The 49,034-nt window shown below is 72.4% G+C and carries 42 protein-coding genes and 1 tRNA gene (1 of these 43 cut by a window edge); 28 read left to right on the top strand and 15 right to left on the bottom strand.

The window, feature by feature from the left end; translation table 11 throughout:
• From QC385_RS19485 to QC385_RS19495, 3 genes are all read right to left on the bottom strand, one after another.
• On the bottom strand, nucleotides 1-1,164 hold the 5' portion of the coding sequence (locus tag QC385_RS19485; protein WP_279542579.1) for a Stp1/IreP family PP2C-type Ser/Thr phosphatase. The gene continues 390 nt to the left of window position 1, outside the view; only the first 1,164 of its 1,554 coding nucleotides appear in the window; the start codon lies at nucleotides 1,162-1,164; the stop codon falls past the left edge of the window.
• 132 nt (nucleotides 1,165-1,296) lie between these two features.
• Entirely contained in the window at nucleotides 1,297-1,806 is a 510-nt protein-coding gene (locus tag QC385_RS19490) for an FHA domain-containing protein FhaB/FipA (RefSeq protein ID WP_020273104.1), read from the bottom strand.
• A gap of 10 nt (nucleotides 1,807-1,816) precedes the next feature.
• Nucleotides 1,817-2,677 (bottom strand): DUF3662 and FHA domain-containing protein, encoded by an 861-nt coding sequence (locus tag QC385_RS19495; RefSeq protein ID WP_279542580.1) that lies wholly within the window; start codon nucleotides 2,675-2,677, stop codon nucleotides 1,817-1,819.
• Between the two features lie 475 nt (nucleotides 2,678-3,152).
• Between QC385_RS19495 and QC385_RS19500 the strand changes: the two genes are divergently transcribed.
• A tRNA-Leu gene (locus QC385_RS19500) sits at nucleotides 3,153-3,236 on the top strand.
• A gap of 103 nt (nucleotides 3,237-3,339) precedes the next feature.
• On the opposite strand, the gene QC385_RS19505 is transcribed toward QC385_RS19500, so the two are convergent.
• The 3 genes from QC385_RS19505 to QC385_RS19515 are packed head-to-tail and all read right to left on the bottom strand — an operon-like array spanning nucleotide 3,340 to nucleotide 7,098.
• The gene (locus QC385_RS19505; protein ID WP_279542581.1) at nucleotides 3,340-3,873 is read right to left on the bottom strand and encodes a winged helix-turn-helix transcriptional regulator; all 534 of its coding nucleotides are present in this window, start codon (nucleotides 3,871-3,873) and stop codon (nucleotides 3,340-3,342) included.
• A gap of 58 nt (nucleotides 3,874-3,931) precedes the next feature.
• Complete coding sequence (locus QC385_RS19510; RefSeq protein ID WP_279542582.1) at nucleotides 3,932-6,379, bottom strand: FtsX-like permease family protein; 2,448 nt, start codon at nucleotides 6,377-6,379, stop codon at nucleotides 3,932-3,934.
• Complete coding sequence (locus QC385_RS19515; RefSeq protein ID WP_279542626.1) at nucleotides 6,373-7,098, bottom strand: ABC transporter ATP-binding protein; 726 nt, start codon at nucleotides 7,096-7,098, stop codon at nucleotides 6,373-6,375. The genes QC385_RS19510 and QC385_RS19515 overlap by 7 nt, the downstream gene beginning before the upstream one ends.
• Nucleotides 7,099-7,325: 227 nt before the next feature.
• Between QC385_RS19515 and QC385_RS19520 the strand changes: the two genes are divergently transcribed.
• The 4 genes from QC385_RS19520 (at nucleotide 7,326) to QC385_RS19535 (ending at nucleotide 11,627) form a co-directional block, all read left to right on the top strand.
• Nucleotides 7,326-8,597 (top strand): sensor histidine kinase, encoded by a 1,272-nt coding sequence (locus QC385_RS19520; RefSeq protein ID WP_443032939.1) that lies wholly within the window; start codon nucleotides 7,326-7,328, stop codon nucleotides 8,595-8,597.
• Entirely contained in the window at nucleotides 8,587-9,246 is a 660-nt protein-coding gene (locus QC385_RS19525) for a response regulator transcription factor (RefSeq protein ID WP_279542628.1), read from the top strand. The genes QC385_RS19520 and QC385_RS19525 overlap by 11 nt, the downstream gene beginning before the upstream one ends.
• Nucleotides 9,247-9,369: 123 nt before the next feature.
• Nucleotides 9,370-10,119, top strand: coding sequence for a ScbR family autoregulator-binding transcription factor (locus tag QC385_RS19530; protein ID WP_279542583.1), 750 nt, complete (start codon nucleotides 9,370-9,372; stop codon nucleotides 10,117-10,119).
• Between the two features lie 167 nt (nucleotides 10,120-10,286).
• Nucleotides 10,287-11,627, top strand: a complete 1,341-nt coding sequence (locus QC385_RS19535; RefSeq protein ID WP_279542584.1) for a cytochrome P450 family protein — start codon at nucleotides 10,287-10,289, stop codon at nucleotides 11,625-11,627.
• On the opposite strand, the gene QC385_RS19540 is transcribed toward QC385_RS19535, so the two are convergent.
• Both QC385_RS19540 and QC385_RS19545 read right to left on the bottom strand, forming a co-directional pair.
• Nucleotides 11,572-12,507 carry an NAD-dependent epimerase/dehydratase family protein gene (locus QC385_RS19540; protein ID WP_279542585.1) on the bottom strand — a complete coding sequence of 312 codons (936 nt, stop codon included), beginning with the start codon at nucleotides 12,505-12,507 and terminating at the stop codon, nucleotides 11,572-11,574. The two genes, QC385_RS19535 and QC385_RS19540, sit on opposite strands and share 56 nt — an antisense overlap.
• Nucleotides 12,504-13,637: a ScbA/BarX family gamma-butyrolactone biosynthesis protein gene (locus QC385_RS19545; RefSeq protein WP_279542586.1), complete on the bottom strand. Its 1,134-nt coding sequence runs from the start codon at nucleotides 13,635-13,637 to the stop codon at nucleotides 12,504-12,506. Before QC385_RS19545 ends, QC385_RS19540 begins: the two co-directional genes overlap by 4 nt.
• Before the next feature lie 158 nt (nucleotides 13,638-13,795).
• Here QC385_RS19545 and QC385_RS19550 point away from each other — a divergent pair, with 158 nt between their 5' ends.
• The 4 genes from QC385_RS19550 (at nucleotide 13,796) to QC385_RS19565 (ending at nucleotide 17,445) form a co-directional block, all read left to right on the top strand.
• A complete protein-coding gene (locus tag QC385_RS19550; protein ID WP_279542587.1) occupies nucleotides 13,796-14,506 on the top strand; it encodes a ScbR family autoregulator-binding transcription factor in 711 nt (236 codons plus the stop codon).
• Nucleotides 14,507-14,640: 134 nt separating this feature from the next.
• Nucleotides 14,641-16,074, top strand: coding sequence for a DUF2252 domain-containing protein (locus QC385_RS19555; protein WP_279542588.1), 1,434 nt, complete (start codon nucleotides 14,641-14,643; stop codon nucleotides 16,072-16,074).
• 71 nt (nucleotides 16,075-16,145) lie between these two features.
• The gene (locus QC385_RS19560) at nucleotides 16,146-17,057 is read left to right on the top strand and encodes a hypothetical protein (RefSeq protein ID WP_279542589.1); all 912 of its coding nucleotides are present in this window, start codon (nucleotides 16,146-16,148) and stop codon (nucleotides 17,055-17,057) included.
• 58 nt (nucleotides 17,058-17,115) lie between these two features.
• A complete protein-coding gene (locus QC385_RS19565; RefSeq protein WP_086852278.1) occupies nucleotides 17,116-17,445 on the top strand; it encodes a rhodanese-like domain-containing protein in 330 nt (109 codons plus the stop codon).
• Between the two features lie 39 nt (nucleotides 17,446-17,484).
• Here the strand turns inward: QC385_RS19565 and QC385_RS19570 are convergent, their stop codons facing one another.
• Nucleotides 17,485-18,618 (bottom strand): acyl-CoA dehydrogenase family protein, encoded by a 1,134-nt coding sequence (locus QC385_RS19570; protein WP_279542590.1) that lies wholly within the window; start codon nucleotides 18,616-18,618, stop codon nucleotides 17,485-17,487.
• Nucleotides 18,619-19,048: 430 nt separating this feature from the next.
• Between QC385_RS19570 and QC385_RS19575 the strand changes: the two genes are divergently transcribed.
• The 3 genes from QC385_RS19575 to QC385_RS19585 are packed head-to-tail and all read left to right on the top strand — an operon-like array spanning nucleotide 19,049 to nucleotide 21,767.
• Nucleotides 19,049-19,822 carry a DUF5819 family protein gene (locus QC385_RS19575; protein WP_279542591.1) on the top strand — a complete coding sequence of 258 codons (774 nt, stop codon included), beginning with the start codon at nucleotides 19,049-19,051 and terminating at the stop codon, nucleotides 19,820-19,822.
• Entirely contained in the window at nucleotides 19,819-21,030 is a 1,212-nt protein-coding gene (locus QC385_RS19580) for an HTTM domain-containing protein (protein WP_279542592.1), read from the top strand. The genes QC385_RS19575 and QC385_RS19580 overlap by 4 nt, the downstream gene beginning before the upstream one ends.
• Entirely contained in the window at nucleotides 21,027-21,767 is a 741-nt protein-coding gene (locus tag QC385_RS19585; protein WP_279542593.1) for a TrmH family RNA methyltransferase, read from the top strand. The genes QC385_RS19580 and QC385_RS19585 overlap by 4 nt, the downstream gene beginning before the upstream one ends.
• Before the next feature lie 69 nt (nucleotides 21,768-21,836).
• Here the strand turns inward: QC385_RS19585 and paaN are convergent, their stop codons facing one another.
• Nucleotides 21,837-23,528 (bottom strand): phenylacetic acid degradation protein PaaN, encoded by a 1,692-nt coding sequence (paaN, locus tag QC385_RS19590; RefSeq protein ID WP_279542594.1) that lies wholly within the window; start codon nucleotides 23,526-23,528, stop codon nucleotides 21,837-21,839.
• 160 nt (nucleotides 23,529-23,688) lie between these two features.
• Between paaN and QC385_RS19595 the strand changes: the two genes are divergently transcribed.
• On the top strand, nucleotides 23,689-25,206 hold the full coding sequence (locus tag QC385_RS19595) for a 3-hydroxyacyl-CoA dehydrogenase (RefSeq protein ID WP_279542595.1): 1,518 nt from the start codon (nucleotides 23,689-23,691) through the stop codon (nucleotides 25,204-25,206).
• Complete coding sequence (locus QC385_RS19600) at nucleotides 25,203-25,793, top strand: TetR/AcrR family transcriptional regulator (protein WP_279542596.1); 591 nt, start codon at nucleotides 25,203-25,205, stop codon at nucleotides 25,791-25,793. Before QC385_RS19595 ends, QC385_RS19600 begins: the two co-directional genes overlap by 4 nt.
• A 2-nt stretch (nucleotides 25,794-25,795) precedes the next feature.
• On the opposite strand, the gene QC385_RS19605 is transcribed toward QC385_RS19600, so the two are convergent.
• Entirely contained in the window at nucleotides 25,796-26,281 is a 486-nt protein-coding gene (locus tag QC385_RS19605; RefSeq protein WP_150485449.1) for an Lrp/AsnC family transcriptional regulator, read from the bottom strand.
• Between the two features lie 189 nt (nucleotides 26,282-26,470).
• Between QC385_RS19605 and pdhA (QC385_RS19610) the strand changes: the two genes are divergently transcribed.
• The 6 genes from pdhA (QC385_RS19610) (at nucleotide 26,471) to QC385_RS19635 (ending at nucleotide 33,590) form a co-directional block, all read left to right on the top strand.
• Nucleotides 26,471-27,613: a pyruvate dehydrogenase (acetyl-transferring) E1 component subunit alpha gene (pdhA, locus tag QC385_RS19610; protein ID WP_279542597.1), complete on the top strand. Its 1,143-nt coding sequence runs from the start codon at nucleotides 26,471-26,473 to the stop codon at nucleotides 27,611-27,613.
• Complete coding sequence (locus tag QC385_RS19615) at nucleotides 27,610-28,614, top strand: alpha-ketoacid dehydrogenase subunit beta (protein WP_279542598.1); 1,005 nt, start codon at nucleotides 27,610-27,612, stop codon at nucleotides 28,612-28,614. The genes pdhA (QC385_RS19610) and QC385_RS19615 overlap by 4 nt, the downstream gene beginning before the upstream one ends.
• Nucleotides 28,614-30,047 (top strand): dihydrolipoamide acetyltransferase family protein, encoded by a 1,434-nt coding sequence (locus QC385_RS19620; protein ID WP_279542599.1) that lies wholly within the window; start codon nucleotides 28,614-28,616, stop codon nucleotides 30,045-30,047. Before QC385_RS19615 ends, QC385_RS19620 begins: the two co-directional genes overlap by 1 nt.
• A gap of 86 nt (nucleotides 30,048-30,133) precedes the next feature.
• Complete coding sequence (locus QC385_RS19625) at nucleotides 30,134-31,108, top strand: NTP transferase domain-containing protein (RefSeq protein ID WP_443032940.1); 975 nt, start codon at nucleotides 30,134-30,136, stop codon at nucleotides 31,106-31,108.
• Complete coding sequence (locus QC385_RS19630; RefSeq protein ID WP_279542600.1) at nucleotides 31,105-32,487, top strand: molybdopterin molybdotransferase MoeA; 1,383 nt, start codon at nucleotides 31,105-31,107, stop codon at nucleotides 32,485-32,487. Before QC385_RS19625 ends, QC385_RS19630 begins: the two co-directional genes overlap by 4 nt.
• Nucleotides 32,484-33,590: a potassium channel family protein gene (locus QC385_RS19635; RefSeq protein WP_279542601.1), complete on the top strand. Its 1,107-nt coding sequence runs from the start codon at nucleotides 32,484-32,486 to the stop codon at nucleotides 33,588-33,590. Before QC385_RS19630 ends, QC385_RS19635 begins: the two co-directional genes overlap by 4 nt.
• Before the next feature lie 67 nt (nucleotides 33,591-33,657).
• On the opposite strand, the gene QC385_RS19640 is transcribed toward QC385_RS19635, so the two are convergent.
• Together QC385_RS19640 and QC385_RS19645 are read right to left on the bottom strand one after the other, a co-directional pair.
• Nucleotides 33,658-34,506, bottom strand: coding sequence for an ABC transporter permease (locus QC385_RS19640; protein ID WP_279542602.1), 849 nt, complete (start codon nucleotides 34,504-34,506; stop codon nucleotides 33,658-33,660).
• Complete coding sequence (locus QC385_RS19645; RefSeq protein WP_279542603.1) at nucleotides 34,503-35,528, bottom strand: ATP-binding cassette domain-containing protein; 1,026 nt, start codon at nucleotides 35,526-35,528, stop codon at nucleotides 34,503-34,505. The genes QC385_RS19640 and QC385_RS19645 overlap by 4 nt, the downstream gene beginning before the upstream one ends.
• Before the next feature lie 169 nt (nucleotides 35,529-35,697).
• On the opposite strand from QC385_RS19645, the gene QC385_RS19650 reads away from it, so the two are divergent.
• Complete coding sequence (locus QC385_RS19650) at nucleotides 35,698-36,687, top strand: NAD(P)H-quinone oxidoreductase (RefSeq protein WP_279542604.1); 990 nt, start codon at nucleotides 35,698-35,700, stop codon at nucleotides 36,685-36,687.
• Between the two features lie 31 nt (nucleotides 36,688-36,718).
• Here the strand turns inward: QC385_RS19650 and QC385_RS19655 are convergent, their stop codons facing one another.
• Nucleotides 36,719-37,279 (bottom strand): hypothetical protein, encoded by a 561-nt coding sequence (locus QC385_RS19655; protein WP_279542605.1) that lies wholly within the window; start codon nucleotides 37,277-37,279, stop codon nucleotides 36,719-36,721.
• A gap of 252 nt (nucleotides 37,280-37,531) precedes the next feature.
• Here QC385_RS19655 and QC385_RS19660 point away from each other — a divergent pair, with 252 nt between their 5' ends.
• Nucleotides 37,532-38,074, top strand: a complete 543-nt coding sequence (locus QC385_RS19660; RefSeq protein ID WP_279542606.1) for a bacterial proteasome activator family protein — start codon at nucleotides 37,532-37,534, stop codon at nucleotides 38,072-38,074.
• Between the two features lie 67 nt (nucleotides 38,075-38,141).
• On the opposite strand, the gene QC385_RS19665 is transcribed toward QC385_RS19660, so the two are convergent.
• Nucleotides 38,142-39,791 (bottom strand): Stk1 family PASTA domain-containing Ser/Thr kinase, encoded by a 1,650-nt coding sequence (locus QC385_RS19665; RefSeq protein WP_279542607.1) that lies wholly within the window; start codon nucleotides 39,789-39,791, stop codon nucleotides 38,142-38,144.
• Between the two features lie 354 nt (nucleotides 39,792-40,145).
• Between QC385_RS19665 and QC385_RS19670 the strand changes: the two genes are divergently transcribed.
• The 6 genes from QC385_RS19670 (at nucleotide 40,146) to QC385_RS19695 (ending at nucleotide 48,999) form a co-directional block, all read left to right on the top strand.
• Nucleotides 40,146-41,738: a protein kinase domain-containing protein gene (locus tag QC385_RS19670; RefSeq protein ID WP_279542608.1), complete on the top strand. Its 1,593-nt coding sequence runs from the start codon at nucleotides 40,146-40,148 to the stop codon at nucleotides 41,736-41,738.
• 389 nt (nucleotides 41,739-42,127) lie between these two features.
• A complete protein-coding gene (gene pdhA / locus QC385_RS19675; protein WP_086855022.1) occupies nucleotides 42,128-43,321 on the top strand; it encodes a pyruvate dehydrogenase (acetyl-transferring) E1 component subunit alpha in 1,194 nt (397 codons plus the stop codon).
• Nucleotide 43,322: 1 nt separating this feature from the next.
• Nucleotides 43,323-44,300: an alpha-ketoacid dehydrogenase subunit beta gene (locus QC385_RS19680; RefSeq protein ID WP_279542609.1), complete on the top strand. Its 978-nt coding sequence runs from the start codon at nucleotides 43,323-43,325 to the stop codon at nucleotides 44,298-44,300.
• A gap of 10 nt (nucleotides 44,301-44,310) precedes the next feature.
• Nucleotides 44,311-45,747, top strand: coding sequence for a dihydrolipoamide acetyltransferase family protein (locus QC385_RS19685; protein ID WP_279542610.1), 1,437 nt, complete (start codon nucleotides 44,311-44,313; stop codon nucleotides 45,745-45,747).
• Between the two features lie 152 nt (nucleotides 45,748-45,899).
• Nucleotides 45,900-48,134, top strand: a complete 2,235-nt coding sequence (locus QC385_RS19690; RefSeq protein ID WP_279542611.1) for a glycoside hydrolase domain-containing protein — start codon at nucleotides 45,900-45,902, stop codon at nucleotides 48,132-48,134.
• A gap of 40 nt (nucleotides 48,135-48,174) precedes the next feature.
• Nucleotides 48,175-48,999 carry a twin-arginine translocation signal domain-containing protein gene (locus tag QC385_RS19695; protein WP_279542612.1) on the top strand — a complete coding sequence of 275 codons (825 nt, stop codon included), beginning with the start codon at nucleotides 48,175-48,177 and terminating at the stop codon, nucleotides 48,997-48,999.
• Nucleotides 49,000-49,034: the final 35 nt, after the last annotated feature.

The raw sequence follows: 49,034 nt of genomic DNA on the forward strand, positions 1-49,034 counted from the left end.
GTCCTTCTCGACCTTCGAGAGCGACACCCACGCCAGGTCCTGGCTGATGCCCCGGTACAGCGCGACATGCTCGCCCTCGGCGCCGACGTAGTACTGCGTCTGCGTCCAGCGCCAGCCGCCGTACAGGCCGCCGCCGATGACGGCCAGCGCCAGGGCGCCGTAGAAGGATCTCTTCAGCCAGCGGCCCTTCTTGCGGGGCTTGTCGAAGTCGTCGTCGCCGTAGCCCAGGCCTGCCGCCGGGATGTAGCCGGTGGTGTCACCGGAACCGGGCGGGCCGAACTCGCCGCCGCCGCCCTGGCCGTGCCCCTGGCGGCCGAGGCCGGAGGCGCGGCCGGCGGGGGTCTGCATGAAGGAGTTGTCCTGCAGCTGGTGCTGGTTCTCGGCGACGGCGCCGACCACCACCGGGGTGTCGGACAGCTGCCCCGCGAGGGTGTCGCCGGTGTCGAGGTCGAGGACGTCGGCGACGATGACGGTGATGTTGTCCGGGCCGCCGCCGCGCAGTGCCAGCTCGATCAGGTTCTGGACGGTCTCCTGGGGGCCCTGGTAGCTGGCGAGGGTGTCCTCCAGGGTCTGGTGGGACACCACGCCGGACAGGCCGTCGGAGCAGATCAGGTAGCGGTCGCCGGCGCGGACCTCGCGGATGGACAGGTCCGGTTCGACGTGGTCCCCGCTGCCGAGCGCGCGCATGAGGAGCGAGCGCTGCGGGTGGGTGGTGGCCTCTTCCTCGGTGATGCGGCCCTCGTCGACCAGGCGCTGCACCCAGGTGTGGTCCTGTGTGATCTGCGTCAGGACGCCGTCGCGCAGGAGGTACGCGCGGGAGTCGCCGACGTGGACCAGACCGAGGCGCTGGCCGGTCCAGAGCAGGGCGGTGAGGGTGGTCCCCATGCCCTCCAGCTGGGGATCCTCCTCGACCATCGAGCGCAGCTGGTCGTTGGCGCGCTGTACGGCCGTGCCGAGCGAGGTGAGGATGTCGGAGCCGGGGACGTCGTCGTCGAGCGCGACGATCGTGGAGATGGCCTCGGAGGAGGCGACCTCGCCCGCCGCGGCGCCGCCCATGCCGTCGGCGATGGCGAGCAGGCGCGGGCCGGCGTATCCGGAGTCCTCGTTGCCCTCCCGGATCATCCCCTTGTGCGATCCGGCCGCGAAGCGCAGTGACAGACTCATGCGCACCTCGCCTGTCGGCTCCGGGTACAGCCGGTCGTGTCGAGCCACACTGCCCACCCTCCGGTCGGGAGCGCGCCGGGGCCCGGGGTGGGGCCCGCCACTGCGTGCTCGCTCCGCTCGCTCATTGTCGTACTACTTCCGCAGCTCGATGACGGTCTTGCCGATGCGGATCGGCGCGCCCAGCGCAATCGGTGTGGGAGTCGTCAGCCGGTTCCGGTCCAGGTACGTGCCGTTGGTGGAGCCGAGGTCCTCGACGATCCACTGGCCGTCGCGGTCCGGATAGATCCTGGCATGGCGGCTGGAGGCGTAGTCGTCGTCCAGCACGATCGTCGAGTCGTGCGCCCGGCCCAGGGTGATGGTCTGGCCCTGGAGCGCGACCGTGGTGCCGGTGAGGGTGCCCTCGGTCACGACCAGCTTGGTGGGGGCGTTACGGCCGCGCCGGCCGCCGCCGGACTGCTGGCGTTGCTGCGGTGGCGCCTGGCGGGCGGCCTGCTGCTGCCGGCCGGCCTCCCGGCGCGATCCGCGCTGGGTGACGCGCGTACCGAACAGGTCGCTCCGGATGACCTGCACGGCCACGATCACGAACAGCCACAGAACGGCCAGGAAACCCAGCCGCATGACCGTGAGGGTCAGCTCTGACATTGCCCCCGCTTCACCCTTCGGCTTGCCGGTAAATGATGGTGGTGCTGCCCACGACGATCCGCGAGCCGTCGCGGAGCGTAGCGCGGGTGGTGTGCTGCCCGTCCACCACGATGCCGTTGGTGGATCCGAGATCCTGGATCGTCGAGGGCGTTCCGGTCCGGATCTCACAGTGCCGGCGGGAGACGCCGGGGTCGTCGATCCGCACGTCGGCGTCGGTGCTGCGGCCCAGCACCAGCGTCGGGCGGGAGATCTGATGGCGTGTGCCGTTGATCTCGATCCAGTGGCGGGTGCGTCCGCCGGCCGCCGGGGCGGCCGGGGGCCGCTGGGCGCCCGCGGGCTGCGGGTAGCCGTACCCGCCGGGGCGGCCGCCGGGCGGCGGCGCGGCCGGCATGGGCGGAGCGCCCGCGGGCGCGGCGGCCGGCGGGTAGCCGTAGCCGCCGGGGCGTCCGGCGGGCGGGGCGGCGGGCGCGGCGGCGCCTGACGGGGCCTGGCTGCTGGAGGAGGCGAGCGTGCGGCTGCGCACCCGGTACAGGCCGGTGTCCAGGTCCTCCGCCTTCTCCAGGTGCACCTTGATCGGGCCCATGAAGGTGTAGCGCTGCTGCTTGGCGTAGTCACGCACCATGCCGGCCAGCTCGTCGCCGAGCTGGCCGGAGTAGGGGCTGAGCCGCTCGAAGTCGGGCGTGCTCAGTTCCACGATGAAGTCGTTGGGTACGACCGTGCGGTCGCGGTTCCAGATGGTGGCGTTGTTGTCGCACTCGCGCTGGAGCGCGCCGGCGATCTCCACGGGCTGGACCTCGGACTTGAACACCTTGGCGAAGGTGCCGTTGACCAGACCTTCGAGACGCTGCTCGAACTTCTTCAGGACTCCCATGGGGCACCTCCTCCGTCGCTGCCGTCCTGTGTACTGCCCTGCGGGCCGCTTGCCTGGTACTGCTTACTGATCGTATCCACGCGCCGCTCGATCGGCTGGTTCCCCCTGTCAGCACGGCCGACGGATGTCGACGCATGACGAAGTTCCCTGTGGAGCTCCCCTTCGAACTCCTCCGGTGGTACGGCTGCCGCGCAACCGCTCTCGCGTACTCCTGACAAGGATCGTAGAGGCGGCCGAAGACCAGTGTCCCGCACCCGGCTGTGGACCCCGACCCCCTGCTGGGGAGACGGGGGGTACCGGTACGAGGTTGATACGTGAAGCGCTGCGCGTTGATACGTGGCCACGGCACCGAAGGCTCGGAGGCGGTTCTGCCTGCGGAAGAAGGGATGTGAATCCACCCCGCCCCGCGTGCTAATGTTCTCGGTGTCGGAAGGCGCCAGGCCCCCAGGGGGCAGGAGCCCACGACACACCCAATGCGCGGGTGGCGGAATAGGCAGACGCGCTGGATTCAGGTTCCAGTGCCCGCAAGGGCGTGGGGGTTCAACTCCCCCCTCGCGCACCGTCGGAACGGGCGGCATCGATCAGATGCCGCCCGTTTCTCGTGTCTGCGGATGTGACGGTTGTCTCGCGGCACCCGGGGTTGCGCTGGTGTGAGGAAGCTCTCAGGCCTGGCCGGCTCGGGCGTCCCCCAGCGATCGGCCGGGGGCGAAGCGTTCCCGTACGGCGGGGTCGTCGAGGTGGCGGGCCGGGTAGCCGGGGCCGGTGCGGGCGGTCATGTCCTGGTGGCGCAGTTGCTCGCCGCAGGAGGAGCAGACGACCCGGGCCTCCGCGTCGTGGTCGCAGGGCGTGTGGTGCAGGACCACCGGGGCGCCCTCGTCGCCGGCCAGCCAGCGGTCGCCCCAGGCGTTGATCGCGGCGAGTACGCCGAAGAAGTCGCGGCCCTTGTCCGTCAGCAGGTACTCGTGGCGGACCGGGTCGCTCTGGTAGGCCTGCCGCCGCAGCAGGCCCTCGGCCTCCAGGCGCCGCAGCCGGTCGGTGAGGGTGTTGCGGGCGATGCCGAGCGAGCCGATGAAGCCGTCGAAGCGGGATTCTCCGTAGAAGACCTCGCGCAGCACCAGCAGGCTCCAGGCGTCGCCCAGGATGTCGGCGGTGCGGGCGATGGAGCAGGGCCAGGTGTCGAACGAGGTCCGTTTCACGGCTGCCAGGTTATCGGTTTCATCATGAGATGGACCGGCCCCGGCGTCCCTGTGCCCGTCACTCCCGTACGCCCGCCGGTACCGCCGGGCGGCGGCGCAGGGCGAGTGCGGCCGGGGCGAGTGCGGAGGTCGTGGCGAGGAGGGCGCAGACGGCTGTGGTCGTGCCGAGGGCCTGCCACGGGAGCTCGATCGTGACCGGGGCCGACAGCATGGCGAGGGCGCCGGCCATGCCGGCCAGGTTGACGGCGGCGACCAGGAGCCCGAGGAGGGCGCCGGCCGTCACGACCGTCAGGGCCTCGGCGCCGGTCAGCCGCAGGACCTGCCACCGGGTGGCTCCGGTCAGCCGCAGTACGGCCAGGTCGCGGGCCCGGTCGGACGTCGCCATGACCATGGTGTTGGCCACGGAGATGCCCGTGTAGAGGAGGGCGATGCCGAGGACCAGCAGGAGGCCGAGGCGGGTGGTGCGGTTCGTCTCGGGGTGGGTGGCCCGGATCCACGCCTCGCGGGTGAGGATCTGCCCGTTCCCGGGGCCGAGTGCCTCGCGCACAGCGGTGGCGACGGTGTTCGGGTCCGCGTCGTCGGCCAGGGCCACGTCGATCCGGTCGACCGTGGCGCCCGGGGCGTTGCGCGGGGTGACGTAGACGCCGTTGTCGCCGGTGCCGGTGGTCATCACCGCGGCGATCCGCAGGGTGCGCGGCGTTCCGTCGCCGAGCCAGACACGGACCCGGTCGCCGACCCGGTGCCGCTGCCACTCCTCGTTGACGATGATCGAGTCGTCGTCGAGACCGGTCACCGCGCCGGCGGCCAGCGGGAGACGGGTGGTGGCCGCGAGGGGGCCGGGGGTGGCGGCGCGGGCCTCGGAGCGGACGAGGGCGACGTCGTCCTCCAGGACGTGGACGGCCGTCGACGACGTCGGCGACATCTCAGTGCCCGGGACGGCGCGCAGTCGGCGCAGGGCGGACTCGTCGAAGCCGGTGCCGGCGGGCGGGGTCACGACGAAGGCGGCGGTGGTGCGCTCGCTCGTCTCGGCGGTCTTCGCCCGGTTCAGGGTCGCGGTGGCGCCGAGCAGGGAACCCGCGAGGGCGACGGTGACCAGGACGGGGGCCGCGAGCGCGGCGGTGCGGCGCATCCCGGCGGCGGCGTTCTCGCCGACCAGCATGGCGCAGGCGCCCGGCAGCCGCGTCAGCAGCCGGGTCAGGGGACGCAGCACGAGTGGGGAGAGCAGGGCGGCCGCGGTGATCAGCAGCATCGGGCGGCTGATGTAGGACTTGCGGTGCAGCAGGTCGGCCGGGTCGCCGGCCAGGGACAGGCCCAGGGTCACGGCGGCCGCCAGCACCAGGGCCGTGCCGCACAGCAGGCGGCCCCGGGTGATGGTCCCGCTCTCCGCCGACGCCTCGCGCAGCGCCTCGGTGGGGCCGGTGCGGCCGGCCCGCCAGGACGCCGCGGTCGCTCCGCACAGCGCGACGAGCAGGCCGGTCCAGAAGGCAGCGTGGTACGGCCAGGTGTGGTCGCCGATGGTGAACCAGGCCGGGGCGAGGCCGTTGCCGACGACCCAGGACGCGAGGCGGGGCGCCGCGTGGGAGCCGAGGGCACAGCCGGTGGCCGACGCGAGAGCGCCGACGGCGAGGGCCTCGGTGAGGACGCTCCGGCGGATCTGGCCCGGGGTAACCCCGGCGGTGCGCAGCAGGGCGAACTCCCGGCGCCGCTGGGCCACCGCGAAGGCGAAGGTCGACGCCACGACGAACACCGACACGAAGGCGGTGACGCCGCCGGCGGTGCCGAACAGGGAGTTCATCGCCGTGAGCGCCTCGCCGTCCCGGCCGGGCTCGGCGTCGGCGAGGCGGCGGGCGTTCCCGGTGAGGACCTGGGCCCTGTCGCCCACCGCCTCCCGTACGGCTGCCGGATCGGCCTCGACAGCCAGCTGAGTGACCGAGGGGGACAGTCGTGCCGCGCGGGCGTCGGTGAAGAACACGGCGTTCTCGAAGCCGCGTGAGGTGAGCGTGCCGACGACGCGTACCGGGCCCCGGTCGGTGTGGAGCTGCCCGCCCGGGCGGGTCCAGTCGCCGGTGACGGCGACCTCGTCGGCGGCGCGGGGGGCCCGTCCGGCGGCGAGGTCGTAGGGGGCGAAGGCGGCGGTGGACCAGGGGTGGCCGACGAGGTCCGTGGGGGCGTCCGAGGCTTTCGTGGCGTGGACGGTGAAGGTCCTGTCCGCCACGACCGGCCCCAGCTCCCGCAACTCGGCGAGGGTCGAGGCGGGGACCGGGCGCGGGTGGGCGAGCCGGGACTCGCTGTCGCCGATCGGGGTCGGTACACGCAGCGTGTCCTGGCCCCTGACGACCACCGGCGCCGCCGCGAAGCGTTCGGGGGCGCGCTCCGGGGCGGTGGCCGACGACGCCAGGGCCAGGCCCGTCACGGTCAGCAGTGCCACGCCCAGACAGAGCGCGACGAAACTGCCGGTGAAGGTGACCCAGCGGGTGCGCAGGGTGCGCAGGGTGACGCTCAGCACGGCACGGCCTCCAGTCGGGTCATGCGCGCGGCGACGGCGTCGGCGCTCGGAGCGGTCAACTCCCCGTGGACGCGCCCGTCGACGAGGAACAGCACGCGGTCGGCGTGGGCGGCGGCCACCGGGTCGTGCGTGACCATGACGACCGTCTGGCCCTCGCGGTCGACCATCCCGCGCAGCAGCCCGAGCACCTCGCGGCCGGTCCGCGTGTCCAGGGCGCCGGTCGGTTCGTCGGCGAACAGCACGTCCGGGCGGGTGATCAACGCGCGGGCCAGGGCGACGCGTTGCTGCTGTCCGCCCGACAGCTGCCCGGGTCTGTGCCGGGCCCGTTCGGCGAGGCCGACCTGCTGGAGCGCTTGGCGCACCCGGGCCTTCGGGACGCGCCGGCCGGCCAGGCGCAGGGGCAGGGCGACGTTCTGTTCGGCGGTCAGCGCGGGCAGCAGGTTGAACGCCTGGAAGACGAACCCGACGCGCTCGCGGCGCAGCAGGGTCAGCCGCCGCTCGCTCAGTCCGGTCAGTTCCGTGCCGGCGACGGTGACCGAGCCGGAGGTGGGCCGGTCCAGGCCGGCGGCGCACTGGAGCAGGGTCGACTTGCCGGAGCCGGAGGGGCCCATGACGGCGGTGAAGGTCCCGGCGGGGAACGCCAGGGTGACGTCGTCGAGTGCGGTCACGGATCCGTACGCCCTGGTGACGGAGTCCAGCCGGACGGCGTCGTGTGTCATGGGTACGGAGTCCAGCCGGATGGCGTCGTGTGCCATGGGTACGGAGTCCAGCCGGATGGTGTCGTGTGCCATGGGTTCCCCCTGGTGTCGGTTGTGTTTCCACGAAACCGGGTGGGGGCGGGCCGGCGCAGTGCGGCGGGGCCTAGACCTGGGGTAGGGCCAGGCATACCCTCCGGCCTCCGCCTGAGCCCATGGCCGGGGCCCCGGCCCGCTTCTACGGTGATCCCATGCATCCTCGGAACGTGTGGCAGGCGATGTCCGGCCCCGGCTATCTGCTGCGGGCGTGGCCGTGGCGGTCGGCCGGATACCTGCTCACCGGCGCGGTGACCGGTGCCGTCGTGCTCGTGGGGATCGTGGTCTCGCTGGCGGCCGGCGGAGTGCTCGCCCTCGCGCTGGTGGGGCTGCCCCTGCTGCTGGGGACAGTGCTGGCTGGCATTCCGGTGGCGGCTCTCGAGCGGTTCCGGCTGCGGCTGGTCGACGCGGAGCCGGCGTCCGACCCGCACGAGACGCCCGGGGAGCCGGGGCTGCGGGCCTGGCTGTCGACCCGGTTGCGGGAGCGGGCCACCTGGCGGGAGCTGGGCCACGCCCTGCTGTTCGCGGGGCTGTTGTGGCCGGTCGACGCTCTCGCGTTCGCCGTCTTCCTGCTGGGGCCGCTCTCCGTGGTGGCGACTCCGCTGCTCATGGCCGTCTTCGGAGAGGCGAAGGTGCTCAAGGTGTGGCTGGTCACCACCTGGCCGGCTGCCGCCGGGTTCGCCGTCCTCGGACTGGTCCTGCTCGCCCTGGGCGCCTACCTGCTGGGCGTCGCGGCCGGTGCGCGGGCCGGGCTGGTGAGGCTGCTGATCGCCCCGCGCGAGGCCGACCTGGGGGCCAGGGTCGTCGAACTGGCCCGTTCCCGGGTGCGGTTGGTGGACGCCTTCGAGGCGGAACGGCGGCGGATCGAGCGCGATCTGCACGACGGGGCGCAGCAGCGGCTCGTCGCCCTGACGATGACGCTCGGCCTGGCCCGGCTGGACGCCCCGCCGGGCCCGCTGGCCGACCAGCTCACCAAGGCCCACGAGCAGGCGGGCACGGCCCTCGCGGAACTGCGCGAGCTCATCCACGGCATCCACCCCAAGGTCCTCGCCGACTACGGCCTCGAAGCCGCCGTCGCCGACGCCGCCGACCGCTCGGCCGTGCCCGTGGACGTCGACCTGGAGCTGCCCGGGCGGCTCTCCCAAGCCGTCGAGGCCGCCGCGTACTTCGTGGTGTGCGAGGCGCTCGCCAACGTGGGCAGGCACAGCGGGGCGAGCCGGGTGGAGGTGAGCGGCGGGCTGAGCGACGGCCGGCTGGTCCTCCAGGTCCGCGACGACGGGCGCGGGGGCGCGCGGGCCGGGGAGGGCAGCGGGCTGACCGGACTCGCCGACCGGGTGTCGGTCCTCGATGGCAGACTCTCCCTGTCCAGTCCGCCCGGCGGACCGACCCTGCTGCGTGTGGAGATCCCTTGTGGCCCTGCGAGTTGAGCGACCGCTGCGCGTGGTCCTGGCCGAGGACAGCGTGCTGCTGCGGGACGGGCTCGTCGGGCTGCTCGAACGCTGCGGACACGAGGTCGTCGCGGCCGTGGGGGACGCCGGGGCGCTGATCAGGGCCGTCGAGGAGCACGCCCCCGACGTGGTCGTGACGGACGTGCGGATGCCGCCCGGGTTCCAGGACGAGGGCCTGCACGCGGCCGTGCGGCTGCGCGGGGAGCGGCCCACGCTGCCCGTCCTGGTCCTCAGCCAGTACGTGCAGCGCCGCTACGCCGCCGAGCTGCTGGACTCCGGCGACGGCACGGGCGTGGGCTATCTGCTCAAGGACCGTGTCGGCCAGGTCGAGGAGTTCGTCGAGGCGCTCGGGAAGGTGGCGGACGGGGGCACGGTCGTCGACCCCGAGGTCGTACGGCAGTTGCTGCGCCGCCGCCGCGATCCGCTGGAGCGGCTCACCCCGCGCGAGCGGGAGGTGCTGGCGCTGATCGCGGAGGGCAGGTCCAACGGCGCGATCGCCCGCGAACTGGTCGTCTCCGAGGCGGCCGTCGGCAAGCACATCTCCGGCATCCTCACCAAGCTGGACCTGCCGCCGGCGGACGAGACCCATCGCCGGGTGCTGGCCGTGCTGGCGTATCTGCGGGCGTAGGGATGGCGGGACTGTCGGGCCGATCCGGCCGGACCCCATGCCTTCGGCCCGCCCGTGCGTTGTGGAAAAACCAGCGAGTTGGTTTCATTGCGTCGCCATCAGAGCCCTCCACGGGAGCCAGGGGTGACCAAACAGGACCGGGCCGTCCGGACCCGTCTCGCGCTGATCCGGTCGGCGGCCGAGCAGTTCCAGGCACGGGGATACGTCCGGGCCAGTCTGTCGGAGATCAGCGCGGGAGCCGGCGTCAGCTCCGGCGCGCTGCACTTCCACTTCGCGAACAAGGCCGCCGTGGCCGAGGCCGTCGAGCACGCGGCCGCCCGTGCCCTGCGCCAGGTCGCGGGCCGCGGCCGCGGCGGCGACGGGTGCGCCCTCCAGCGCCTCGTGGACGTCACGCACCACGTCGCCCGGCTGCTGTGCGCCGACGTGGTGGTGCGCGCGGGGCTGCGGCTCAACGCCGAGGCGGTCGCCGGACGGGTGCGGGACCTGCGCCGGGAGTGGCGGGAGTGCGTGCACGAGTTGCTGCTCCAGGCGGAGCGCAAGGGGGAACTCGCCGCCGGGATGCCGCCGCACCGCTCCAGCGCCGTCGTCCTCGCCGCCACGACAGGCATCGAGGTGCTGGCCCGGGAGGACCCCGGCTGGCTCGCCCGGCCCTCCCTGACCGACCTGTGGCACCTGCTCCTGCCGTGCGTGGCCGCGCCGCACCTGGCCGGCGCGCTGGACCCGGCCGGGACCGAGCCGGACCACGCGGATGCGGACCTCGGCAGGGAGCCGGACGTCGGCACGGCGCCGGACGTCAGCGGGGAGCCGGACGTCCGCAGGGACACCGACGGGGCGTTGGAGGAGCCGGGCCGGGCGGGGCTGGCGCTGCGGTAGCGGAGCGTCCCGGTCGACTTTCGGTCGGCTTTCCGGATGGCTTCCGGTCGGCCTCCCCATGGCTGACAGTCAGTGAAGCGGTGGCCAAAACAAACCGGTTGCCAAGTTTTTTCGTCACTTCGATCGCACGATGGTTCCCCAGTCTCTGGAGCAAGGAGCGATGAGTCATGGCACAGCAGGCCTGCCCCTTCCTGGCGATCGACCCGTCCGGCCAGGACCTCTACGACGAGATAGCCCGGATCCGGGCCCAGGGACCCGCCGTGGAGGTCGAACTCCCGGGCGGCGTACGGGCGTGGTGGATCAACGACTTGGAGCTGAACAAGCGGCTCCTGGCAGGACCCGAGACGAGCAAGGACGCCTTTCAGCACTGGCCGGCCTGGATCAACGGGGACATCTCCCGCACCTGGCCGCTCGCGATCTGGGTGTCGGTGCGCAACATGGTCACGGCCTACGGCACCGACCACAGCCGGCTGCGCAAACCGATGTCCGCCGCCTTCACCAAGCGCCGCGTCGACGCGTTGCTCCCGCGCGTCCAGGAGATCGTCGACCGCGCCCTGGACGACCTGGAGCGGATCCCCGAGGGCGAAGTCGTCGATCTGCGGGCGGCGTTCGCGGCTCCGATACCGCACGAGGTGGTGTGCGAGCTCTTCGGCGTACCGCCGGGTGAGGACGGTCCGCGAGGGGCCCTCTACCGCATCATCAACCGCTTCTTCGACACGGCGATCTCACTGGAGGACGCCCAGGCCAACGGGGTCGAGCTGTACGGCACGCTGACCGCGTTCCTCCAGTACAAGCGCGATCACCCGGCCGACGACCTGACGACGGCCCTGATGGCCGCGCACGACGAAGGAAGCCTCAGCGAACAGGAGTTGATGGACAACCTGATCCTGCTGCTCACCGCGGGCTTCGAGACGACCGTCAACCTCATCGACAACACCGTGCACAGCCTGCTCGCCCACCCCGATCAGCTCGAACTCGTCCGCTCAGGGCAGGCGACCTGGGAGGACGCCATCGAGGAGTCACTGCGTTTCGAGGCGCCGGGTGCCATGTCGGGTCTGCGCTACGCCGTCGAGGACATCGAGATCGAGCCGGGCCTGACGATCCCGAAGGGCGATCCCGTCGTGGTCTCGTTCGCCGGTGCCGGACGCGACCCCGAGCGGCACGGCCCGGACGCCGAACGGTTCGACGTCACCCGGTCCACCAGCCGCGACCACGTCTCCTTCGGCCACGGCGTGCACCACTGCCTGGGCCGCCCTCTGGCCATGGCCGAGGCGACGGTGGCCCTGACGTCCTTGTTCGACCGCTTCCCGCGGCTGGCCCTGGCCGATCCGGCCCGGCCTCCGAAGCGGCTGCGCTCCATCATCTCCACGGGGCACCAGGAGTTGCCCGTGCTGCTGCACGGCCGCGGTCGCGGGCCGGTACCGGGCCCGCGCCCGGAGGAGGCGGAGGCGATCAGGAGACTTTCCGGTCTCGGAGGAACGAGCGGTACCAGGGTGCCGCTCGCCTGAATCCGGCCACGAATCCCTCGCCGGGGGAGCAGTCGAGGTCCTTCCAGAAGGCGTCGTCCACGAACCAGTGGTCGACCGTGAGCATGCCGAGGTGATGGAGGGCGAGCGGCTTCCCGGCGGCCCGGTCCAGGGCGGTGGCGACGTCCACCGCCGCACCACCGCCGGGCTCCCCCAGCAGTGTGCCCGCCGCCCCGAGCAGGTCCGAGGCCCCCACGGGCTCGGGGTGGTTGACGTGGTGCACACCGCCGCCGTGCTCCGGGGACAGGGCCGCGGCCACCACCGCACGGCCCAGGGTGTCCACGTCGATCATCGACTGGAGCGCCTCGCAGCCGGTCAGGGTCGCCGACAACTCGCCCAGCAGCCACACCAGTTCGGGGACGACCCACCGGTCGCCCTCGCCGTACACGAGGTGCGGGCGCAGCACCAGGCCGCCCGCGTCGAGGACGTGCCGTTCGGCGGCGGCCCGGGTGCGGCTGGTGGCCGACGCCGGGGCGATCGGCACTTCCCCGGGGCGCACTCCGCGGAAGGGGCCCCGGCCGTACACGGCGGCCGTGCTCACGTACACGATCCGGCGCACCCCGGCGCGCACGGCCTCCTCGACCAGGGCCCGCGTGCCCAGGTCGTTGACGGCCTCGACGGTCTCGGCGTCGCCGCCGACCCGCGTGGCGCAGTGCACCAGGACGTCGGCGCCCGCGCAGGTGCCGCGCAGGGAGTGCGGATCCCCGAGGTCGCCGTGCACGAACGCGACGGGCTCGGCTCCCGCCGGTGGGGTACGGCGTGACAAGTGCCGTACGCGGACACCGGGTTGCCGGTGTGCGGCGGCCGCGACCCTGCTGCCGACGAAGCCGCTCCCGCCCGTGATCAGGACGTCGACCGTCACGACATCGACCGTACCCGGGCCGGCTGCGCGCAGGTCAGCGTGGCGCTGAAGACGGACTCGCCGTCCTGCCGCCCGGACACCCGTACGGTCGTCTCACCCGGATCTCCCGGACCTCCCGGATCTCCCGAGTTTCCCGGGTTCTCGTCGAGCAGCTCCGTCTCGATCCAGCACGGGCTGTGCAGCTCGGCGTACCGGGCGAACGTCGCCGTCATCGAGCGGGGCAGGAAGGGGTGCCGGCCGGACGCGGCGGCCGCCGCCTGGCGGGCCGCCTCGAAAAGGACCATGCCGGGCACGTGGTCGTTGGGCCGCGGGAAGAGCACGGGATGGCCGGTGTCCACGCGCAGCCGCCAGACGCCGGGGCGGTCGGCGGGGGCGAGGACGACGTCCTCGGCACGGGAGCGGCCGGCGAGCGCCGGGGAGATGCCCGGCAGCAGCGGTACCGGGGTGTCCAGTGCGGCCAGCTGCTTCTGCCGCAGACGACGGTAGGCGAGCGGCGAGGTGCAGCCGGTGCTGCCGGTGCCGCGGGCGATGAAGCGTCCCGCACGGCGGAACTCCATGGTGGTCCGCATGCTGTGCAGACCACGACCGCGACGGCGTATCTCGGAGCACACGACGTCGACGTCGACCGGCTCGGCGGCGTCCGACAGCAGGAGCGCGAACGGGTCGGTGTGGACCGTCAGGTCCCACATGACGAAGTGGGTGTCGGCCGGGGCCCCGAACTCGGCGTGCGCGAGAACCATCGAGGCCTGCCGCAACGTTTCTCCCACGATCATCGGATCCTGGTGCAGGTCGTCCACGGGGCCGAAGAAGGGGTGCGTGGCCGGCCAGTGAGCGGTGAAGCGGAAGCGGGCTTCGGAGATACGGCGCCACTGGGTGGGGAAGACATCTGCTTCTGTGGTGCGGTGGGCGAGTTCCTTGGTGACCGGGGTGGGTCCGGGGGGTTGCGTGGGTTCGATGGCTGCGCCGGTTGCGGCGGTCGCGGCGGCTTCGGGGGGACCGACGGGAGCGACGTGAGCGATGACTGCGGCTTGTGGCGCGTTCTCGACGGCCGCAGTGGTTCTGTTTGCCGGACGGCCCTCCTGTCCGGTCTGATCGTCCGTGGGTGCGCTTAAAGGTTCTGACTGCGGCATGAGAATCCCCAGGATCGGCAGCCTGGCTGTGATCGACGTTTGACTAAGATACGGACGAGCCGGTTTTTTTCAAAGGGTTGGCCGAACCGCTGGGACAGGCTCCGCGCCCCCGCCGCACAGCGATTTCACAGGAATCGACGGAGACCAGGAGGCATCCGATGGCGCGACAGGAGCGCGCGATCCGCACCCGGCGGACCATCCTCGAAGCGGCCGCGGCCGTCTTCGACGAACGCGGCTACACCTCGGCGACCATCGGGGAGATCCTCGACCGGGCGGGCGTCACCAAGGGCGCGCTGTACTTCCACTTCGGTTCCAAGGAGGAGCTGGCGGTGGGGGTGTTCGAGGAGCAGCTGGCGATCACGCTCCCGCCGCAGTCCAGCAAGCTCCAGGAACTCGTCGACTCCGGGCTGGTGATGGCCCGCCGGCTGCGCTCCGAACCGCTGGTTCGGGCCAGTGTCGGGCTCGCCCTCGACCAAGGGGCCATGGAGCTCGACCGCACGCCGGCCTTCGGTATGTGGTTCGACCAGAACGTCCAGCGGCTGGGGGAAGCGAAGGCGCAGGGCGAATTGCTGCCGCATGTCGACGTGGAGGAGACGGCCGAGCTGCTGGTCGGCAGCTTCTCGGGGGTGCAGCTGCTGTCCCAGCTGCGCTGCCAGCGGCAGGATCTGGAGCGCCGCGTCGTCGTGATGTTCGAACACTTCCTGCCGAGCATCGCCGTCCCCGCGGTGCTGGCCCGCCTCGACATCTCGGTGGAGCGGGCGGAGCGGGTGCTGGCCCAGGCGCAGGTGCAGGTGCAGCAGGTACCGGGGCGGGAGCGGGTGGAGGTGCAGGAGGGGGCTGTGCCGGCGCAGGTCTCGTCGGGGGCGTAGGAGTCGCCTTTCGCCGGGTTCCCGCACGGGTTGTCCACAGCTGTGGAGTTGTCCACAGGGCCTGACGCGTTTCGGCCACCGGCTGTACGGTCGCACGAGTTGATGTTCGTTCGCGTGCGGGGGAGGCGGTCGGTGTGACCAGGGACAGTGCCGGGGCTGAGGACAGGGCGGTGCATGGGGCGACGCGTCGGCTGCCCCGGGTGCGCGGTTTCGCCGAGTGGCCCGCCGAGGGCTCGCCCAAGGACGAGGGCAAGGCCCTGCGCAAGCGGATCCCACGCCGCGCGCACGCCACGCTCGACCTGGACGCGTCCCGGCCCGACGCGGTGAGCGCGGTCGAGGAGTCGGGCCGCGGCCGGCTCCCCGAGCTCACGCCGATCCGGGTCGGCCGCATGGCCGCCACACCGTTCGCGTTCCTGCGCGGCAGCGCCGGCCTCATGGCGTACGACCTGGCGCGCACCCCCATGACCCGGATCAAGGCGCAGATCTGCGGGGACGCCCACGCGGCCAATTTCGGCCTGTACGGCGACGCGCGGGGCGGCCTGGTCATCGATCTGAACGACTTCGACGAGACGGTGCTCGGCCCCTGGGAGTGGGACGTGAAGCGCCTCGCGGCCTCCCTGGTGCTCGCGGGCCGGGAGGCCGGAGCGGACGAGGAGAGGTGCCGCAAGGCGGCCTACGACGCGGTGGGCGCCTACCGCCGCACCATGCGGCTGCTGGCCAGGCTCCCGGTGCTGGACGCGTGGAACGCCATCGCGGACGAGGAACTCGTCTCCCACACGGACGCCCACGACCTGCTCGGCACGCTGGAGCGGGTCTCCGAGAAGGCCCGCCACAACACCAGCGGCCGCTTCGCCGCCAGGTCGACGGAGGCCACGGAGGACGGCGGGCGCCGCTTCGTCGACGCCCCGCCGGTGCTGCGGCGCGTCCCGGACGCGGAGGCCGCGGCGGTGGCGGCGTCCCTGGAGGAGTACGTCGGCACGCTGCCGGAGGACCGCCTGCCCCTCCTCGCCCGGCACGCGGTGCACGACGTGGCGTTCCGCGTCGTCGGCACCGGCAGTGTGGGCACCCGGTCCTACGTCGTGCTGCTCCTGGACCACCGGGGTGAGCCGCTGGTGCTCCAGGTGAAGGAGGCGCGGGCGTCGGCCCTGGTGCCGCATCTGGGGACGGCCGGTTTCGACGCTCCGGCGGTCGACCACGAGGGCCGGCGGGTCGTGCTGGGGCAGAAGCGGATGCAGGTCGTCAGCGACATTCTGCTCGGCTGGACGACGGTCGACGGGCATCCCTTCCAGGTCCGCCAGTTCCGCAACCGCAAGGGCAGTGTCGATCCGGCCGCCCTGGCCGCCGACCAGATAGACGACTACGGCCGGATGACCGGCGCCCTCCTGGCCCGCGCCCACGCCCACAGCGCCGACCCCCGCCTCATGGCCGGCTACTGCGGCAAGAGCGAGGAGCTTGACGAGGCGATGGCGGATTTCGCCGTCGCCTATGCGGACCGCACGGAGGCGGACCATGCGGACCTGGTGGCGGGGGTGCGGGCGGGGAAGGTCGCCGCGGAGATGGGGGTCTGAAGCCTGAGGGCCATCGGGCGCGTGGTTGTCCGGAGCACGGGAGCGGTCCGGCCGTGGCCTACGCTGGTCGGGTGACGACCCCGGAAGCTGAGCAGGGTGGTGGCGGCGCCGGTGAGGAACGGGTGACGCCCGAAGGTGACGCGGCGCGTGCCGAGGGCGGCGAGGATCGCCCCGAGGGCGGCGCGGCGCATACCGAAGGCGAGGCGGCGCGGCCCGAGGCGCGGCTGGAGCGGGCCGTGCGGGCCGCCGAGCAGGCGCTGATCGAGTACGAGATCGCGGTGGAGACCTTCCGCGTCGAGATCGAGAACTTCTCCCGTCTGCACGAACAGAAGCTCGGTCCGCTCTACGGCCGGCTCGAGGAGCTGGACGCCCGGATCCTCGAGGCCAGGGCCGCCCGCAGTGGCGACCCGGAGGACCGGCGCCGGGCGGAGGAGGCCAGGGCCCGGCTCGCGCCGATCCCCGGCGTCGAGGAGCTGCTGCACGGCTGGATGGACGACAGCGGCCTCTTCCCGGAGGCCGTGGCGATGCTCACGGACCAGGCGGTCCGGCCACCGCAGCGGGTCCGCCCCAGCGAGGAGGCCCGCAAGCTCTACCGCGAGCTGGCCCGCAAGGCCCACCCGGACCTGGCGCAGGAGGAGAAGGAACGCGAGCGGCGCGAGGAGTTCATCACCCGGGTGAACGCCGCCTACGCCCGGGGCGACGAGGCGGAGCTGCGCGAACTCGCAGAGGAATGGGCCAGGGGGCCCGAGCTGAAGCGGGGCCCGAGCCGCGCCGAGGAGCTCTACGCCCGCCTCGAATGGCTGGCCCAGCGCAAGGAACTGCTCGCCCTGCTCGCCAAGGAGCTGGAGGAGAGCGCCATAGGCCACATGCTCCAGCTGGCCCCGGACGACCCGGACGGCCTCCTGGACGAGATCGGGCAGCAGCTGCTCACCCAGGTCACCGAGCGGGAGCGGGAGCTGGCCGCGCTGCTGGCGGAGGGCTGAGCCGCAGCCCGGCCGGGCCGGTTCGGGTAGCGTCGGACGCATGAGTTCTGGAGCTGGTGTGCCCACGGTCGAGGTCGCGGACCTCAAGGACGGCGACTTCCTGCTGGACGTCCGGGAGGACGACGAGTGGAAGGCCGGTCACGCCGAAGGGGCGCTGCACATCCCCATCAGCGAGTTCGTCGCCCGGTACGGGGAGCTGACCGAGGCCGCCCCGCAGGACGGCCGGGTCCATGTGATCTGCCGCTCCGGCGGGCGTTCCGCCCAGGTCACGATGTACCTGGCCCAGCAGGGCATCGACGCCGTGAACGTCGACGGCGGCATGCAGGTGTGGGAGGCGGCGGGCCGCCCCGTCGTGACGGACGACGGGCAGCCCGGGTTCGTCCTGTAGCGGCTGTAGCGGGCTGTCGGCGCCCGCCCGCCGGTGGGTTCAGGCCAACGGGTGGGCGGCCAGCAGGTCGCCCAGGGCCTCCTCGTGCGCCGCCGCCGGGCCGAGTGACAACTCCAGGTGCTTGGCCCAGGCGTGGTACCGGTGCAGGGGATAGTCGACGTCGGCGCCGAACCCGCCGTGCAGATGCTGCGCCGTCTGCACGACCCGGCGTACGCCCTCCGCCGCCCAGATCTTGGCGACGGCGACATCACCGGCTGCGGGCAGCGCGCCCGGCGCCCCCGAGGCGATCCGCCACGCGGCCTGCCACAGGGTGGCCTCCATCGCGCGCAGGTCGATGTAGCGGTCGGCGGCCTGCACGGCGACGGCCTGGAAGGTCGCGATCGGGAAACCGAACTGCTCCCGCTTGCTCGCGTACTCCCCGGTCATCCGCAGCACCCGCTCCCCGAGCCCGAGCGCCAGCGCACATGTCCCGGTGGCCAGCAGGTCACGCAGCCACTCCCAGGCGCCGTCGGCGTCGATCACGTCCCGGGCGGCCAGCCGCGCCGACTCCAGCCGGAGCTCGCCGAGCCGCTCACCGCTCGTGGAGAACTGCTCGGCCAGGACGGCCCCCTCGTGCCCCCGCGGGACCAGGGCCAGCACGGTCCGCCCGGTCGCCGTGTGCGCGGGGACGACCGTGACGTCCGCGTCGTACGCCCACGGCACCGCCGTCTGCACTCCGTCCAGCACCCACGCCGCGCCGTCCTGCCGTGCGGTCACGGCGAGCTCGGCCGGGTCGTGGCCGGTGCGGCCGTGCGCGGCGACGGTCAGCACGAGCTCGCCCCGGCCCGCACTGGGCAGCAGCGCCGACCTCGCCTCCTCGCCGCCGAAGGCCTGGACGGCGGCCGCTGCCGCGCTGCTCTCCAGCAGCGGCACCCTGGCCAGCACCCGCGCCGACTCGCGCAGCACCAGGCACAGCGCGATCGCGTCCAGGCCGGCCCCGCCGTACCGGGCGTCCAGCAGCAGGCTCAGCAGGTCGGCGTCGGCGAGTTTGGCCCACAGGGCCCGGTCGCAGGTGTCGGCGACGGCGCCCGGGGTGAGGGCCGGACTGGGCACGGTGTCGGGCGCGACCCCGGCGAACACGCCCTTCGCCGCCTCGGCCGCGGCCTGCTGCTCCTCGGTGAAGGTGAAGTCCACGGTGCCTGTCCTTCCGGCCGGTCCCGCTGGGCTGACATAGCTGACGTGAGCTGACGGGCCGCAAGATAGAACAGGTTCTAGAAGAAGGGAATGGGTGTGCGGGCGGGCGCCGTAGGGTGTCACTCCTGTGGGCGACCTGTCCGGGCGCCCTGTGGATAACCTGCGGGGGTCCCCTGTGGACCAGGGGGACCGCCGCTCTCCGGCCGCCGCGAGCGCCGTACGGTCGGCTTCCGATCAGCTTCGGGTCGGCTTCGGGCCGGCTTCCGCGGTGTGGTGACGGCCACGGGCGGAACCGGCGCAAGAGGCTGTGCCCGGGTGGGCGGCCTGAGTACCGTGCCCGTGCCGACGTCGCGCAGCGGTGCGCGGGCGGTACGACGCCCTCGCGGCCGGGCGGACGGAACGACGGACCGGGATCGTGGAACGGGGCTGAATGGACGCGTACGACGGAGGCTCGGACGCCCGGCACGGGCCGGACGGGCCGGCCGAGCCGGGTGTGCCGGCCGAGTCGGGCGGGCCTGCCGAGCCGGCCCCGCCCACCGAACCCCCCGCCGGTGTCGCCGCGCTCGCCCTCCCCTACCGGATCGGTGTCGCGCTGGCGCTCGCGGTCGTCGCGGTGGGGGTCTGTGTGCACGTCGGGATGATGTTCCTGCACGTCGCGCCGCCGAACACCGTCACCAGGGAGCACGGCAAGGCCGTGGACGACTGGATCTACCCGGAGTTCGAGCAGAACTGGAAACTCTTCGCGCCGAATCCGCTCCAGCAGAACATCTCGATCCAGGTCCGTGCCGACGTCCGGGACGGGGAGGGCGGGACGGTGACCACCGGCTGGTACGACCTGTCCGCCGAGGACGGCCGGGCCATCGACGGCAACCTGCTGCCCAGCCACACCCAGCAGAACGAGCTGCGGCGCGCCTGGGACTTCTTCCTCGCCACGCACGACAGCGAGAACCGCCCGGTGGGTCTGCGCGGCTCGCTCTCCGAGTCGTACCTGCGCCGGATCGTGGTGCTGCGCCTCGGCCGCGACGACGCCGTGCGGGCCGCCACCGGGGGCGTCGGCGTCATCGAGCGCGTCCAGGTCCGCTCGCGCACCAGCAACGTGCCCCCGCCGGAGTGGAGCCGGGAGAAGGTCTCCACGACACCCGCCTACCGCGAGCTGCCATGGTGGCCGGTGCCGGAGGCCGAGGCCGGGGGTGGCGTGCGGTGAACCGCTTCTCCCTGGCCGCCTCGCGCGGTATCGCCCGGATCACCGAGGCCGCCCTCGGCCCGTACCAGACCGCCGTGATCCGCATCGGCTTCAGCGCGACCTGGCTGCTCTTCCTGCTGCGCGAGTTCCCCCACCGCCACGAGCTCTACGGCCCCGACGGGCCCTGGAGCTGGGGTCTCGCCGAGCAGCTGATCGGGACCAACAAGGCCTTCACCACTCTCATGTGGTCGGACGGCGGGGCCTGGTTCGAGATCGTCTACCTGCTCGCGGTCCTCGCCAGTGCCCTGCTGATGCTGGGCTGGCGCACCCGCACCATGTCGGTGCTGTTCATGGTCGGTGTGCTGTCGCTCCAGAACCGCAGCGTCTTCATGGGCGACGGCGGCGACAACGTGCTGCACCTGATGTCGGTCTACCTGGTGTTCACGCGCTGTGCCCAGGTGTGGTCGCTGGACGCCCGCCGGGCCGCGCGCGCCCGGACGGCACACGCGCGGGGCGAGCGGGTCACGGACCGGACCGGCCCGGCCCTGTGGGGTGTGCTCGGGTTCGTGCTGGTGGGGGCCACGCTGGCCGGCCGGATGGAGGGCGACTGGCTGATACCGGCGCTGCTGTGGACCGTGTGGGTGACGCAGGCCCTGTGGTGGCTGGCCGGGCGCCGCGCGAAGCCCAGTCAATTGCGGATCATGTTCGACGTGGTCGCCGACGTCGTGCACAACGGCGCCCTGCTCGTGATCATGGCCGAGGCGTGCCTGATCTACGCGACGGCCGGCTGGTACAAGATCCAGGGCTCGCGCTGGCAGGACGGCACCGCCGTCTACTACCCGCTCCACCTGGAGTACTTCTCGCCCTGGCCCGGGCTCGCCGACCTGCTGTCCGCCAGCGGCACGATGGTGATGCTCGTGACCTACGGGACGGTCCTGGTGCAGGTCGCCTTCCCGTTCACGCTGTTCAACCGGCGGGTGAAGAACGTCCTGCTGGCCGTCATGATCACCGAGCACGCCGTGATCGCCGTCGTCCTCGGACTGCCGTTCTTCTCGCTGGCGATGATCGCGGCGGACGCGGTGTTCCTGCCGACGCCCTTCCTGCGCCGCATGGGCGGCCGGGCTGCACGCGTCCGTGACCGGCTGCTGCGGCGCGGCGGGCCCGGACAGGCCCCCGGGCAGCAGGTCCACGAGCGCCCCGAGGCCACGCACGTAGGCTTCGGGACATGACCGACCCCGTGACCGCCTGGCGCCGGCTCGCCGGCAGCACCGTCCTGCTCGACGGCTTCCACGCCCTCAAGCACGCCGTGCGGTTCGGCGCCGAGGTGCCGGTCGCGGTCACCGCCGACCGGGCGGCCACGCTCGCCCTCGCCGACGAGCTGGCCCCGGACGTACGGGACGCGCTGGCCGGGCTGCTGACGGAGGTGCCGCACGAGACGTACGCGTCGTTCGTCCCGCGCCCGCACCCCACCGCCGTTGCCGCCCTGGCCGTACGGCCCTCCCGCGAGTCCAACCTCGAGAAGCTGGGGCACACGCCCCGCACGGCCCCGGTCGTCGTCCTCGACAACCCGCGCAACCTGGGCAACGCGGGGGCGGTGATCCGCCTGGCGGCCGGCTTCGGGGCGACGGGCGTGGTCACCACCGGGACGGTCGACCCCTGGCACCCCACGGTCGTCCGCGGCGGGGCCGGGCTGCACTTCGCGACGGCGGTGGAACGGCTGGAGGTGTCCGGCCTGCCGCCCGGCCCGCTGTTCGCACTCGACCCGGAGGGCGACGACATCCGGACCATGAAGCTCCCGGACGACGCCGTCCTGGCCTTCGGCTCGGAACGCACGGGCCTGTCACCGGAACTACGCGCGCGTGCGGACCAGTTGCTGTCCCTGCCGATGCGCCCCCAGGTCAGCAGCTACAACCTGGCGACGAGCGTGGCGATGACCTTGTACCACTGGAGCTGCAACGTGCCGTAGGGGCGCGGGGAACCGCGCGAGCAGCCACGAACGGCCCGCGCCCGCGCAATCACCGCACCCCCAGAGCGCTCAGGCCTCCCGCCGCACCTCGACCACCCGGAACCGGTTGGCCACGAACGCCCCGTCGCACAGCGCCGCACTCGCCGCCGGATTACCGCCCGACCCGTGGAAGTCCGAGAACGCGGCCGTCTGGTTCACGTACACCCCGCCCGTGAGATTCAGCGACAGCTGCGCCGCCTCCTCCAGGCACACCTCCCGCACGTCCTGCTCGACCTCCGGGTCGGTCGTGTACGCCCCGACGGTCATCGCGCCCTTCTCACGGACGGTCCGCCGCAGCAGCTCCGCGGCGTCCGCCGCCGAGTCGACCGCCACGGCGAAGGAGACCGGCCCGAAGCACTCGCTCATGTAGGCGGCCTCGGCATCCGGCTTGGCCCCGTCCAGCTTCACGATCACCGGCGTACGGACGACCGCGCCCGGGAAGTCCGGGTTGCTGATCTCCCGGGAGGCCAGGGCGACCTCGCCCAGCCCCGCCGCGCCCTCCAGCCGGGCCTTCACCTCCGGGTTGACGATCGCGCCCAGCAGCGCGTTGGCCCGGGCGTCGTCGCCCAGCAGCCCGTCCACCGACTTCGCGAGATCCGCGACCACCTCGTCGTACGTCTTCGGGCCCTGGTCCGTGGAGATGCCCTCGCGCGGGACGAGCAGGTTCTGCGGGGTGGTGCACATCTGGCCGCTGTAGAGGGACAGCGAGAACGCCAGGTTGGAGAGCATGCCCTTGTAGTCGGACGTGGAGTGGACGACGACCGTGTTGACGCCGGCCTTCTCCGTGTAGACCTGGGCCTGGCGGGCGTTGGCCTCCAGCCAGTCGCCGAACTCGGTCGAGCCCGTGTAGTCGATGATCCGGATCTCCGGGCGCAGCGCGAGGGTCTTGGCGATGCCCTCGCCGGGGCGCTCCGCGGCCAGCGCCATCAGGTTCGGGTCGAAGCCGGACTCCGCGAGCACCTCGCGCGCGACCTGCACGGTGAGGGCGAGGGGCAGCACCGCGCGCGGGTGGGGCTTGACCAGGACCGCGTTGCCGGTGGCCAGGGAGGCGAACAGGCCCGGGTAGCCGTTCCAGGTCGGGAAGGTGTTGCAGCCGATCACCAGGCCGATGCCGCGCGGGACCGGCGTGAACTGCTTGGTCATGGCCAGCGGGTCGCGCTTGCCCTGCGGCTTGGTCCACTCGGCGTTGTCGGGTGTGCGCACCTGCTCCACGTAGGCGTAGGCCACCGCCTCCAGGCCGCGGTCCTGCGCGTGCGGCCCGCCCGCCTGGAACGCCATCATGAACGCCTGGCCGGAGGTGTGCATGACCGCGTGCGCGAACTCGTGCGTCCGGTCGCTGATGCGCTTGAGGATCTCCAGGCAGACCACCGCGCGCTGCTCGGCGCCCGCGTCCCGCCAGGCCCGCTGCCCGGCCCTCATGGCGGGCAGCAGCACGTCGAGGTCCGCGTGCGGGTAGGTCACGCCCAGGTCGATGCCGTACGGGGACGTCTCGCCGCCCACCCAGTCGTCCGTGCCCGGCTGGCCGAGGTCGAGGCGGGTGCCGAGCAGGGCGTCGAAGGCGGCCTTGCCCGCGGCCGCGTCCAGGCTGCCGTTCTCCCCGTAGGCCTTGGGGTGCTCGGGGTGCGGGGACCAGTACGCGCGCGTGCGGATCGCTTCCAGCGCCTGGTCGAGGGTGGACCGGTGCCGGGCGATCAGCTCGTGCGCCGAGAGTGCGGCGGTCATGGGTGACCAACTCCTCGTCTCAAGAACTCTTCGTCGAGTTCATGACCTGGGCAGAAACCTGGGCAGGAACACTCGGACAGAGCTAGAGTAACCGAACGATCGGTCGGTTCAAGGGGGTCCGCCGCATCTGTGGAAAACCCCGTGCGGGAGGATCGCGCACATGACAGCACTCGACCTCAGCAGCCCCGTGGCCGTCGTCGGCACCGGCACCATGGGTCAGGGAATCGCCCAGGTCGCGCTGGTCGCGGGCCATCCCGTACGGCTGTACGACACCATCCCCGGGCGCGCACGGGAAGCCGCCGACGCGATCGGCGCCCGGCTGGACCGGCTCGTCGCGAAGGACCGGCTCACCGGCGCCGACCGGGACGCCGCCCGCGCCCGGCTGCTGCCCGCCGAGGACCTCTCCGAGCTGGCGGACTGCGCCCTGGTCGTCGAGGCGGTCCTGGAGCGGCTGGACGTCAAGCAGGACCTGTTCCGCGGGCTTGAGGGCATCGTCGCCGACGACTGCCTGCTCGCCACCAACACCTCGTCCCTGTCCGTCACCGCCATCGGCGGCGCCCTGAGCTCCCCCGGCCGCTTCGTCGGCCTGCACTTCTTCAACCCCGCCCCGCTGCTGCCGCTGGTCGAGGTCGTCTCCGGGTTCGCCACCGACGTCACGTACGCCACGCGCGCGTACGAGACCGCCCGCGCCTGGGGCAAGACGCCCGTCGCCTGCGCGGACACCCCCGGCTTCATCGTCAACCGCATCGCCCGGCCCTTCTACGCGGAGGCCTTCGCGGTCCACGAGGCGCAGGGCGCCGACCCGGCCACCATCGACGCCGTGCTGCGCGAGTCGGGCGGCTTCAAGATGGGCGCGTTCGAGCTGACCGACCTGATCGGCCAGGACGTCAACGAGTCCGTCACCCAGTCGGTCTGGCAGTCCTTCTTCCAGGACGTGCGCTTCACGCCGTCCCTCGCCCAGCGGCGCCTGGTCGAGTCCGGCCGGCTGGGCCGAAAGACCGGCCACGGCTGGTACGACCACCGGGACGGCGCCGAGCGCCCCGAGCCGGATACCGCGGAGCAGCGGCAGCCGCCCGCGTACGTCGTCGCCGAGGGCGATTTGGGACCGGCCGGTGACCTGCTCGCGCTGATCCGCGAGGCGGGCATCCCGGTGCGTGACGAGGACGAGGACAACGGCACCCGCATGGTGCTGCCGAGCGGCGGCCAGCTCGCCCTCGCCGACGGGCAGACCTCCGTGGAGTTCCGGGACGTCGTCTACTTCGACCTCGCCCTGGACTACCGCAAGGCCACCCGGATCGCCCTGTCCGCCTCCCAGGACACCTCCCCGCAGACCCTCGCCGAGGCCGTCGGCCTGTTCCAGGCGCTCGGCAAGAAGGTCAGCGTCATCGGAGACGTCCCCGGCATGATCGTCGCCCGCACGGTCGCGCGGATCATCGACCTGGCGCACGACGCCGTCGCCAAGGGCGCGGCCACCGAGGAGGACGTCGACACCGCGATGCGCCTCGGCGTGAACTACCCCCTGGGCCCCTTCGAGTGGAGCCGCCGGCTCGGCCGCTACTGGGCCTACTCGCTCCTGGACGACCTGCACCTGCGGGACCCCTCGGGGCGCTATGCGCCGTCCCTCGCGCTGTACCGCCACGCCCACGCCTCCGACAAGCGGGAGGGCACAGCCTCATGACCACCGCCAGACGCGACACCTACACGCCGGACACGCTGCTGTCCGTCGCCGTCCGGGTGTTCAACGAGCGCGGCTACGACGGCACCTCCATGGAGCACCTCTCCAAGGCGGCCGGCATCTCCAAGTCGTCGATCTACCACCACGTCACGGGCAAGGAGGAACTGCTGCGCCGTGCCGTGAGCCGGGCCCTGGACGGCCTGTTCGGGATCCTCGACGAGGAGCACGCGCGCGTGGGGCGTGCCGCCGAGCGTCTGGAGTACGTCGTCCGGCGCATGGTCGAGGTGCTCATAGCCGAGCTGCCCTACGTGACGCTCCTGCTCCGTGTGCGCGGCAACACGGACACCGAGCGGTGGGCCCTGGATCGCCGCCGCGACTTCGACCACCGGGTGGCCGACCTGCTGAAGGCCGCGGCGGCGGACGGGGACGTGCGCGGTGACATAGAGGTCCGGCTGGTGACCCGGCTGGTCTTCGGCATGATCAACTCGATCGTCGAGTGGTACAAGCCGGGCGGGCGCGGCATGAACGAGCGCGAGGTGGCGGACGCGGTGGTGCGGCTGGCGTTCGGCGGGCTCCGCAAGAGCGCCTGAGCTCAGCCCTGCGGCTCGAGGTCCTCCTCCTCGAACACCAGCAGCGTGCGCGTGCTGAGCACCTGCGGGATCGCCTGGAGCCGGGTCAGCACCAGCTCGCGCAGCGCCCGGTTGTCGGACACGTGCACCAGCAGCAGCACGTCGAAGTCCCCGCCCACCAAGGCGATGTGCGAGGCGCCGGGCAGCTGTCTGAGCTCCTTGCGCACGGTGCGCCAGGAGTTCTGCACGATCTTCAGGGTGATGTATGCGGACGTCCCCTGGCCTGCCCGTTCGTGGTTGACGCGGGCGCCGAAGCCGCGGATGACGCCGTCCTCGACGAGCCGGTTGATGCGGGCGTAAGCGTTGGCGCGCGAGACGTGGACCCGCTCGGCGACCGACCGTATCGAGGCGCGGCCGTCCGCCTGGAGCATGCGCAGGATGTCCTGGTCGATGGCGTCCAGCGGACGCGGCGGCGGCGGCAGGCCGCTGTCGTCCTGGCTCTCGGCCATTTGTTCAGATGCCACCCGCGTCCGCCTCCCTGCCATGGACGTACTGCGTCCATCACAGGCTGTGGAGAACCGTTTGTCCACAGCCTGAGGGCACCCATAGCCAAAATGTGCCGACGACCGAACAATCGGTAGGTGAGGCGCATCACAGCCGACGCGCCTGCGAAGCCGCTCCCACGAGGAGGTGCCGTCATGACGGTCATGGAGCAGCGGGGCGCGTACCGGCCGACCCCGCCGCCCGCCTGGCAGCCCCGCACGGACCCCGCGCCGCTGCTGCCCGACGCCGAGCCGTACCGCGTCCTCGGCACCGAGGCGGCCGCGAAGGCCGACCCGGAGCTGCTGCGGACGCTGTACGCCCAGCTGGTCCGCGGTCGCCGCTACAACGCGCAGGCCACCGCGCTCACCAAGCAGGGCCGCCTGGCCGTCTACCCCTCCACCACCGGCCAGGAGGCCTGCGAGATCGCCGCCGCGCTCGTGCTGGAGGAGCGGGACTGGCTCTTCCCCAGCTACCGCGACACGCTCGCCGTCGTGGCCCGCGGTGTGGACCCCGTCGAGGCGCTCACGCTGCTGCGCGGCGACTGGCACACCGGCTACGACCCGCACGAGCACCGGGTCGCCCCCCTGTCCACCCCGCTCGCCACCCAGCTGCCGCACGCCGTGGGCCTCGCGCACGCCGCCCGCCTCAAGGGCGACGACGTGGTCGCGCTGGCCATGGTCGGCGACGGCGGCACCAGCGAGGGCGACTTCCACGAGGCGCTGAACTTCGCCGCCGTCTGGCAGGCCCCGGTGGTCTTCCTCGTCCAGAACAACGGCTTCGCGATCTCCGTCCCGCTCGCCAAGCAGACCGCGGCCCCCTCGCTGGCCCACAAGGCCGTCGGCTACGGCATGCCCGGCCGCCTCGTCGACGGCAACGACGCCGCCGCCGTGCACGAGGTGCTGAGCGACGCCGTACGCCACGCCCGCGCGGGTGGCGGACCCACCCTCGTCGAGGCGATCACCTACCGCGTGGACGCCCACACCAACGCCGACGACGCGACCCGCTACCGCGGCGACGCCGAGGTCGAGGCCTGGCGCGAGCACGACCCGATCCAGCTGCTGGAGCGGGAGCTGACCGCGCGCGGCCTGCTCGACGAGGCCGGGAAGCAGGCCGCACGGGACGCCGCCGAGGCGATGGCCGCCGACCTGCGCGCGCACATGAACCAGGACCCGGTCCTCGACCCCATGGACCTGTTCGCCCACGTCTACGCCGAGCCCACGCCCCAACTGCGCGAGCAGCAGGACCAGCTGCTGGCCGAGCTGGAGGCCGAGAGCGAGTCGGAGGGAACGCACCGATGACCACCGTCGCCGTCAAGCCGGCCACCATGGCGCAGGCCCTCACGCGCGCCCTGCGCGACGCCATGGCCGCCGACCCCGCCGTGCACGTCATGGGCGAGGACGTCGGCACCCTCGGCGGCGTCTTCCGCGTCACCGACGGACTCGCCAAGGAGTTCGGCGAGGACCGCTGCACGGACACCCCGCTCGCGGAGGCGGGGATCCTGGGCACGGCGGTGGGCATGGCCATGTACGGCCTGCGCCCGGTCGTGGAGATGCAGTTCGACGCGTTCGCCTACCCGGCGTTCGAGCAGCTCATCTCGCACGTGTCCCGCACGCGCAACCGCACCCGCGGCAGGATGCCGCTCCCGATCACCATCCGCGTCCCCTACGGCGGCGGCATCGGCGGCGTCGAGCACCACAGCGACTCCTCCGAGGCGTACTACATGGCGACTCCGGGGCTCCATGTCGTCACGCCGGCCACCGTCGCCGACGCCTACGGTCTGCTGCGCGCCGCGATCGCCTCCGACGACCCGGTCGTCTTCCTGGAGCCCAAGCGGCTGTACTGGTCGAAGGACTCCTGGAACCCCGAGGAGCCGGCGCCCGTCGAACCGATCGGCCGCGCGGTGGTGCGGCGCTCGGGCCGGAGCGCCACGCTCGTCACCTACGGGCCGTCCGTCCCCGTCTGCATGGAGGCGGCCGAGGCGGCCCGGGCCGAGGGCTGGGACCTCGAAGTCGTCGACCTGCGCTCCCTGGTGCCGTTCGACGACGAGACGGTGTGCGCCTCGGTGCGGCGGACGGGACGCGCGGTCGTCGTCCACGAGTCGGGCTCCTTCGGCGGCCCGGGCGGGGAGATCGCGGCCCGGGTGACGGAGCGCTGCTTCCACCACCTGGAGGCGCCGGTGCTGCGTGTGGCCGGGTTCGACGTCCCGTATCCGCCGCCGATGCTGGAGCGCCACCACCTGCCCGGAGTGGACCGGATCCTGGACGCCGTGGGGCGTCTTCAGTGGGAGGCCGAGAGCTGATGGCACAGGTGCTCGAGTTCAAGCTGCCCGACCTGGGCGAGGGGCTCACCGAGGCGGAGATCGTGCGCTGGCTGGTCGAGGTCGGCGACGTGGTCGCGATCGACCAGCCGGTCGTCGAGGTCGAGACGGCCAAGGCGATGGTCGAGGTGCCCTGCCCCTACGGCGGTGTGGTCACGGCCCGCTTCGGCGAGGAGGGCACGGAACTGCCCGTCGGCGCGCCGCTGATCACGGTGGCGGTGGGGGAGCGGCCTGCGACCTCCGACGGCTCGGCGGCTTCAGGCGGCTCGGCGGAGTCCGCGAGCGAGAAGTCCGCCGGCTCCGGCGCCGAGGGCTCGGGCAACGTCCTGGTCGGATACGGCACGTCCGAGGCGCCCGCGCGGCGACGCAGGGTGCGGCAGGGAAGGCCGGTGTCCGGTGCGCCCGCGGCGGGCTCCCGGGCGGTGAACGGGCAGGGTGCCGTCCCGGCGGCGGCGAACGGGCGGGCCGGTGCTCCCCGGACGGAGGACGGCCCCGTCCCCGTGATCTCGCCCCTGGTCCGCCGGCTGGCCCGGCAGAACGGCCTCGACCTGCGGGAGCTGACCGGGTCCGGCCCCGACGGGCTGATCCTGCGGGCGGACGTGGAGTACGCGCTGCGGGCCGCCGGCCAGGGTGCCGCGGCCGCACCGCCGGCACAGCCGCACCCGCGCGTGCCGCAGGCACCGGGCACGGCCCCCGCACCGCAGCCCGCCGCGACAGCGGCCCCCGGCGAGATCCGCACCCCGCTCAAGGGCATCCGGGGCGCCGTCGCCGAGAAGCTGGCGCGCAGCCGCCGCGAGATCCCGGACGCGACCTGCTGGGTGGACGCCGACGCCACGGAGCTCATGCGGGCACGCACGGCCATGAACGCGGCCGGCGGCCCGAAGATCTCCCTCCTGGCCCTGCTGGCCCGGATCTGCACGGCGGCCCTCGCCCGCTTCCCCGAGCTCAACTCGACCGTGGACGCGGAGGCCAGGGAGGTCGTCCGGTTCGACCGCGTGCACCTGGGCTTCGCCGCGCAGACCGACCGGGGGCTCGTCGTCCCGGTCGTCCGGGACGCGCACGCGCGCGACGCCGAGTCGCTGACCGCGGAGTTCGCCCGGCTGACCGAGGCGGGCCGGACCGGGACACTGACGCCCGCGGAGCTCACCGGCGGGACCTTCACGCTGAACAACTACGGAGTCTTCGGCGTCGACGGTTCCACACCGATCATCAACCACCCCGAGGCGGCCATGCTCGGCGTCGGCCGCATCGTCCCCAAGCCGTGGGTGCACGAGGGAGAACTCGCGGTGCGGCAGGTCGTCCAGCTCTCGCTCACCTTCGACCACCGGGTGTGCGACGGCGGCACGGCGGGCGGCTTCCTGCGCTACGTGGCGGACTGCGTGGAACAGCCGGCCGTGCTGCTGCGGACGCTGTGATTCCCGTTCGGCCCGCGAGCCGGTGCCCGTGATCGTGTCCGCTCCCCCGCGTTCCGTGTGATCGCGGGGGCACGCATACTCGGGGTGTGACCGCCTTCGAGCTCCCGGGTGAACCCGGCACCGGTTCCGGCCCCGCGACGCGGCCGGACCCCGCCGCGTACGACGCCGTCGTGCTCGCTGGGGGTGCCGCCCGCCGGCTCGGCGGCGCGGACAAACCCGGTGTGCGCGTGGGCGGCCGGGCCCTGCTCGACCGCGTGCTCGCCGCGTGCGCGGGCGCCCGCGGCACCGTCGTCGTCGCCGCACCCCGGCCGACGGCACGGCCCGTGACCTGGGCCCGAGAGGACCCGCCTGGCGGCGGCCCGCTCGCCGCGCTCGACGCCGGACTCCGGCACACCACGGCGGAGCGCGTCGTGGTGCTCTCCGCCGATCTGCCGTTCCTGGAGGAACGCACGGTCGGCCTGTTGCTGAGCACCCTCCGGACGAGCGCCGCCGACGGCGTGCTGCTGACCGACCCCGAGGGCCGTGACCAGCCACTCGTTGCCGCGTACGCCGCACCGCGGCTGCGCGAGGCGCTCGCACTCCTCACCGACCGGCACGAGAGCCTCGCCGGTCTCCCGCTGCGGCGTCTCATCGCCGAGCTGAACCTCACCCGCGTCTCCGACCCCGTCGCGTCCTTCGACTGCGACACCTGGGACGACATCGCCACCGCCAGGGCACGCATCAGGGAGCATGGGCACGTGTTGGATGAATGGATTTCCGCAGTCAAGGACGACCTGGGGATCGACCTCGACGTCGACACCCGCCTTCTGCTCGACCTCGCCCGCGACGCCGCCCACGGTGTGGACCGGCCGGCGGCGCCGCTGACCACCTTCCTCGTCGGCTACGCGGCCGCACGGGCGGGCGGCGGCCCCGACGCGGTCGCCGAGGCCGCCCGCAAAGCCGCGGCTCTCGCCGCCCGCTGGGCGGAAGAAAGTGCCGCAGAGGCCCAGACCTCCGGCACCCGGTCCCAGCCCGACGTCGCCCCCGACGCGACGCCCGACACCCGCCCGGACGCCGGATGACCCCGCACGGCACGCGCGCCGGCGAGGACGCCGAGGACCTCGACGTCGAGGAGGTGCTCGCCCTCGTGAACAACAGCAACGACCTGCCCGGCCCCGCCGGACGAGGTGAGTCGGACAGCCGTCGCGCCTCCGGCCGGCCGGACACCTCTCCCCGGCCCGACGCCCGCCACCACGCCACCCCCTGGCCGGAGGCCCGGGCCACCGCCGGACGCGCCGCCCGGAGCACCACCCGGGCCGCCCACCGCCGGCCCGTCTCCGTTCCTCTCGAAGCCGCCCTCGGCCTCACCCTGGCCGCTCCCCTCGACGCCCTCACCGACCTCCCCTCCTTCGACACCTCCGCGATGGACGGCTGGGCGGTCGCCGGGCCCGCCCCCTGGGACGTACGGGACGACGGTGTCCTGGCCGGGCACGCCGCGCAGGAGCCCCTGACCGACGGCGAGGCCGTCCGGATCGCCACCGGCGCCCGCATCCCCCCGGACACCACCGCCGTCCTGCGCAGCGAGCACGGCCGCACCGACGACAAGGGCCGCCTGTATGCGACCAGGGACGTCGTCCCCGGGCAGGACATCCGCCCGCGCGGCCAGGAGTGCCGCAACGGCGACCAGTTGCTCCCCGTCGGCGCCCTCGTCACCCCGGCCGTACTCGGGCTCGCCGCAGCGGCCGGATACGACACCGTCACCGCCGTCCCACGGCCTCGCGCGGAAGTCCTGGTCCTGGGCGACGAGTTGCTCACCGAGGGACGGCCGCACGATGGTCTGATCCGGGACGCGCTCGGTCCGATGCTGCCGCCCTGGCTGCGGGCGCTCGGTGCCGAGGTCACCGCCGTGCGACGCGTCCGCGACGACGCCGAAGCCCTGCACCGGGTGATCACCACGTCCGACGCCGATGTCGTCGTCACCACCGGCGGCACCGCCGCGGGCCCCGTCGACCACGTCCACCCCATCCTGCGCCGCATCGGCGCCGAACTCCTCGTGGACGGCGTCAAGGTGCGTCCCGGCCACCCCATGCTGCTGGCCCGCATCAGCGAGTCCCAGCACCTCGTCGGCCTGCCGGGCAACCCGCTCGCCGCCGTCTCGGGGCTGCTCACGCTCGCCGAGCCGCTGCTGCGGACCCTCGCGGCCCGCCCGGCCCCGGAGCCGTACACGCTGCCGATCAGGGACGCCGTGCACGGGCACCCGCACGACACCCGGCTCGTCCCCGTCGTCCTGCGGGGCGACCAGGCCGTGCCGCTGCGTTACAACGGACCGGCCATGCTGCGCGGCATCGCGGCGGCCGACGCACTGGCCGTCGTACCCCCAGGCGGTGCACGTCCGGGACAGGAGGCGGAACTGCTCGACCTGCCCTGGGCGTCCGGAGGAATCGGGGTGTGTTTCACGTGAAACTTCCGGGCCAGGACGCGATCGCCCGCCAGGCGGACGAGCATCTGGTGACCCATCGGGTGAAGCTCCCGCGGAAAGTGGTGGAGCACCCCATCCGCCAGGTCGCCAAGAGGCTCTCCATGGCACTGGTGGTCCTCGTCGTGACCGCACTGATCGTCTACCTCGATCGCGACGGCTACAACGACAACGCGGGTGGCGGTCTCACCCTCCTCGACGCGTTCTACTACGCGACCGTCACCCTCTCCACCACCGGCTACGGCGACATCACCCCGGCCGGTGATGCCGCCAGGCTCACGAACATCCTCATCATCACGCCCCTGCGCGTGCTGTTCCTGATCATCCTGGTCGGCACCACGCTCGAAGCCCTCACCGAACGCACACGGGAGGAGTGGCGGCTGAACCGTTGGAGGTCCACATTGCGCGATCACACCGTCGTCATCGGCTTCGGCACGAAGGGCAGGTCGGCGATCCGGACCGTCTGCGCGACGGGCCTGAAGAAGGAACAGGTCGTCGTGGTCGACCCCAGCTCGAAGGTGATCGACGCCGCGACCGCCGAGGGCTACGCGGGCATCGTCGGGGACGCGACGCGCAGTGAGGTGCTGAAGCGGGCCGAGGTGCACAGGGCGCGCCAGATCATCATCGCCACGCAGCGCGACGACACGGCGGTCCTGGTGGCGCTGACGGCCCGGCAGCTCAACCGCGGGGCGAACATCGTGGCCGCGGTACGGGAGGAGGAGAACGCGCCGCTGCTGAAGCAGTCGGGCGCCGACGCGGTCATCACCAGTGCCAGCGCCGCAGGCCGTCTGCTCGGCCTCTCCGTCCTCAGCCCGTCGGCGGGCATGGTGATGGAGGACCTCATCCAGCAGGGCAGCGGCCTCGACATCGTCGAACGGCCGGTGGTCAAGGCCGAGGTGGGCAAGACCCCGCGGGAGATCACCGACCTGGTGGTGAGCGTCATACGCGGTCACCGGGTGCTCGGTTACGACGATGCGGCCGTCGGGAAGCTGGAATTGACCGACCGGCTCATCACGATCGTGCGGGCGACGCCCGGCTCCCAGATCGCGCCCGACACCCGGCCGTTGCCGCCGATGCCCCGCAGCTGACCGGCGCGACGAAAGGCCGGCCGCCACGCACTGACCCGTGCGCGATGGCCGGCCAGGGCCCCACGGCCTACTTGGCGTTGTACAGCCGCATCGTGATCGGCCCGAAGACCAGCACGAACAGCCCGGTCCAGCCCAGCGTCCAGGCGACCTCGGCGGCCGGCCAGTCGCCGCCCATCAGGCCGCGCACCGCCGACGCCAGATGTGTGATGGGGCTGTTGTTGACGAAGGCCTGGAGCCAGCCCGGCATCGTCTTCGGGTCGACGAAGACGTTGGACAGGAAGGTGAGCGGGAAGATCACCATCATGCTGACGCCCATCACCGACTTCTCGGTGCGCAGCATCAGCCCGAACATCGTCCAGATCCACGAGAAGGCGAACGAGAAGAGCACCAGCAGGGCGATCCCGGCGACCACTCCGAGGATCCCGCCGTCCGGCCGGTAGCCGAGGATGATGCCGACGGTGAGCATCACGACGGACGCGATCGTGTACCGCAGGGCATCGCCGAGCAGATAGCCGACCATCGTCGACGGCCGCCAGATCGGCAGGCTGCGGAACCGGTCGAAGACGCCCTTCTCGATGTCGGTGTTGACCGAGACACCCGTGTACATCGTGATCATCACGACCGACATCACCAGGATGCCCGGCAGCAGGAACTGGATGTACTCCCTCGGCGAGCCGGCCAGCGCCCCGCCGAACAGGTACGTGTACATCAGCACCATCATGATCGGGAACGCCGTGACGTCGAAGAGCTGCTCCGGCACGTGCTTGATCTTGAGCATCGCCCGCCAGCCGAAGGTCATCGAGGCCGACCAGGCGCTGGGCCGCGGCGGACGCTCCTTGGAGATGAGCAGCGCGGCGAGGGATTCGGTGCTGACCGGGGCGAGTTCCTTGCCCTCCGTGGTCGTCGCGGTGCTCATGCCGCCACCTCGTCCTTCGGGTCGTGGGAGTCGTCGGCTTGGTCGGAGTCGTGGGTGTCGTGCCCGGTGAGGGCGAGGAACACCTCGTCCAGGCTGGGCTGGCCCAGCGAGAAGTTGTCGACGGTGATGCCGGCGTGGGACAGCTCGCTCAGTGCGCGGGCCGCCTGCTGGGCCGCGCTGTCGTCGCTCGCCGCCGTACCGAGCCGGGCGGTCAGGGCCACCGGGTCGTGTTCCAGCTGCACCTGCGCGTCGAGGACCCGGCGCAGCAGATCCGCCGCCAGGGTCCGCTGGTCCGGATCTCGCAGCCGTAGATGGACGGACCCGGCGCCGACGGACGACTTCAGCTCGCCCTTGGTGCCCTCGGCGATCACACGGCCGCGGTCGATGACGGCGATCCGGGACGCCAGCTGGTCGGCCTCGTCCAGGTACTGCGTGGTCAGCAGCACGGTGGTGCCCTGGGCGACGACGGCCCGCACGATGTCCCAGACCTGGTTGCGGCTGCGCGGGTCGAGGCCGGTGGTCGGCTCGTCGAGGAACAGCAGGTCGGGGGTGTTGAGGATGGACGCGGCGATGTCGATGCGGCGCCGCATGCCGCCCGAGTACTGCTTGACCTGCTTCGCGGCCGCCTCCGTCAGCCCGAAGGCCTCCAGGAGCTGGGCGGCACGGTCCCGGGCGGCCTTCTTGTGGTGGCCGAGCAGCCGGCCCAGCAGGACCAGGTTCTCGGTGCCGGTGAGGTCCTCGTCCACCGACGCGTACTGGCCGGTGAGGCTCACCCGGCCGCGCACCTCGTCGGCCTCGCGGACGATGTCGTGGCCGAAGACATGAGCCTCGCCGCCGTCCGGCCGGAGCAGGGTGGCGAGCATCTTCACGGTGGTGGTCTTGCCGGCGCCGTTCGGTCCGAGGACGCCGTAGACCGTGCCCGCGGGCACGGACAGGTCCACCCCGTCTACCGCCCTCGTCTCGCCGAAGGTCTTCACCAGGCCCGCTGTCTCGATCGCCAGGCCGGACGTCTGCGTGCTCATGTTCGGGTCCTTCCGAGTACGTGGGCTACGCATGGGGAGACCCTCACCGTCGCGCAAACTCATCGGTCCCGCACATGGAATTCGGCCGGGACCGGACCAACGACGGAGGCGGAGCCGGCCCGGGGGCGGAGGGGAGTCCGTCCGGCGACCGAGGAGTACCGTCCCCTTCATGTATGCGATCACGATTCCCGAACCTGGTGGGCCCGAGGCGCTGGTCTGGGACGAGGTCCCGGATCCCGTGCCCGGCGAGAGCGAGGTCCTGGTCGAGGTGGCGGCCGGTGCCGTCAACCGGGCCGACATCCTGCAACGGCAGGGCTTCTACGACCCGCCGCCCGGCGCGTCCCCCTACCCCGGCCTGGAGTGCTCCGGGCGGATCGCCGAGATCGGCCCCGGTGTCTCCGGCTGGAACGTCGGCGACGAGGTGTGCGCGCTGCTCTCCGGCGGCGGCTACGCCGAGAAGGTGGTCGTCCCGGCCGGACAGCTGCTGCCCGTGCCCGAGGGCATCGCACTGACGCGGGCCGCGGCCCTGCCCGAGGTGACCTGCACCGTCTGGTCGAACGTCTTCATGATCGCCCACCTGCGCCCGGGCGAGACGCTGCTCGTGCACGGCGGCTCCAGCGGCATCGGCACCATGGCCGTCCAGCTCGCCAAGGCCGTCGGCGCGCGGGTGGCCGTCACGGCCGGTACGAAGGAGAAGCTCGACCGGTGCGCCGAACTGGGCGCCGACATCCTGGTCAACTACCGCGAGCAGGACTTCGTCGAGGAGGTCAGGAAGGCCACGGACGGCGCCGGTGCCGACGTCATCCTCGACAACATGGGCGCCAAGTACCTGGAGCGCAACGTCAGGGCCCTGGCCGTCAACGGCCGGCTCGCGATCATCGGTATGCAGGGCGGGGTCAAGGGGGAGCTGAACATCGGCGCCCTGCTCGCCAAGCGCGCCGCCATCAGCGCGACGTCCCTGCGCGCCCGGCCGCTGGAGGAGAAGGCGGCCATCGTCGCGGCCGTGCGCGAACACGTCTGGCCCCTGTTCGCAGGCGGCCACCTGCGCCCGGTCGTCGACCGCGAGCTCCCGATGCCGGACGCGGCCACCGCGCACCGGGTCGTGGAGGAGAGCGGCCACATCGGCAAGGTGCTGCTGATCACCCCGCAGGGCGCCTGAGGCACCGGCGGACAGACCTCGGCCTCCAGGCCTAGACCCGCCGCAGCCGCAGGGCGAAGAAGGCGAGGCCGAGGCCGAGGCCGATCAGCACCAGGCCGCTGCCCAGCGGCAGGATGCGCAGGACCGGCCCGACGGGGCGCTCGGCCCGCGCGGCGGCGGCCTCCCGTACGGGCTGCTCCGTCTGCGCGGGGGGCTCGGGGACGGCTTCCCGGGGCTCCTCGGGGGCGGCGGTGACCGCACCGGCGTCGCGCTCCCGCTCGGCGTCCTCGGGCCGCCCCGGCCGCTGCCTCCCCTCACCGGCCCGGGTCCCGGCCCGCGAGGGCTCACCCGGGTCGGAGGGGGCGGAAGGGGCGGCGAGGGCACCGCCCCCGGGAGTGTCGTCGTACGCGAGGACGCCGTGCGCGAGGACAGAGCCGTACGACTGGACGGAGCCGTACGACTGGACAGAGCCGTACGACTGGACAGAGCCGTACGACTGGACGGACTGGACAGCTCCGTACGAGGCGCCGGCCCCGTACGGTGAGACGACCGCACCCGCCCCCAGGGCGACCGTCAGTCCCGTCGCCCGCAGTGCGCGTTGCCATGGAGTCACGTTGGTGACCCCCTCCCGCCGTGCCCGGTAGGGCGAATCCGGCAAGTTCGGTCAGATCGGGCAATCAGCCTCACACCGCCCCACTGCGGCGGCATTCCGGGTTCGGCCGACAGGCGGAATCGCCGCACGAGCCGGATTCACCCTTTGGTGAGCAACCCGGGGTCTGACCCGCACGTCTCCTCCCACACGGTGGATCAGCCTCCCGAGGGGGCACCACAGAGGGGAGGTGGAGGCGTGCGAGAGAATGGCGGCATGGAGATGCCGAGGAACGAAAGGTCGCCGGAGAACCCGCAGATCCTGGTCGTTGGCCAGGACGGCATGGCGCTCAGCGGCGGCGGCGGTGACGAGGACTCCCGCGAGACCCCGGTCACGGAACAGGTGGAGCAGCCCGCGAAGGTCATGCGGATCGGCAGCATGATCAAGCAGCTTCTGGAGGAAGTGCGCGCGGCTCCCCTGGACGAGGCCAGCCGGGTCCGGCTCAAGGAGATCCACGCCAGCTCGGTGAAGGAGCTGGAGGACGGTCTGGCGCCCGAGCTGGTCGAGGAGCTGGAGCGGCTCTCCCTGCCCTTCACGGACGAGACGACGCCGAGCGACGCTGAGCTGCGCATCGCGCAGGCCCAGCTGGTCGGCTGGCTGGAGGGGCTCTTCCACGGGATCCAGACCACGCTGTTCGCCCAGCAGATGGCGGCCCGCGCCCAGCTGGAGCAGATGCGCCGCGCCCTCCCGCCGGGCGTCGGCCAGGACGGCCTCGACGAGCAGCACTCGGGCGGCCGTTCGGGCGGGCCTTACCTGTAAGGCGTCCGCGTACCGGCCGTGCGAAGGGCCCGGCAGCCGAAGCTGCCGGGCCCTTCGCACGCGCGGATCAGGCCGGCGGGTTGCCCGTGGAGACGCCGAGCTCGATCTCGGGCATGTCCTTCGGGTCCACGTCGGTGCCGGCGGACGGGAACTGGTTCATGACCGTGCCGTCGCCGTACGTGTTCTCGTCCAGGTTGTTGATCTTCTTTTCCCAGCCGGCCGCCTGGAGGCAGGCCTTGACCGACGTGATGTCCTTGAACTTGAAGCTCGGCATCCGGATCTTCTCGGGGTCGTTGTACGACTCCTGAGGCTCCGTGCACTCCTCGGTCTCGATCGTCCTCGACGTGTCCGGCCCGCGATAGCCCGGCTTCTTGGCCGCCGCCGAGGCCGAGGCACTCGCGCTGCTGCCCCCGCCGCCCTGGTCGTCCTGGCCGCCGCTGTTCATCAGCAGGGCCGCGATCAGACCGCCGACCGCGACGACGGACACCACTACCGAGCCGATGATCACCGGCTTGTTGCTCTTGCCGCCGCCCGCTGAGACCTGCGCGGTCTGCGGCGCGAGGTTGTACGGCGGCGGGGTCGACGGACCCGGCTGCGGGGAGTACGCGGCGGGGGACGGCGTCTGGTAGCCGCCCTGCTGCGGGTAGCCGTAGGCCGGGGACGGCGTCGCCGGGGCGGGCGTGCCGTACGGGTTCGGGGGCGGAGTCGGCTGGTACGGCGCCTGCACCTGGCCCGAGGGCGCCGGGGCCGCCTGGTCGACCGGCGGGAACACGGCCGAGCCGACGCCCGCGCCGCTGGGGGTCTGCGCGCCCGGGACGATGCTCGGCGGGGCGGCCTGGACGGACGCCGCCACGCGCAGGCACTCGTCCCGCATGGCCTCGGCGCTCGGGAAGCGCTCGTTCGGGTTCTTCTTCAACGCGCGGGCGATCAGGGCGTCCACGGCCGGGGGCAGCGAGCGGTTGACCGAGGACGGAACCGGGGGCTCCTCCTGAACGTGCGCATACGCGATGGCCAGCGGCGAGTCCGCGTCGAACGGCAGCCGCCCGGTGACCAGTTGGAACAGCATGATGCCGACCGAGTACAGGTCGGAGCGGGCGTCCACACCGCGTCCGAGGGCCTGTTCCGGCGAGAGGTACTGCGGGGTCCCGACGACCATGCCGGTCTGCGTCATCGACGTCACACCGGACTGCATGGCGCGGGCGATGCCGAAGTCCATGACCTTGACCACGCCGCGCTTGGTCATCATCACGTTGCCCGGCTTGATGTCGCGGTGGACCAGGCCCATCTCGTGGCTGATCTCCAGCGCGGCGAGCACGTCCCCGGTGATCTTCAGGGCCTTGTCGGCGGGCATCGCGCCCTGCTGCCGCACGTCCTCGTCGAGCACCGAGCCGAGCGGGCGGCCCTCGACGTACTCCATGACGATGTACGGCGTCGTCATCCCGTCGAGGGTGTCCTCGCCGGTGTCGAAGACCGAGACGATGTTGGTGTGCGTGAGCTTGGCCACGGACTGGGCCTCGCGGCGGAACCGCTCGCGGAAGGCCTGTTCCCGACCGAGATCGGTGTGAAGTGTCTTGATCGCGACCTGTCGATCGAGCACGCTGTCGTACGCGAGGTGCACCGAGGCCATGCCACCCTGGCCGAGCAGATCACGCAGCTGATAGCGACCGTTCGCGACCGCCCGCCCCGTGTACTGGCCCTGTGCGCCGTCCTGGCTCATGTTCCGTTTCCCCCGTAGCCCTTGAGGCGCCGCCGACTGCCGCTGATCCGTCGCTGACCGCGTTGATCCAAACCGCCATTCCCGGCCAAGTCTGCCCCAGGGCACCGACACGTCAAGCTCGGTGCCCGTTCCGTGACCGTACGCGAAGGAAGCGTCGCGGAAGCGTTACAGGGGATGTGCGGCCGGTACACAGAATTTGCACGACAGTACGGAGTGAAGGTTTCATGACGCGTCCGTACCGTGCCCGCCCTGGTACCCGTCTCGGACCGGCGGCTTGCGCCGAGGCTGTAGCGTGGCCGACGGAGACCGTAACAACACCGCGCGCACCGCGGGCAGAAACGACGGCGAGGACTGATGGCACAGCAGCAGCGCGCTCAGGGCCCGTCCGAACCCGAGGCGACTGGCGGCGGCATGTCGGACGCGCCGGAGTCCTGGGGTAACGGCGGGCTCGTCGGCGACGGCCGGTACCGGCTGACCGGCAGACTCGGCCGGGGCGGCATGGCCGAGGTGTTCGCAGCCGAGGACGTCCGCCTCGGGCGCACCGTGGCCGTCAAGCTGCTCCGTTCCGACCTCGCCGAGGACCCGGTGTCCAAGGCGCGCTTCACGCGCGAGGCCCAGTCGGTGGCCGGCCTCAACCACCACGCGATCGTCGCCGTGTACGACTCCGGCGAGGACGTCGTGGGCGGCCAGTCCGTGCCCTACATCGTCATGGAGCTGGTCGAGGGCCGCACGATCCGCGACCTGCTGCTGAACGCCGAGGCGCCGGGCCCCGAGCAGGCCCTGATCATCGTCTCGGGCGTCCTGGAGGCGCTCGCCTATTCGCACCAGCACGGCATCGTGCACCGCGACATCAAGCCGGCCAACGTCATCATCACGCACAGCGGCGCCGTGAAGGTGATGGACTTCGGCATCGCCCGCGCCCTGCACGGCGCGCAGTCCACGATGACGCAGACCGGCATGGTCATGGGCACCCCCCAGTACCTGTCCCCCGAGCAGGCGCTCGGCAAGGCCGTCGACCACCGCTCCGACCTGTATGCCACGGGCTGCCTGCTCTACGAACTCCTCTCGCTGCGCCCGCCGTTCACCGGCGAGACCCCGCTGTCGGTGGTCTACCAGCACGTCCAGGACATCCCGACGCCTCCCTCCGAGGCCTCCGACGCCTGTCCGCCCGAGCTCGACGGCCTGGTCATGCGCTCCCTCGCCAAGGAGCCGGACGACCGTTTCCAGACGGCCGAGGAGATGCGCGGGCTGGTCCAGTACGCGCTCCAGATGCTCTACGACCAGGGCGGCCACACCGGCACCTGGAACACCGGCCCGGTCAACATGCACGAGGGCCGGCACACCCCGTCGGGCGGCTTCGCCAGTACGGCCGTGATGGGCCACCCCGGGGACCCCTCCGGCACCGCGCAGATCCCGTCGCCGATCCTGCCCGCCGGCTACGGCGGCGGGGACGACGGCGGCTTCGAGGGCCACGGCAACAAGGGCGGCGGCCGCGGCAAGCTGTGGATCCTCGCCGTGCTCGCGGTGATCGCCGTCGCGGCGGGTGTCGCCCTGGCGCTGCAGAACTCCGGCGGCGATACGAAGGAGCCCGGCACCAAGCAGTCGCCGACCACCTCGCAGACGACCGAGAAGAAGACGCCCAGCGAGACGCCGAGCGACGAACCGACCGACGAGCCGACCGACACGTCCACGGACGACGGGAGCGGTACGAGCTCCGGCGGTGGCGAGTGGACGCCGTCGTACACCCCGTCCTACACGCCGTCGCAGAGCGCTCCGCAGTCGCCCACCGGCCAGCCGTCGGACCAGCCGACCTCGCAGGAGCCGACCGACGAGCCCACGGACCCGGAGCCCTCGGACCCGGCGACGCCGCCGGACGACACGGGCGGCGCCGACGCGGGCGGCGCGACCGGTGTCGTCGGAGGCGCGGGCGGCGAAGGCGGCGGCTGACAGCCGGAAAAGGCATGATCCACGCGCGCGTGGGGCCCGGAGACGGGGCCCACGCGCGCGTGCCGTTTGGGCACGCCGACAAAAGAACTCTTCCCGTGACCTGGGTCACCGGGTTAACGTGCGGTTGCTCCGGCCTCCTGCAAGGCTGTGACCAGGGCCCCTTCCACGCCTTTCCGATTTACTTGGATATCCAAGCAAAATCCCAGGTCAGAGGGGGTTTCACAGAAATGTGATGCACTGGGTAACGTGCCTTCTGCAGGGCGCTCGCCGGGGCACCTGTCCCGCCTGTTCCCGGTCGAGTGGCACCCACCCCGTGCCCGGTGGTCGGAACAGGTGAGCCGCACTGGCCTACCGGCAACCCCGGGGGCCGGACCGACGGAGGAGCACACGTGACCGTGGAGAGCACTGCCGCGCGCACACCGCGACGCAGCGCCGGAAGCAAGGCCGGCGCCACCGGCACCAAGCGCACCACCCGCACGACCGCCAAGAAGGACGCCGGCACCGAGCCCCAGCTCGTGCAGCTGCTGACGCCCGAGGGCAAGCGCGTCAAGAACGCCGAGTACGACAAGTACGTCGCCGGTGTCACCCCGGAAGAGCTCCGCGGCCTGTACCGCGACATGGTGCTCACCCGCCGCTTCGACGCCGAGGCGACCTCCCTCCAGCGCCAGGGCGAGCTGGGCCTGTGGGCCTCGCTGCTCGGCCAGGAGGCCGCCCAGATCGGCTCCGGCCGGGCCCTGCGCGACGACGACTACGTCTTCCCCACCTACCGGGAGCACGGCGTCGCCTGGTGCCGCGGCGTGGACCCGACCAACCTGCTCGGGATGTTCCGCGGCGTGAACAACGGCGGCTGGGACCCCAACGGCAACAACTTCCAGCTCTACACGATCGTCATCGGCTCCCAGACGCTGCACGCCACCGGCTACGCCATGGGCATCGCCAAGGACGGCGCGGACAGCGCGGTGATCGCCTACTTCGGCGACGGCGCCTCCAGCCAGGGCGACGTGGCCGAATCGTTCACCTTCTCCGCGGTCTACAACGCCCCCGTCGTGTTCTTCTGCCAGAACAACCAGTGGGCCATCTCCGAGCCGACCGAGAAGCAGTCCCGCGTGCCGATCTACCAGCGCGCGCAGGGCTTCGGCTTCCCGGGCGTCCGTGTGGACGGCAACGACGTGCTCGGCTGCCTCGCGGTCACCCGGTGGGCCCTGGAGCGGGCCCGCGCCGGCGAGGGCCCGACCCTCGTCGAGGCGTTCACCTACCGCATGGGCGCCCACACCACCTCCGACGACCCGACCCGGTACCGGGGCGACGAGGAGCGCCAGGCCTGGGAGGCCAAGGACCCGATCCTGCGCCTTCGCCGCTATCTGGAGGCCTCAAACCACGCGGACGAGGGATTCTTCGCGGAACTGGAGGCCGAGTCCGAGGCGTTGGGCAAACGAGTGCGCGAGGCGGTCCGTGCCATGCCGGACCCGGACCACTTCGCCATCTTCGAGAACGTCTACGCGGACGGACACGCCCTCGTCGACGAGGAGCGAGCCCAGTTCGCCGCGTACCAGGCGTCGTTCGCCGACGAGGGGGGTAACTGAGATGGCCGACAAGATGGCTCTGGCCAAGGCGATCAACGAGTCGCTGCGCCGCGCCCTGGACTCCGACCCCAAGGTCCTGATCATGGGCGAGGACGTCGGCAAGCTCGGCGGCGTCTTCCGCGTGACGGACGGCCTCCAGAAGGACTTCGGCGAGAGCCGCGTCATCGACACCCCGCTCGCCGAGTCGGGCATCGTCGGCACGGCGATCGGTCTGGCCCTGCGAGGCTACCGCCCGGTCGTGGAGATCCAGTTCGACGGTTTCGTCTTCCCGGCCTACGACCAGATCGTCACGCAGCTCGCCAAGATGCACGCCCGCTCGCTGGGCAAGGTCAAGCTCCCGGTCGTCGTGCGCATCCCCTACGGCGGCGGCATCGGCGCGGTGGAGCACCACTCGGAGTCCCCCGAGTCGCTGTTCGCGCACGTGGCGGGTCTGAAGGTGGTCAGCCCCTCGAACGCGTCGGACGCGTACTGGATGATGCAGCAGGCCATCCAGAGCGACGACCCGGTGATCTTCTTCGAGCCCAAGCGCCGCTACTGGGACAAGGGCGAGGTCAACACGGAGGCGATCCCGGGCCCGCTGCACAAGGCCCAGGTGGTCCGCGAGGGCACCGACCTCACCCTCGCCGCCTACGGCCCGATGGTGAAGCTCTGCCAGGAGGTCGCCGACGCGGCCGCCGAGGAGGGCAGGAACCTGGAGGTCCTCGACCTGCGCTCGGTCTCCCCGATCGACTTCGACTCGATCCAGGCGTCGGTGGAGAAGACGCGCCGCCTGGTCGTCGTCCACGAGGCACCGGTGTTCTTCGGCTCGGGCGCGGAGATCGCCGCGCGGATCACGGAGCGCTGCTTCTACCACCTGGAGGCCCCGGTGCTCCGGGTCGGCGGCTACCACGCGCCGTACCCGCCGGCCCGTCTGGAGGAGGAGTACCTGCCGAACCTGGACCGGGTGCTGGATGCCGTCGACCGCTCGCTGGCGTACTGAGGAGAGGGTCGTGACGACGATGACGGAAGCGTCCGTACGCGAGTTCAAGATGCCCGACGTGGGCGAGGGGCTCACGGAGGCGGAGATCCTCAAGTGGTACGTCCAGCCCGGTGACACGGTCACGGACGGCCAGGTGGTGTGCGAGGTCGAGACGGCGAAGGCGGCCGTCGAACTGCCCATTCCGTACGACGGGGTGGTCCGGGCGCTGCACTTCCCCGAGGGCACCACGGTCGACGTGGGCACGGCGATCATCGCGGTGGACGTGAGCGGAGGGTCCGCCCCCGCCGCCGAGCAGCCCGCGCCCGCCGCCGAGCAGCCCGCGCCCGCCGCCGAGCAGCCCCCGGCGCCCCGGCCGGCGGACGAGCCGAAGTCGGAGGGCTCCGGCCGGCAGCCGGTCCTCGTCGGCTACGGGGTGGCGACGTCCTCCACCCGCCGCCGCCCTCGCAAGGGCCCCGAGGTCCCGGTCCAGCAGGCCTCGACGGCGATCCAGACGGAGCTGAACGGCCACGGGGCCCCGCCCCCGGCCGCCCCCGCCGGCCTGGACCGTCCTCTCGCCAAGCCCCCGGTCCGCAAGCTGGCCAAGGACCTGGGCGTCGATCTGACGACGGTCGTCCCGACCGGCCCGGACGGCATCATCACCCGCGAGGACGTGCACGCGGCGGTGGCTCGGTCGCAGGCACCGCGGCAGGAGGCCCCCGTGGCCGCCGCACCGGCACCCGCGCAGCCGGCGGTGTCGTACGACACCGCCCGCGAGACGCGTATCCCGGTCAAGGGCGTCCGCAAGGCGACGGCCGCGGCGATGGTCGGCTCGGCGTTCACCGCGCCGCATGTCACGGAGTTCGTGACCGTCGACGTGACGCGCACGATGAAGCTGGTCGAGGAGCTGAAGCAGGACAAGGAGTTCGCCGGCCTGCGCGTGAACCCCCTCCTGCTGATCGCCAAGGCGCTGCTCGTCGCGATCAAGCGGAACCCGGACGTCAACGCGTCCTGGGACGAGGCAGCCCAGGAGATCGTGGTCAAGCACTACGTGAACCTGGGCATCGCGGCCGCGACCCCGCGTGGCCTGATCGTGCCGAACATCAAGGACGCCCACGCCAAGACGCTGCCGCAACTGGCCGAGTCGCTGGGCGAGCTGGTGTCGACCGCCAGGGAGGGCAAGACGTCCCCGGCGGCCATGCAGGGCGGCACGGTGACGATCACCAACGTCGGTGTCTTCGGCGTCGACACGGGCACGCCGATCCTCAACCCCGGCGAGTCCGCGATCCTCGCGGTCGGTGCGATCAAGCTCCAGCCGTGGGTCCACAAGGGCAAGGTGAAGCCCCGCCAGGTCACCACCCTGGCCCTGTCGTTCGACCACCGCCTGGTCGACGGCGAGCTGGGCTCGAAGGTCCTGGCGGACGTGGCCGCGATCCTGGAGCAGCCGAAGCGTCTGATCTCCTGGGCGTGAACCGACAGCGGCGGCCCCCTGCCCTCGGGCGGGGGGCCGCCGCCGTCTGCCCGCTGGGTGAACCAGGGGTACGCCGAAGAGCACAAGAAGCTCCTCGGACCTGCCCAAGTACCCCACAGTAAGCGGTTTAGCCGGACATACGATCACTCTTCATGCGCGACCCCATGGTGCTCAGGGCCCAGAGATTCGTGAACTCCGTCTACGCCGGCCGCACCGGTACGACCGTGGAGGAAACCGGCGAGACCGACTGGGCGACGCTGTACGCCCTGACCCGCGCCCTCCAGTACGAGCTGGGCATCACGGCACTGTCCGACAACTTCGGCCCCACCACGCTGTCGACGCTGACCGCCAAGTTCCCCAAGCTGAACGCGGACACCGTCCCCTCCCCCGACTTCTGCCGCATCATCCAGTCCGGCCTGTACTGCAAGGGCTACGACGGCGGCGACCTGGACGGCACGTATGGCGAGCGGGTCCAGGCGGCCGTCACGAAGCTCAAGACCGACATGGGCCTCGAACAGGCCTTCCCCGGCGCCGATCTGACGCCCAAGGTGTTCAAAGCGCTGCTGACGATGGACTCGTACGTCCTCAGCCCCTCCGGCACCCGGCAGGTCCGCGACGTGCAGCAGTGGCTCAACGGGCGCTACCTGAACCGGCAGGACTTCTTCGCCGTCGCCTGCGACGGGCGCGTGTCCCGGGACCTGGCCCGGGCACTGGTCCTCGGCACGCAGTACGAGCTGGGCATGGCCGACGGCACCGCCAACGGCAACTTCGGTCCCGGCACCCAGTCGGCCCTGAAGGCGCACCCCGTGCGGCAGGGCGACAAGGGCGTCTACGTTCAGCTGTTCTCCGCCGGGATGATCGCGAACCGGCGGCCCGTCGCCCTCACCGACACCTTCGACTCCTACCTCGCCGCGGCCGTACGGTCCTTCCAGACCTTCGTCGCCCTCCCGGCCACGGGCGAGGGCGACTTCCCCACCTTCGCCTCGCTCCTGGCGTCCTACGGCGACCAGTCGCGCCAGGGCAAGGCCTGCGACACCGTCTCCAAGGTCACTCCGGCCCGCGCGGCGGCCCTCAAGGCCGCCGGGATCACGTACGTCGGCCGCTATCTCACCAACCCGAGCGCCACGTCCCTGCCGGAGAAGGCCATCCAGCCGGGCGAGTTGCAGGTCTTCGCCCAGCACGGCCTGCGCTGCTTCCCGATCTACCAGACCGTCAACAACGACGCCTCGGACTTCGACTACGTCGCCGGGCGCACGGCCGGGTACGCGGCGGTCAACGCCGCCCTCGACCACGGCTTCAAGAGAGGGACCCGGATCTTCTTCGCCGTCGACTTCGACGCGATCGACGCCGAGATCACCGCGAACGTCCTGCCCCACTTCAAGGGCATCAAGGAGGCGACGGCGGACTCCGGCCACCCGTACGAGATCGGGGTCTACGGCTCCCGCAACGTCTGCGCGCAGGTCGGCGCGGCCGGCTGGTCGACGGCGAGCTTCGTGGCCGACATGTCCCCGGGCTTCGACGGCAACGCAGGGCGCCCGCTGCCGGAGGACTGGGCCTACGACCAGTTCGTCATCCGCACGCTCGGCTCGGGCGACGGGCAGCTGGAGGTCGACGTCGACATCGCCTCGGGCCGTGACACCGGGCAGGGCTCGTTCGACCGGCCGCGGCCCGCCGTGCCGGACGTCGCCCTCGATGAAAGTCAGGTGCCCGGGCTGCGGGCCGACCTCGCGCGCTACATGCGGTCGATCGGACACCCGGACCTGGGCGGCGTCGGCGAGGACGCCGGGCTCTACACCAACGCCCAGGCGGTGGAGGCGATCCAGGACCAGGACGGGCTGATCACCGAGCTGTCGAACACGTACACGATGCGCAAGGCGCTGATCCAGACGGCCGTGTACTGGGCCATGCGCGACTACAGCCTCGCCGATCAGGCCACCGACCAGCAGGTCGCCGACCACCACCAAACCGGCTCCGGCCGAGTCAGGGACTCGCACACCGGCATCGGGCAGATCAGCGCCTCCGACGCCATCCAGGCCTGGAACCACTGCATCGGCTGGGGCTTCACCACCGGCGACCGCCGCGACCCGGCCAAGGACGCCGATCTCTGGTCCGTGTGGCAGCGGCTGAGCAAGGACAACGCCTTCAGCGCGCGCACCGCGGCCCTCGTCCACCTGTGGGGCACACGCGGCAGGCCCGGCGGCCAACTGCCACCCGGCGACCGCGTCACCACCCCGCGGTCCATGCGCCTGGACCTCGCCGAGTTCGAGATCACCGAGCTGCTGCGCCGCTACCGGGCCTGGGACCCCGACGTGGAGGCGCAGACGCACCAGAGCCTGGCCGTCTACCAGATCTTCGAGAAGTACAACAGCATCGCCCGCAACGCGTGAAGCGTCACCGCACCGCGTGAATCGCCGGAATGAGAGCCCGTTGAACCTCAACCTCCCCCACATACCCCGTCTCACCCGCAGACGGTCCGGACCGGGTGCCGCGCACCGCCGGGGTCTGTCCCGCCGCGCCCTGCTCGGCCGTGTCGCCGCCGTCGGCGGTGCCGTGGGCGTCGCCGCCCTGCCCGTCTCGCACTTCCTGTCCCAGGCGTACGCCGACGCGCACAACCTCATCCCAGGCCGCGTGCGGGATGCCCTGCGCAGCGCGCAGGACCGGACCCGGCGCGTGCTGGCCGGTTCGCGCTCCCACAACGGCTGGGCGATGGAGAACGTCGCGGACGACGGCGGCACCGTCTACACCCGTCCCGTGCCCGGCACTCCGCTCACGGGCATCGCGGTCCGCATGGGCGACGTGGAGACCGTCCTCGTCCACCTGGTGCGCCGGTTCCACTACGAGGTCGACCGGCTGCGCCGGGGCGACGTCGTCGGCTGGCACGACCCGTCCGGCGTCGGCAAGGGCCGCCCGGAGTCCAACCTGGCGTCCGGCACGGCGGTGCGGATCCGGCCGGGCTTCTACCCGCGCGGCGCCCGGGGCGGCTTCTTCCCGCACCAGGAGGTCGTGATCCGCGACATCCTCGCCGAGCTCGACGGCGTCGTCCGCTGGGGCGGCGACGACCCCACGCCCGACGAGTCGCTGTTCTCCGTCGACGTCGGGCCCGGCGACAAGCGGCTGGCCCAGGTCGCGGCGCGGATTCGCGGCTGGCAGCTGGAGCCGGGAGCCGGTGCGGGCGCTCCCGTGAACGTACTGGCGGGCAGCCGGCGCAAGGCGGCCCGGGCGCTGGAGCGCCGGCAGCGCACGGCCGTGTGACGAACGAAAGGGGGGCTCACCGCCGACGGCGGTGA

The sequence above is a fragment of the Streptomyces sp. DH10 genome (genome assembly GCF_029813805.1).
GTDB classification, from domain to species: domain Bacteria; phylum Actinomycetota; class Actinomycetes; order Streptomycetales; family Streptomycetaceae; genus Streptomyces; species Streptomyces coeruleofuscus.

What these genes read in the sequence shown, in the direction of transcription:
- QC385_RS19490 (WP_020273104.1), bottom strand. Translation starts at nt 1,806, where the DNA reads ATGTCAGAGCTGACCCTCACGGTCATGCGGCTGGGTTTCCTGGCCGTT.
- QC385_RS19495 (WP_279542580.1), bottom strand. Translation starts at nt 2,677, where the DNA reads ATGGGAGTCCTGAAGAAGTTCGAGCAGCGTCTCGAAGGTCTGGTCAAC.
- QC385_RS19515 (WP_279542626.1), bottom strand. Translation starts at nt 7,098, where the DNA reads ATGACACACGACGCCGTCCGGCTGGACTCCGTCACCAGGGCGTACGGA.
- QC385_RS19520 (WP_443032939.1), top strand. Translation starts at nt 7,326, where the DNA reads ATGCATCCTCGGAACGTGTGGCAGGCGATGTCCGGCCCCGGCTATCTG.
- QC385_RS19535 (WP_279542584.1), top strand. Translation starts at nt 10,287, where the DNA reads ATGGCACAGCAGGCCTGCCCCTTCCTGGCGATCGACCCGTCCGGCCAG.
- QC385_RS19545 (WP_279542586.1), bottom strand. Translation starts at nt 13,637, where the DNA reads ATGCCGCAGTCAGAACCTTTAAGCGCACCCACGGACGATCAGACCGGA.
- QC385_RS19550 (WP_279542587.1), top strand. Translation starts at nt 13,796, where the DNA reads ATGGCGCGACAGGAGCGCGCGATCCGCACCCGGCGGACCATCCTCGAA.
- QC385_RS19575 (WP_279542591.1), top strand. Translation starts at nt 19,049, where the DNA reads ATGGACGCGTACGACGGAGGCTCGGACGCCCGGCACGGGCCGGACGGG.
- QC385_RS19585 (WP_279542593.1), top strand. Translation starts at nt 21,027, where the DNA reads ATGACCGACCCCGTGACCGCCTGGCGCCGGCTCGCCGGCAGCACCGTC.
- paaN (WP_279542594.1), bottom strand. Translation starts at nt 23,528, where the DNA reads ATGACCGCCGCACTCTCGGCGCACGAGCTGATCGCCCGGCACCGGTCC.
- QC385_RS19595 (WP_279542595.1), top strand. Translation starts at nt 23,689, where the DNA reads ATGACAGCACTCGACCTCAGCAGCCCCGTGGCCGTCGTCGGCACCGGC.
- QC385_RS19600 (WP_279542596.1), top strand. Translation starts at nt 25,203, where the DNA reads ATGACCACCGCCAGACGCGACACCTACACGCCGGACACGCTGCTGTCC.
- QC385_RS19605 (WP_150485449.1), bottom strand. Translation starts at nt 26,281, where the DNA reads ATGGCCGAGAGCCAGGACGACAGCGGCCTGCCGCCGCCGCCGCGTCCG.
- pdhA (WP_279542597.1), top strand. Translation starts at nt 26,471, where the DNA reads ATGACGGTCATGGAGCAGCGGGGCGCGTACCGGCCGACCCCGCCGCCC.
- QC385_RS19615 (WP_279542598.1), top strand. Translation starts at nt 27,610, where the DNA reads ATGACCACCGTCGCCGTCAAGCCGGCCACCATGGCGCAGGCCCTCACG.
- QC385_RS19620 (WP_279542599.1), top strand. Translation starts at nt 28,614, where the DNA reads ATGGCACAGGTGCTCGAGTTCAAGCTGCCCGACCTGGGCGAGGGGCTC.
- QC385_RS19630 (WP_279542600.1), top strand. Translation starts at nt 31,105, where the DNA reads ATGACCCCGCACGGCACGCGCGCCGGCGAGGACGCCGAGGACCTCGAC.
- QC385_RS19640 (WP_279542602.1), bottom strand. Translation starts at nt 34,506, where the DNA reads ATGAGCACCGCGACGACCACGGAGGGCAAGGAACTCGCCCCGGTCAGC.
- QC385_RS19645 (WP_279542603.1), bottom strand. Translation starts at nt 35,528, where the DNA reads ATGAGCACGCAGACGTCCGGCCTGGCGATCGAGACAGCGGGCCTGGTG.
- QC385_RS19650 (WP_279542604.1), top strand. Translation starts at nt 35,698, where the DNA reads ATGTATGCGATCACGATTCCCGAACCTGGTGGGCCCGAGGCGCTGGTC.
- QC385_RS19660 (WP_279542606.1), top strand. Translation starts at nt 37,532, where the DNA reads ATGGAGATGCCGAGGAACGAAAGGTCGCCGGAGAACCCGCAGATCCTG.
- QC385_RS19665 (WP_279542607.1), bottom strand. Translation starts at nt 39,791, where the DNA reads ATGAGCCAGGACGGCGCACAGGGCCAGTACACGGGGCGGGCGGTCGCG.
- QC385_RS19670 (WP_279542608.1), top strand. Translation starts at nt 40,146, where the DNA reads ATGGCACAGCAGCAGCGCGCTCAGGGCCCGTCCGAACCCGAGGCGACT.
- QC385_RS19680 (WP_279542609.1), top strand. Translation starts at nt 43,323, where the DNA reads ATGGCCGACAAGATGGCTCTGGCCAAGGCGATCAACGAGTCGCTGCGC.
- QC385_RS19690 (WP_279542611.1), top strand. Translation starts at nt 45,900, where the DNA reads ATGCGCGACCCCATGGTGCTCAGGGCCCAGAGATTCGTGAACTCCGTC.